The organism is Nocardia arseniciresistens (assembly GCF_046764875.1).
Classification (GTDB): domain Bacteria; phylum Actinomycetota; class Actinomycetes; order Mycobacteriales; family Mycobacteriaceae; genus Nocardia; species Nocardia arseniciresistens.
Map to the genome: position 1 here is coordinate 1 of NZ_JBKORD010000032.1, position 51,472 is coordinate 51,472.

Annotated in this window: 27 protein-coding genes; 13 read left to right on the plus strand and 14 right to left on the minus strand. The window is 66.6% G+C overall.

The annotated features are described in order from the left end of the window. The 5 genes from ACLMAJ_RS37225 to ACLMAJ_RS37245 all read left to right on the plus strand — a co-directional run. Positions 1–4,334 (plus strand): SDR family NAD(P)-dependent oxidoreductase (locus ACLMAJ_RS37225; RefSeq protein WP_412018616.1); only part of this gene is annotated, 4,334 nt, incomplete at its 5' end. After that, positions 4,331–16,426 carry an SDR family NAD(P)-dependent oxidoreductase gene (locus ACLMAJ_RS37230; RefSeq protein ID WP_479725048.1) on the plus strand — a complete coding sequence of 4,032 codons (12,096 nt, stop codon included), beginning with the start codon at positions 4,331–4,333 and terminating at the stop codon, positions 16,424–16,426. The genes ACLMAJ_RS37225 and ACLMAJ_RS37230, both read left to right, overlap by 4 nt. Before the next feature lie 129 nt (positions 16,427–16,555). Then, the gene (locus ACLMAJ_RS37235) at positions 16,556–18,043 is read left to right on the plus strand and encodes a DHA2 family efflux MFS transporter permease subunit (protein WP_412018617.1); all 1,488 of its coding nucleotides are present in this window, start codon (positions 16,556–16,558) and stop codon (positions 18,041–18,043) included. 96 nt (positions 18,044–18,139) lie between these two features. After that, a complete protein-coding gene (locus ACLMAJ_RS37240; RefSeq protein ID WP_412018618.1) occupies positions 18,140–18,907 on the plus strand; it encodes an SDR family NAD(P)-dependent oxidoreductase in 768 nt (255 codons plus the stop codon). 98 nt (positions 18,908–19,005) lie between these two features. Then, positions 19,006–20,418: an NHL repeat-containing protein gene (locus ACLMAJ_RS37245; RefSeq protein WP_412018619.1), complete on the plus strand. Its 1,413-nt coding sequence runs from the start codon at positions 19,006–19,008 to the stop codon at positions 20,416–20,418. Positions 20,419–20,964: 546 nt separating this feature from the next. Here the strand turns inward: ACLMAJ_RS37245 and ACLMAJ_RS37250 are convergent. Beyond that, on the minus strand, positions 20,965–21,609 hold the full coding sequence (locus ACLMAJ_RS37250) for a TetR/AcrR family transcriptional regulator (protein WP_412018620.1): 645 nt from the start codon (positions 21,607–21,609) through the stop codon (positions 20,965–20,967). Between the two features lie 89 nt (positions 21,610–21,698). Between ACLMAJ_RS37250 and ACLMAJ_RS37255 the strand changes: the two genes are divergently transcribed. Then, entirely contained in the window at positions 21,699–23,864 is a 2,166-nt protein-coding gene (locus ACLMAJ_RS37255) for an MMPL family transporter (RefSeq protein WP_412018621.1), read from the plus strand. A 787-nt stretch (positions 23,865–24,651) separates the two neighbouring features. On the opposite strand, the gene ACLMAJ_RS37260 is transcribed toward ACLMAJ_RS37255, so the two are convergent. After that, entirely contained in the window at positions 24,652–25,644 is a 993-nt protein-coding gene (locus ACLMAJ_RS37260) for a stage II sporulation protein M (RefSeq protein ID WP_412018622.1), read from the minus strand. Positions 25,645–25,686: 42 nt separating this feature from the next. Between ACLMAJ_RS37260 and ACLMAJ_RS37265 the strand changes: the two genes are divergently transcribed. Next, positions 25,687–26,481: an RDD family protein gene (locus ACLMAJ_RS37265; RefSeq protein ID WP_412018623.1), complete on the plus strand. Its 795-nt coding sequence runs from the start codon at positions 25,687–25,689 to the stop codon at positions 26,479–26,481. A 128-nt stretch (positions 26,482–26,609) separates the two neighbouring features. Here ACLMAJ_RS37265 and ACLMAJ_RS37270 read toward each other — a convergent pair whose 3' ends face one another. From ACLMAJ_RS37270 to ACLMAJ_RS37290, 5 genes are read right to left on the minus strand one after another with little or no spacing between them, the layout of a single operon-like run. Further along, on the minus strand, positions 26,610–27,923 hold the full coding sequence (locus tag ACLMAJ_RS37270) for a DUF58 domain-containing protein (RefSeq protein ID WP_412018624.1): 1,314 nt from the start codon (positions 27,921–27,923) through the stop codon (positions 26,610–26,612). Positions 27,924–27,926: 3 nt separating this feature from the next. After that, on the minus strand, positions 27,927–28,913 hold the full coding sequence (locus tag ACLMAJ_RS37275) for an AAA family ATPase (protein WP_412018625.1): 987 nt from the start codon (positions 28,911–28,913) through the stop codon (positions 27,927–27,929). 34 nt (positions 28,914–28,947) lie between these two features. After that, the gene (locus ACLMAJ_RS37280; protein ID WP_412018626.1) at positions 28,948–30,018 is read right to left on the minus strand and encodes a DUF4129 domain-containing protein; all 1,071 of its coding nucleotides are present in this window, start codon (positions 30,016–30,018) and stop codon (positions 28,948–28,950) included. Further along, positions 30,015–30,881, minus strand: a complete 867-nt coding sequence (locus ACLMAJ_RS37285; RefSeq protein WP_412018627.1) for a hypothetical protein — start codon at positions 30,879–30,881, stop codon at positions 30,015–30,017. Before ACLMAJ_RS37285 ends, ACLMAJ_RS37280 begins: the two co-directional genes overlap by 4 nt. A 50-nt stretch (positions 30,882–30,931) precedes the next feature. Further along, positions 30,932–31,477: a TetR/AcrR family transcriptional regulator gene (locus ACLMAJ_RS37290; RefSeq protein WP_412018628.1), complete on the minus strand. Its 546-nt coding sequence runs from the start codon at positions 31,475–31,477 to the stop codon at positions 30,932–30,934. 86 nt (positions 31,478–31,563) lie between these two features. Between ACLMAJ_RS37290 and ACLMAJ_RS37295 the strand changes: the two genes are divergently transcribed. Further along, positions 31,564–33,117 carry an MFS transporter gene (locus tag ACLMAJ_RS37295; protein WP_412018629.1) on the plus strand — a complete coding sequence of 518 codons (1,554 nt, stop codon included), beginning with the start codon at positions 31,564–31,566 and terminating at the stop codon, positions 33,115–33,117. 52 nt (positions 33,118–33,169) lie between these two features. Here the strand turns inward: ACLMAJ_RS37295 and ACLMAJ_RS37300 are convergent, their stop codons facing one another. Next, positions 33,170–34,732 carry an adenylate/guanylate cyclase domain-containing protein gene (locus ACLMAJ_RS37300; RefSeq protein ID WP_412018630.1) on the minus strand — a complete coding sequence of 521 codons (1,563 nt, stop codon included), beginning with the start codon at positions 34,730–34,732 and terminating at the stop codon, positions 33,170–33,172. 73 nt (positions 34,733–34,805) lie between these two features. Then, entirely contained in the window at positions 34,806–36,584 is a 1,779-nt protein-coding gene (locus ACLMAJ_RS37305) for a DUF4407 domain-containing protein (RefSeq protein WP_412018631.1), read from the minus strand. Positions 36,585–36,832: 248 nt separating this feature from the next. Here ACLMAJ_RS37305 and aroQ point away from each other — a divergent pair, with 248 nt between their 5' ends. The 4 genes from aroQ (at position 36,833) to ACLMAJ_RS37325 (ending at position 45,530) form a co-directional block, all read left to right on the plus strand. Further along, positions 36,833–37,420, plus strand: coding sequence for a gamma subclass chorismate mutase AroQ (gene aroQ, locus ACLMAJ_RS37310; protein ID WP_412018632.1), 588 nt, complete (start codon positions 36,833–36,835; stop codon positions 37,418–37,420). 713 nt (positions 37,421–38,133) lie between these two features. After that, on the plus strand, positions 38,134–42,786 hold the full coding sequence (gene gltB, locus ACLMAJ_RS37315) for a glutamate synthase large subunit (protein ID WP_412018633.1): 4,653 nt from the start codon (positions 38,134–38,136) through the stop codon (positions 42,784–42,786). After that, positions 42,779–44,248 (plus strand): glutamate synthase subunit beta, encoded by a 1,470-nt coding sequence (locus ACLMAJ_RS37320; RefSeq protein WP_412018634.1) that lies wholly within the window; start codon positions 42,779–42,781, stop codon positions 44,246–44,248. The genes gltB and ACLMAJ_RS37320 overlap by 8 nt, the downstream gene beginning before the upstream one ends. Positions 44,249–44,630: 382 nt before the next feature. Further along, complete coding sequence (locus ACLMAJ_RS37325; RefSeq protein WP_412018635.1) at positions 44,631–45,530, plus strand: cutinase family protein; 900 nt, start codon at positions 44,631–44,633, stop codon at positions 45,528–45,530. A gap of 66 nt (positions 45,531–45,596) precedes the next feature. Here ACLMAJ_RS37325 and ACLMAJ_RS37330 read toward each other — a convergent pair whose 3' ends face one another. The 4 genes from ACLMAJ_RS37330 to lysX all read right to left on the minus strand — a co-directional run bounded on the left by ACLMAJ_RS37330 (position 45,597) and on the right by lysX (position 50,399). Beyond that, a complete protein-coding gene (locus tag ACLMAJ_RS37330) occupies positions 45,597–45,896 on the minus strand; it encodes a hypothetical protein (protein WP_412018636.1) in 300 nt (99 codons plus the stop codon). 132 nt (positions 45,897–46,028) lie between these two features. Then, positions 46,029–46,646: a histidine phosphatase family protein gene (locus ACLMAJ_RS37335; RefSeq protein WP_412018637.1), complete on the minus strand. Its 618-nt coding sequence runs from the start codon at positions 46,644–46,646 to the stop codon at positions 46,029–46,031. Positions 46,647–46,762: 116 nt separating this feature from the next. Further along, positions 46,763–46,993, minus strand: coding sequence for a hypothetical protein (locus tag ACLMAJ_RS37340; protein WP_412018638.1), 231 nt, complete (start codon positions 46,991–46,993; stop codon positions 46,763–46,765). Between the two features lie 82 nt (positions 46,994–47,075). Continuing rightward, positions 47,076–50,399 carry a bifunctional lysylphosphatidylglycerol synthetase/lysine--tRNA ligase LysX gene (gene lysX, locus ACLMAJ_RS37345; RefSeq protein WP_412018639.1) on the minus strand — a complete coding sequence of 1,108 codons (3,324 nt, stop codon included), beginning with the start codon at positions 50,397–50,399 and terminating at the stop codon, positions 47,076–47,078. A 221-nt stretch (positions 50,400–50,620) separates the two neighbouring features. Here lysX and ACLMAJ_RS37350 point away from each other — a divergent pair, with 221 nt between their 5' ends. Beyond that, positions 50,621–50,842 carry an RNA-binding S4 domain-containing protein gene (locus tag ACLMAJ_RS37350; RefSeq protein ID WP_412018640.1) on the plus strand — a complete coding sequence of 74 codons (222 nt, stop codon included), beginning with the start codon at positions 50,621–50,623 and terminating at the stop codon, positions 50,840–50,842. Here ACLMAJ_RS37350 and rraA read toward each other — a convergent pair whose 3' ends face one another. After that, positions 50,843–51,331 (minus strand): ribonuclease E activity regulator RraA, encoded by a 489-nt coding sequence (rraA, locus tag ACLMAJ_RS37355; RefSeq protein WP_412018641.1) that lies wholly within the window; start codon positions 51,329–51,331, stop codon positions 50,843–50,845. Positions 51,332–51,472 lie beyond the last annotated feature (141 nt).

The following is a 51,472-nucleotide window of genomic DNA, read 5'->3' on the forward strand; positions in this document are numbered from 1 at the left end:
CGGACGAGTCGAGCCCGCATGTGGACTGGTCCGCGGGCGAGGTCGAGTTGTTGACCGAGGCCCAGCGGTGGCCGGTTGGTGGGCGGGTTCGTCGGGCGGGTGTTTCGTCGTTCGGTGTCAGCGGTACCAATGCTCACGCCATCCTCGAAGAAGCTCCCGCCCCACAGTCGGTCGTCTCGCCACCGGCTACCGACCGCCCACTCACGGCGGTGCCGTGGCTGGTGTCGGCGAATTCCGAGTCGGGCCTGCGGGGGCAGGCAGATCGTTTGCGGCAGTGGTTGATTCGCAATCCCGACGCGGATGTCTGGGACGTCGCGCATTCCTTGACGACGTCGCGGACTCAGCTCGAGTGGAACGGAGCCGCCGTCGGTCGTGATCGCGACGAGCTGCTGGCCGGTCTTGCCGAATTGGCGGTCGGTTCGCCCGGCACGGTCGAGGCGTGCGTCGGTTCGGGCAGGACGGCGTTTCTGTTCACTGGTCAGGGTGCGCAACGAACCGGGATGGGTGCGGGGTTGTACGCGGCTTTCGAGGTGTTCGCGGCGACGTTCGACGAGGTATGCGCCCAGGTCGATCCGCTGCTCGACTGGTCGCTGAAGGACCTGGTGTTCGATGAGAGTAACGCGGCGTTGTTGGACCTCACGGAGTTCACGCAGCCAGCGTTGTTCGCGTTCGAGGTAGCGCTGTACCGGCTGATGGAGTCCTTCGGTGTCGTACCGGACGTGCTGATCGGACATTCGATCGGGGAGCTGGCCGCCGCATACGTGGCGGGGGTGTGGTCGTTGCCGGAGGCATGCGCCTTGGTGGTCGCGCGTGGGCGGTTGATGGGGGCACTGCCGCTGGGCGGGGCGATGCTCGCGGTGGCGCTATCCGAGGACCGAGTGGCTCCGGTGCTTGCCGAGTTCGCTGGCCAGGTGTCGCTGGCCGCGGTGAACGCTCCGTCATCGGTGGTGCTGTCCGGGGATGTATTCGCGATAAGCAAGATCCAGGACAAGCTCGCCGTGGACGGAGCGAAGACCTCCCGTTTACAGGTCAGTCACGCGTTCCATTCGGCGTTGATGGAGCCGATGCTCGACGAGTTCCGTCGCGTGGCACAAGGATTGACCTATCACAAGCCGAGCCTCCCGATCGTGTCGAACGTCTCGGGGGTCGTGGTCGGCGACGAGGTGACCGATCCGGGTTACTGGGTCGAGCAAGTGCGCGGTTGCGTCCGATTCGCGGCGGGGATCGACACCCTGGCCGAGGCGGGAGTACGGCGATTTGTGGAGATCGGACCGGATGCTGTGCTGTCCGCGATGACTCGGCAATGTCTTGCCGAGACTCCGGACATCGAGGCCAAGTCGACAGTGGTCGCGGCCTCCCGGCGTTCGAGCGACGAGCCGACCCGATTCGTTTCCGCACTGGCGCAGGCCCACGTGGCGGGCGTCCGTGTGGATTGGAAGCCGCTCTACGAAGGTCGAGCTGTGTCGCGGGTTTCGCTGCCCGCCTACGCATTCCAGCACCAGCGGTACTGGCTGCAACCCGCCGTCGAAACGTCGCGGACGACATCCGGTCACTCCGTGCTGACAGATATCGTGCAGGTCGCCGGCAAAGACGAATGGATGCTCACGGGCCGCCTCTCACGCCGGACGCACCCATGGCTCGCCGATCACACGAGCTACGGCGTGCTGGTGGTACCGAGCACGGCGCTGCTGGAAATGCTGTTGGTGGCGGGTCCGCGCTTCGGCTGCGTCGGCGTGGAGGAGCTCACACTGGAGGGCCCGGTGTTGCCGCCCGAGGACGGCGAAATCGAACTGCAAGCGTTTGTCGACGCGGCAGGCGAAACGGGACGGCGTCACTTCACCTTCCACTACCGCGTCGCCGGTGACAATGCGTGGGTACGCAACGCCAGCGGCGTGCTTGCGGCAGACCGACCGGCAGCCGAGTCGCTGATGGAACAACTGCGGGCCGAGCCGTGGCCACCGCTGGATGCCGAACCGATCGACGTGGACTGGATTCCCGCGCATATCGAGGCCGCGGCGGGGCTCGAGTACGGCAGGTCGTTCCGCGGCACCGAACGCGCATGGCGGCGCGGCGACACCATTTTCTCCGAGGTCGCGTTGGATTCGGCCATAGACCCGGATGGATTCGATCTGCATCCGGGTCTGATGGATTCCCTCGGCCATGCCGGACTCGCCTGCCTGATGTGGCCCGAGCTCGATGGGGATCCGAACCTCGGAAAGCTGCTGTTCCGTTGGGGCGGTGCCCGATTCCACGGCGTCACCCGGCCGGGACCGCTGCGGGTGATCGCGGTGTCGAAGGGCGAGGACGCCATCGCCATCGCGGCGATGGACCACGACGGTAACCCGGTCGTCTCCATCGACGAGGCCGTCATGCGCTCCTACGATGTCGCTCAGCTGCGCGGCTCGCTGAACGGTAGCGATATCGGGACGTACGAACTGCACTGGACACAACTCCCCGCCGAAACGGGTACGGGCGCTGTAGGTTCCGAGACCATCGCCGCACTCGGCACGGTCTCGATCGCCGATGTCGCGCAGCGCTATCCGGACTCCGAGAGCCTGATCATGACCGGCGACACGGTGCCGGGGGTCGTGGTGTGGGCCGCCGACGACGCGATAGCCCGAAACGACAACGTTACGGCCGCAGTGCATTACCGCACGCGCGCGGCGTTACTCACGCTCCAGGCGTGGCTCGACAACGAAACCCTCGAGCATTCGAGGCTGGTTGTCGTCACCCATAACGCCATCGGGATGCCCGGCGAGACACCGGATCTCGCCGCGGCCGCGGTCACGGGATTGGTGCGCAGCGCGCAATCGGAATATCCCGGTCGGATCGTTCTGCTCGACTGGCAGTCCGCATCCGACACCGCGCCGTTGTCGGCAGAGGCCGTGCTGCGGGTCCTCGCGTCCGGCGAACCTCAGGTGGCCGTTCGCGGGGAGGCGCTGCTGGTGCCGAGGTTGCAGCGTCTGGCCGCCGCCGCCGAGACGAGACCGTCGTTCGGCTCCGGGACGGTGCTTATCACCGGCGGCACCGGCGGGCTCGGCGCATTGCTGGCTCGGCACCTGGTCGTCGAGCACGGTGTCGGGCAACTGCTCTTGGCGTCGCGCAGTGGTGAAAACGCCTCGGGTGCGACGGAATTAGTGGCCGAACTCACCGAGCTCGGCGCGCACGCGCGCATCGCGGCGTGCGATCTGGCGGACCCGGCGGCAACGCGAGCCCTGCTCGATTCGATCCCGTCCGAACAGCCGTTGACGGCCGTGATCCACGCGGCGGGCGCACTCGACGACGCGACGATCCGAACGCTCACCGCCGAACAACTGGACCGTGTGCTGGCGCCGAAGGTCGACGCGGCCTGGAATCTGTACGAGGCGACGCGCGATGCGGAGCTGTCCGCGTTCGTGTTGTTCTCCTCGGTCGCCGGGATTCTCGGCTCCGCGGGGCAGGCCAACTACGCCGCCGCCAACAGCTTCCTCGACGCGTTGGCTACCCGGCGTCTTGCCGAAGGTCTGCCCGCTATCGCCCTCGACTGGGGTCTGTGGGAGCAGACCGGCACGGGATCGGGCGGCATGGCCGACACCCTGGACGACGCGGGAATCGCACGACTGGCCCGCTCGGGGATGCGTCCACTGCCGAAGGCGGACGGTCTTCGGCTCTTCGATACCGTCGCCGGAACCGCGGCGGCTCCGGCGCTCGTGCCGTTCCGCTTCGATGCAAACGCCCTGCGGCGCGACGTCGACGTCGATTCGATCCCCTCGGCACTGCGCGGGTTGATCAGGCGGCCCGCGCGAGATGCCGGAAAGCCCGGGCAATCGCACGGTTTCGTATTGGATCGGATACCGGAGGCCAAACGGGAGCAGGCAGTACTCGACCTGGTGCTGGAGCAGGCCGCCGCCGTACTCGGCTATTCCTCGACCGCGGAGCTACGTCCCGACAAAGGATTCGACGAGCTCGGATTCGACTCGCTCGGCGGCATCGAGTTCCGCAACCGGCTCGGGAAAGCGACCGGTCTCCAGTTGCCTTCGACGCTGGTATTCGACTACCCGACCCTGATCGAGCTGGCCGGCTACCTGCATGACCAGCTGGCCCAGTCGGTCAGCGCGCCACCGCCCGCTGCCAGCTCGGCCAGCGACGACCTTGCCCGGCTCGAGGCGATGGTCGAGCGCGTGCTCGCCGCCGCGGGCGAGGACGACGCGACCGTCGCCACCCTGCTCGGCATCGGCGACCGTTTGCGATCCCATCTCGGCGAGAGATGGCAGACCGATGAATACGACGACCTGGCCTCGCATTCAAGCAGCGAGCTTTTTGACCTGATCGATGAGGAGTTCGGCGGACTATGAGCAACGAGGAAAAACTCACCAGGTACCTACGGAAGGTCACCGGCGACCTGCGCACCGCCAATAAGCACATAAACGAGCTGGAAGAGCGTGCGCGGGAACCGATCGCGATCGTCGGGATGAGCTGCCGGTATCCGGGCGGTGTCGCCTCGCCGGCACAGCTGTGGGATCTGGTCGCCTCCGGCACCGACGCCGTCGGCCCGCTGCCGACCGACCGCGGATGGAATCTGGAACGGCTCTACAACGCCGATCCGGATGTGCCCGGCACGATCTACACCCGTGAGGGCGGATTCCTCTACGACGCCGCCGATTTCGACGCGGGCTTCTTCGGTATCGGTCCTCGGGAAGCCGCGGTGCTCGATCCGCAGCAGCGCCTGATGCTGGAGGCGTCGTGGGAAGCGTTGGAGGACGCGGGAATCGACCCGGTCTCGTTGCGCGGCAGCGATACCGGCGTCTATTCCGGTGTCTTCCATCAGTATTACGGTCCGCGCGTCGGCTCGCCGGAGTTGACCGCCGAGGCCGAAGGGCATGCCTACCTCGGCGTGGCGAGCTGTGTGCTCTCCGGCCGGGTCTCCTACATCTTCGGTTTCAAGGGCCCGACACTATCGATCGATACCGCGTGTTCTTCCTCGCTGGTGGCGATGCATCTGGCGTGCCAGGCGCTGCGGCAGGGTGAGGCGTCGCTCGCGCTGGCGGGCGGTGTGACCGTGATGTCGGATCCGTCCCTGCTGATCGCTTTCGCGCGTCAGCACGCGCTGTCGCCCGACGCGCGCTGCAAGGCGTTCGCGGAAGGCGCGGACGGGACCGGCTTCTCCGAAGGTCTCGGGGTAGTGGTGTTGGAGCGCCTTTCCGACGCCCGGCGGCTCGGCCACAATGTCTTGGCGGTCGTGCGCGGTAGCGCGGTCAACCAGGATGGCGCGAGCAAGGGCATGACCGCGCCGAATGGCCCATCGCAGGAACGCGTCATCACCCAGGCGTTGGCCAATGCCGGTCTGCGGCCGGAGGATATCGACGCGGTCGAGGCGCACGGCACCGGCACGATGCTCGGGGATCCGATCGAGGCGCGGGCCTTGATCGGCGTCTACGGCAGCCGAGGCGAGGCAAAGCCGCTCGGCCTGGGTTCGCTCAAGTCGAATATCGGTCATACCTCGGCCGCGGCGGGGGTCGGCGGCGTGATCAAGATGGTCGAGGCCATGCGCCACGGCATGCTGCCGAAAACGTTGCACGTGGATGCGCCCACCCCCCATGTGGATTGGTCGGCGGGTACCGTGCAGCTGCTCACGGAGAGCCGGCCGTGGCCGGAGGGGGAGCGGGTCCGGCGCGCGGGCATCTCGTCGTTCGGAGCCAGCGGCACCAATGCTCACCTCATTCTCGAAGAAGCGCCCTCCGCTGCGGTTGCCGCGGAATCGGTTTCCGATGAAGCGGTGCCGGACGGCTCGAGCGAGCCGACATCGACGCGGGCGAGTGTTGCCTCGAATGTCGTCCCGTGGATCATTTCGGCGAAATCCGAGGCGGCCCTGCGGGCGCAAGCGGATCGTTTGCGGGAGTGGCTGATCCGCGACCCCGGTGCGGACGTGTGGGATGTCGCGCATGCCCTGACGACGTCGCGGGGACCGATGGACTCGCGCGGTGTGGTCGTTGGGCGCAACCGCGAAGAGTTGTTGGCCGGGCTGGCAGATCTGGCCGCCGGGTCGGGGGCGTCCAGTGCTGTGTCAGGGCGGGTGGTTTCGGGCAAGACAGCCTTCTTGTTCACGGGACAGGGTGCGCAGCGGGCCGGTATGGGCCGGGAGCTGTATGCCGCGTTCCCGGTGTTCGCTGAGGCATTGGATGAGGTGTGCGCCGCGTTCGACTCTTTGCTCGGACAGGTTCACCGGCCGCTCGACGGTAATTCGTCGGGAAGTTCTGTGTTTTCGCTACGCGAGTTGATGTTCGACGACCCTGATGGGTTGTTGGACCGGACGGAGTTCACGCAGCCTGCGTTGTTCGCGTTCGAGGTGGCGTTGTATCGGCTGCTGGAGTCGTTCGGTGTGACTGCGAATGTGTTGCTGGGTCATTCGATCGGCGAGTTGGTGGCCGCGTACGTGGCGGGGGTGTGGTCGCTGTCGGACGCGTGTGTGCTGGTGGCGGCGCGTGGTCGGTTGATGGGTGCGTTGCCGACGGGTGGGGCGATGCTGGCTGTCGCCGTCTCCGAAGACGAGGCGGTCGCGCTGGTGGCCGGATTCGAGGACCGGCTGGCGGTGGCGGCGGTAAATGGTCCGTCGTCGGTGGTGTTGTCCGGCGATGCGGATGCTGTCGAGGAGATCGAACGACTGCTGGGCGATCAGGGGCGTAAGACCAGCCGGTTGCGGGTCAGCCATGCCTTCCATTCGGCGCGGATGGAACCGATGCTCGATGAGTTCCGCTCGGTGGCATCGGGTTTGACCTACCGAACGCCGACGATCCCGATCGTGTCGAATGTGTCGGGTGCGGTGGTAGAGCGTGAGCTGACCGATCCGGCGTATTGGGTGGGTCAGGTGCGGGCGGCCGTTCGGTTCGCGCCGGGTGTTCAGGTGCTGGTCGACACCGGGGTTCGGCGGTTCGTCGAGGTCGGCCCGGACGCGGTTCTCGCGGCGATGACGCGTCAGTGCCTGGCCGAGCAACCCGACATCGAAGCGCGGTCGGTGGTGGCTGCCGCCGGTCGCCGGGACGCGGACGAGACGGTGCGGTTCACCACCTTCCTGGCGACCACACACGTCGCGGGCCTCGCAGTGGATTGGCGCCCCCTGTACGCGGATCGGACGCCGCGTCGAGTTCCGTTGCCGACGTATCCGTTCCAGCGCCAGCGCTATTGGTTGCCCTCCAGCAACGGCGTCGCCGACGTCGGCCGGGCCGGTCTGACGGCGATCGACCATCCCATGCTCGGCGCGGCGGTCGCCATGGCCGGTACCGACGAGTGGTTGTTCACCGGCAGGCTGTCGATGGCAGCGCAGGCGTGGATTGCCGATCACACGGTTTTCGGCGCGGTTCTGCTGCCGGGCACCGGTTTTGTGGAGCTGGCGTTGGCGGTCGGGGCCCGATTGGGGGTCGAGATCGTCGACGAGCTGGTTCTGGAGGCGCCGCTGCGGTGGGACGACGACCGGACCGAGATCGACGTCCAGGTCAGTGTCGAAGCGCCCGATGCCGACGGGCGCAGACGGTTTGTCATCGCCTCCCGGACAGTGGGTGAACAGTCCTCGAACGATGGCGTGGAGCGAACCGCCGACGCGATCACGCATGCGCGCGGCCTCCTCGCTCCCGGCGTGACGGTCGGTGCACCAAGGTCCGATAGCGATTTCGGCCGGGAACCGGCCGACGACGCGATTTCCGGCGACACGATGTATGACCGATTGGCTTCGCGCGGACTCGATTACGGACCCGCCTTCCAAGGTGTCAGTCGCCTGTGGCGCGACGACGACGGTGCCGTGCTCGCCGATGTGCGGTTGCCCGCCGAGGTCGGCGCGGATGCCGCTCGCTTCGGCATTCATCCCGCGCTGCTCGATGCCGCACTGCATGCCGCCGTGGAGGAGTTGTCCACAGACCTGCCGCAGGACCATGCGCCACTACCGTTCTCGTTCACCGGCGTGCGGTTGTATCGCCGAGGAGCGGCGGCCGTGCGGGTACGAATCCTGCGCGATGTCGAAGCGATCGAACCGGACGCGGGAACCCGACCCGGTGGAGCCGGAGCACAATTCGGCGTGCGGCTCGAGCTCAGCGATGACACGGGCGCTCTAGTCTTGACCGTCGAAGCTTTGCAGGCGCGACCGGTGAGCAGCCAGGCATTGAACGACGGCCGCGCTACCGGGCAGCACGGCCTCTACGACGTGGTGTGGGGTGCCGTGGATGCGCGTCCGCAAGCCGATGTCGACGGCCGGCGGATTGCCTTCGTCGGTTCCACTCCCGCACCGGGTTTCCCACGGAGCTACCCGGACATGGCCGCATTGGGCGCGGCCGCAATCGGCGATGGTCCGGATACCGACGACGGTGCGCGGCAGTCGAACTTCGAGGTCGCGGTGTGGTTTGCGGAGGACACCGTCGACGGGTCACTCTCGGCCGCCGGTGACGGACTGCTGTCGGCTGCCTCCAGCGACGCATCAATGTCGGCGGCGGCGGTGCGTCGGCGGGTGCACACAGTGCTCGCGGCGGTTCGCTCGTGGCTGCGGCTGCCCGCGGCGGCCGATGCGCGCCTGGTTGTGGTGACGCGCAATGGCGCGGGTCTGCCGGGTGAGGATCCGGATTTGGCGGATGCGGCCACCTGGGGTTTGCTGCGAAGTGCTCAGTCGGAGAATCCCGGCCGTGTCGTTGTGGTGGACGTCGATGACCACGGCGCGGTAACCCCCGAGTTGATATCGGCGATCGTGCACGCCGATGAGGCGCAACTGGCGCTACGCGGGGGTGCGTTGCTGACGCCACGGCTGGCCCGTCGGGAAGGCTCGGCGCCCGGGTCGAACATCGACCTCGGCTCGGGTGCGGTGCTGATCACCGGTGGTACGGGCGGACTGGGTGCGCTGGTCGCGCGGCATCTGGCCGCTGTGCGCGGCGTGCGTGATCTGGTGCTGGTGTCCCGGCGCGGTATGGCGGCCGACGGTGTCGCCGAACTCGTAGCCGAGCTGGCCGAATTCGGCGCGCGAGCACGGGTATTCGGGTGCGATGTCAGCGATCGCGCCGCTGTGCGGACGATGCTCGATGGCATCGGCGATGGTCCGGCGTTGACGGCGGTCGTGCACGCGGCGGGTGTTCTCGCCGATGGCACAGTCGACAAACTGACGCTCGAACAGGTCGATCAGGTGCTCGCGCCGAAGGTCGACGCGGCGCTGAACCTGCATGAACTCACCCTGGACCGCGAGTTGTCGGCGTTCGTCATGTTCTCCTCGGTCGCGGCGGTTCTCGGGTCGCCGGGGCAGGGCAACTACGCGGCGGCGAATTCGGTGCTCGACGCGTTGGCGCGGCGGCGCGCCAACGCCGGTCTGCCTGCGGTGTCGGTGGCGTGGGGCCCGTGGAGCCAGGACAGCGGCATGGCCGCGGAACTGGGCGCGGCCGGTGTGCAGCGGTTGTCGCGCATGGGATTTCGGCCGCTTGCTCATGCCGATGGGCTCGCGTTGTTCGATCTGGCGGGCGGCGCGGACGTGCCGTTCGTCGCCGCGGTCGACTTCGATATGGCGGCGCTGTCGGTCAATGCTCGCGCCGGGTTGTTGCCCGCTATCCTGCAGTCCTTGGTGCCCGCGCCGCGTCGCGCCGAAAGCGGTGGCGGCGACCTGGCGATGAGGTTGGCATCGGTGCCGCCCGAACGCCAGGACGCGGTGGTGCTCGACTTTGTGCGTGACCAGGTCGCGGCGGTGCTGGGGCTTGGCTCCGGAGGGCTGATCGAGGCCGAAACACCGTTCAGCGAACTGGGTTTCGACTCGCTAGGCGCGGTGGAGTTCCGCAACCGGCTCGGTAAGACTACGGGTTTGCGGCTGCCATCGACCCTTGCCTTCGACTATCCGACGGCGGCCGCGATGGCCAGATACATACGCTCGCGGATCGAGGGGCCCAAGGCTAGTGCCGCGCCTGCGCGCCGTCGGGTCCGCACCGATGAGCCGATCGCGATCGTCGGTATGGCCTGCCGGTATCCCGGCGGCGTCGAATCACCGGATGAACTGTGGGATCTGGTGTTGTCGGGCACCGACGCCATCAGTGACTTTCCGTCGGATCGCGGCTGGGCGCTGGATCGTCTGATCGATCCGGACCCCGACCATCCGGGCACGTCGTATGTCGGGCAGGGCGGGTTCCTCACGGACGCGGCCCAGTTCGACGCAGGCTTCTTCGGGATCGGCCCGCGTGAGGCGGTGGCGATGGATCCCCAGCAGCGGTTGTTGCTGGAGGTGTCGTGGGAAGCGTTGGAGGACGCGGGGATTGATCCGACGTCGTTGCGTGGCAGTGATACCGGTGTCTACACCGGCGTCATGTACCAGGACTATGACGCCGTCACGCGTAAGGCGGGACCCGAGATCGAGGGGTATATCGCGACCGGCGCGGCAGGGAGCGTCGTCTCCGGCCGGGTGGCTTATGCGCTCGGTCTGGAAGGCCCGGCGATGACACTGGATACGGCGTGCTCATCGTCGCTGGTTGCGCTGCATGTGGCATGCCAGGCCCTGCGTCAGGGCGAGAGTTCCATGGCGTTGGTCGGTGGCGCCACCGTGATGTCGACGCCGATGGTGTTCGTCGAGTTCTCCAGGCAGCGCGGGCTGGCTCCGGACGGACGCTGCAAGTCGTTTTCCGCGGACGCCGACGGGGTGGCCTGGGCCGAGGGTGCGGCCGTGCTGGTGGTCGAGCGCCTCTCGGACGCACAGCGTTTGGGCCACAACGTATTGGCGGTCGTGCGTGGTAGCGCGATCAATCAGGACGGTGCGAGCAATGGTTTGACCGCGCCGAACGGTCCTTCGCAGGAACGGGTGATCGCGACCGCGCTGGCCAATGCGGGCCTGCGATCCACGGATGTGGATGTGGTGGAGGCACACGGCACCGGGACGGCGTTGGGCGATCCCATCGAAGCGCAGGCGTTGCTTTCCGCCTATGGGCAGCAGCGGCCGGACCGGCCGTTGCGGATCGGTTCGCTCAAGTCGAATATCGGTCATTCGCAGGCGGCTTCGGGTGTCGGTGGTGTGATCAAGATGGTGCAGGCGATGCGGCATGAGTTGTTGCCGAAGACGTTGCACGTGGACGAGTTGTCGCCGCATGTGGATTGGTCCGCGGGTTCGGTGCGTGTGTTGACCGAGGCGGAGCCGTGGCCTGTCGGTGTGCGGGTGCGTCGTGCTGGTGTTTCCTCGTTCGGGATCAGCGGCACGAACGCGCACGTGATCCTCGAGGAAGCACCCGCGAGCATGAAGGGTGCCGCACAACCGGCAGGCCCTGCGCCCGTTCCTTTGGGAATGGTGCCGTGGGTACTGTCGGCGAAATCCGAGCCGGGACTGCGTGCGCAGGCGGCTCGGCTGCACGAATGGTTGTCGGCACATCCGGAAGCGGAGCTGGTGGATGTGGCCCATTCGCTGCTGACGACGCGAGCCCGATTCGATTGGCGCGGGACAGTCGTCGCAGACGACCGAGACGCCGTGCTGGCCGGCCTCGCGGATTTGGCGTCGGGATCAGTGTCGTCGGGTGTGGCTACGGGCAGACCGGTCAGAGGGAAGATCGCTTTCCTGTTCACAGGGCAGGGCGCGCAGCGTATCGGTATGGGAGCGGGGTTGTATGCGGCGTTCCCGGTATTCGCGTCGGCGTTCGACGAGCTGTGCGCCGAGCTCGACCGTTTGCTGGGTCCTTCGTTGCAGGGCTTCTCGTTGAAGGACATCGTCTTCGGCACCGCGGGCGAGGATCTGCTGCATCGAACGGAGTACACGCAGCCAGCGTTGTTCGCGTTCGAGGCTGCGTTGTTCCAGCTTGTCGAGTCGTTCGGAATCACCCCGGACGTGCTCATCGGGCATTCGATCGGAGAGCTGGCCGCCGCCTACGTGGGCGGGGTGTGGTCGATGGCCGACGCATGCGCGCTGGTCGTGGCGCGGGGCAGGCTGATGGGAGCGCTGCCGGACGGCGGCGCGATGCTGGCCGCCGCGATCTCGGAAGAGCGGGCGGTCGAGGCCATCGCCCGGTTCGGTGGGCGGCTGTCGATCGCGGCGGTGAACGGACCATCCTCGATCGTGATTTCCGGTGACGAGGACGCCGTCGCGCAGCTGGAGCCGATGCTCGTCGAAGACGGGGTCAAGACTTCACGGTTGCGGGTCAGCCACGCTTTCCATTCCGCATTGATGGATCCCATGCTGCCAGAATTCGAGGCCGTGGCGGCCGGGGTGACCTACCGTCCTGCGCTGTTGCCGGTGGTGTCGAACGTGTTCGGCGCCATAGGAGCCGAGGCCGCCGCTGAACCGAGCTATTGGGTCGGTCACGTGCGGGATACGGTCCGTTTCGCGCCCGGCGTCGACACCCTGGTGGACTTGGGTGTTCGGCATTTCCTGGAATTGGGTCCCGACGCGGTGTTGGCGGCGATGACCCGGCAGTGTTTGCCAGCGGATATCGAATCGAAGTCGTTGGTGACGGCTGCGGGCCGGCGCGGCGTCGACGAGGTGAGGCAATTCTCGAGGTTCCTCGCACAGGTTCACAACGCGGGGATCGACGTGGATTGGCGCTCGTTGTTCGCGGGTCGTGTGGTGCGTCGGGTTCCGTTGCCGACGTATGCGTTCCAGAGCCAGCGGTATTGGCCTGCTGTCACTGCCGATGCGGGTGATGTCCGGACGTCGGGCCTCGACGGTGTGCAGCATCCGTTGTTGGGTGCGGCGGTCTGGTTGCCCGACTCCGATGGGGTGGCGCTGACCGGGAGGTTGTCGTTGGCGAGCCATCCTTGGTTGGCCGATCACGTGATCGGCGGGGCAGTGCTGTTGCCGGGTACGGCGTTCGTGGAGTTGGCGTTGCATGTCGGGGCGATGGTCGGCAGCCCGCGACTGGCCGAGCTGGTGGTGTCCGCGCCGTTGGTTGTGCCATCGGTGGGAGCCGTCGAGTTGCGGGTGATAGCGGCCGGACCTGATGATGCGGGCTCCCGAGCCGTGTCGGTGTATTCGCGCCCGCAACGCGCTTCCGACACACTCGACGGCGAGTCGGAGCGGGCGGAGTGGGTCCGCCATGCGACGGGAACTGTTGTCGCGCAGGCACCGTCATCTCCGGTCGGGCCGACGGCGAGTTGGCCGCCGGTTGGGGCAATGCCCGTGGAGTTGGGTGATGTCTACGGAGATTTGGCCGAGCGCGGGTATGGGTATGGACCGTTATTCCAGGGTTTGACGGCGTTGTGGCGGCTCGGCGGTGAGGTTTTCGCGGAGGTGGCTTTGCCGGAGCAGCCACAGTCGGTGCAGGGGTTCGGGGTGCATCCGGCGTTGTTGGATGCGGTTCTGCATGCGATTGGTCTCGGCGGGTTGGCCGAGCCCGCCGCGGCGGGCTCGGTACTTGTGCCGTATTCGTGGGAGAACGTCGATGTGCACGCTGTCGGCGCTGTGTCGGTGCGGGTCCGGTTGCGGGCGGCCGAGTCCGAGGCGGGTAATCAGCGGTTCCTGCTGACACTCACCGATTCTCAGGGTGCGCCCGTCGTCGAGATCGGGGCGTTGACTCTGCGTCCGGTCTCGGTCGACGCTTTCGGCGCGTCCAACGCGACTGCGCATCCGAATAGCGGCCTGCACCAGCTGCGTTGGGTTTCGTTGCCGATGCCGGAGTCGGGTGACCTCGTCGCGGACGGGCATTGGGCGAATACCGACGACGGTGAGACGGTGACCGTCGACGGCAGGGCGGTGGCCGTGCTGCGAGTCGAGGACGCGGTGCGAGTCCAGGGGCCGGAGGAGGTAGCGCGGCATCAGCACGGAGGCCCGACTGCGCACCACCGAGGGGATACCGGGGATGTGCCGGGCGCGGTTCACGGTCGGCTTGTCGAGATGGCGGCGCGGCTGCGTGAGCTGCTGACGCGGCATGAGCAGGTGGTTGTGGTGGCCAGCGGTGCGGTGGCGGTGCAGGCCGGTGAATCGGTGGATCCGGTCGGTGCGGCGGTGTGGGGTTTGCTGCGTAGTGGTCAGAATGAGAATCCTGGCCGGATCGTGATTGTCGATGTGGACCGCTGGGGGGATTACCGCGACGGCGTGGCTGTTGCTTTGGCGATCGCGGATGAACCTCAGGTGGCGTTGCGGCAGGGCGTGCCGTATGCGGCGCGGTTGAGTCGTGGTGTCGGCGACATGGTGGGTGCGGGTGAGCTGCTGCATGCTCCGGCGTGGGCGTTGACCCACTTCGGCAAGGGCACTTTGACCGGTGACAACCTCGCGCTGGTCGAGACGCCCACCGCGCTGGCGGCGCTCGCTCCCGGTCAGGTTCGGATAGCTCTGCGCGCGGTAGGCGTCAACTTCCGTGACGTGCTGATCGTCTTGGGCATGTACCCGGACGCGGATGCCGCTATCGGTGGTGAGGGTGCGGGTGTGGTCTTGGAAGTGGCGCCCGATGTCACCGAATTCGTGCCTGGTGACCGGGTTTTCGGGTTCGTCGCTGGTATCGGCTCGGTGGGAGTGACCGACAGCAGGCTGTTGGTCCGGGTGCCGCGGGGTTGGTCGTTCGCGCAGGCGGCGGCGGTGCCGGTGGTGTTCGTCACCGCGTACTACGGCTTGGTTGATCTGGCCGGGGCGCGACCGGAGGAGACGTTGTTGCTGCATGCCGCGACCGGCGGTGTGGGTATGGCGGCTGTGCAATTGGCGCGGCACCTGGGTTTGCGGCTGCTGGTGACGGCGAGTCGGCCGAAATGGGATGTGTTGCGCGGTATGGGGTTCGATGATGCGCAGATCGGTGACTCACGAACCCTGGACTTCGAGCGGAAGTTCCTCGAGGTCACCGATGGTCGCGGTGTCGATATCGTTCTCGACTCGCTGGCAGGGGAATTCGTGGATGCCTCGTTGCGATTGTTGCCCCGCGGTGGCCGATTCCTCGAGATGGGGCTGATCGATCGCCGCGATCCCGGCGAGGTCGCCGAGCGTCACCCGGGTGTGCGTTACCGGGGTTTCCATCTCGACGAGGTCGGCCCCGACCGGCTGCACGAGATTCTGAGTGTCCTCGTCGACTTGTTCGACACCGGTGTACTGGTGCCCCCACCGGTTACCGGATGGGATATGCGGCAGGCGCCCGAAGCGTTCCGGTTCCTGGGTCAGGCCTTGCACATCGGCAAGAACGTGCTTGCCATTCCGTCGCAGCTGCGACCCGAAGGCACGGTTCTGGTCACCGGCGGTACCGGTGGGCTGGGTGCGGTTGCGGCTCGACATCTGGTCGTCGGGCATGGTGTGCGGCGGCTGGTGTTGGCCAGTCGGCGTGGTCTCGCCGCCGACGGCGCCGCGGATCTCGTGGCCGAGTTGACCGCGCTCGGCGCGTATGTGGATGTGGTCGCGTGCGATGTGGCCGACCGGGTCGCGCTGGACGGGCTGTTGTCCGCGATTGCGCCCGAGCACCCGTTGACCGGTGTCGTGCACACCGCGGGCGTATTGGCTGATGGTCTGCTTGCCGATATGACCCCGGAGCGGTTCGCGACGGTGCTGCGGCCGAAGGTCGACGCGGCGTGGAATTTGCATGAGGCCACCAAGGATCTGGATCTGTCGATGTTCGTGCTCTACTCATCGATCGCGGGCACGCTCGGCAGCCCGGGCCAGGCCAATTACGCGGCGGCGAACACGTTCTTGGATGCGTTGGCGCAGTCCCGGCATCGCGCCGGGTTGCCCGCGACGTCGGTGGCGTGGGGTCCGTGGCGTGCGACCAGTGGTATGACCAGCTCTCTGACCGAGGCTGATATCGCACGGCTGCGCCGCGAGGGTTTGGTCCCGCTCGACGAGGACTATGCGATGTCGCTGCTCGAGGACGCATTAGCTGTCGGTCTCCCGACGGTCGCCGGTGTGGGCCTGGATGTGGAGGCGCTGATCGCTCAGGCCGCCGCTGGGTCGCTGCCGAGAGCGCTCAGCTCCCTGGTCGCCGTCGGGGCTCGCCGCGTGGCGAGCGGCGTCGCAACCGGCAGTGGGTTGATGCAACGACTCGCAACCACACCCGACGACGAAAGGGATGCGCTGCTGCTCGAATTCGTCCGGGAACACGCCGCGGCAGTTCTGGGATACCCCTCGGCCGCTTCCATCGAGCCCGAGACCCCGTTCAACGAACTGGGATTCGATTCGCTCGGCGCCGTCGAGCTGCGGAATCGGCTCGCCAAGGCCACCGGATTCCCGCTGTCCTCCACCCTCGTCTTCGATCACCCCACCGCCACCGCCGTTGCGAAACTGTTGCGTTCTCGGTGGGATGCCACGGCGACCACTTCGGCGACTGCCGAGTCGACCACATCGGTGGTCGATGACCAGATCACGGCGCTGCGATCGCTGTTGGCGACGATGCCATCCGCCGGCGACAAGGAGCGCTTGGCCGCACGGATCCGCGCGACGCTGGCCGAAGCGCTGGAGGAACCCGGATCCACGGTCCACAGCGCCCGCGCCACCGTCGAGGCGGCAAGTGCTGACGAGCTTTTCGCGCTCATCGACCAGCAGATATCAACGCGGTAAGGGATGTGATGAGAAGCAACGACCGGACGACAATCGAAGTGCCGAACGGCGGTGAGTCCGAACTCGGGACAACTCCGCGGCAGTCACTTCGAGCCGCATGATCATCTCCGTATCCTAAGGACGAAAACCATGAATCCAGAACGCAATCCATGGCCCGCTCTGGGCGCGATGATCATCGGGTTCTTCTTGACGACCGCCGACATGATGGTCGTCATCGTGATCAATCCGGTGATTCTGCGGGCGATGGACGCCAGTGTGCCGCAGGTGATCTGGGTGACCAGCGCCTATCTGCTCGCCTTCGCGGTTCCACTGCTGACCTGCGGTCGTCTCGGTGATCGCTTCGGCCCCAAGTACGTCTACCTCGCCGGGTTGGCGGTGTTCACACTGGCGTCGCTGTGGTGCGGGCTATCGCAGTCCATCGGCATGCTGATCGCGGCCCGCGTGGTGCAGGGCCTGGGCGCGGCGCTGATGACGCCGCAGACCATGGCGGTGATCACCAGAACCTTCCCGGCCGCGAAGCGGGCCGCGGCGATGTCGTTGTGGGGTGCGACAGCGGGCCTGGCCCTGCTGCTCGGGCCGATCATCGGCGGTACGCTCTCGGACTCGTTCGGTTGGCGGTGGATCTTCTTCATCAACATTCCGATCGGCGTTGTCGGTCTGGTGCTCGGCCTCCGGTTGGTGCCGACGCTGCCGAAGAATCCGCACAGGTTCGACATCGTCGGCGTGCTGCTGAGTGCCGTCGGTATGTTCCTGCTGGTTTACGGCTTGCAGGAGGGTGATATTCGGGGTTGGGACACCCGCATCTGGACGATGATCGCGGGCGGCCTGCTGGTGCTGGCGATCTTCGTGATAACCCAAGCGCGCGGCGGCGGTGAGCCGCTGCTCCCGTTGGGCCTGTTCCGCGACCGTAACTTCGCGCTGGGCAATATCGCGATCGTCTCGACCGGAGCCACCGCGACGGCCGCCATGGTCCCGCTGTACTTCTTCCTCGAAGTCGTACGCGGGCTGTCGCCGACCCGGGCGGCCCTGGTGTTCGCCCCGATGGCCGCTGTCATGCTGGTGTGTGCGCCGCTGGTCGGCAAGCTCGGTGAACGGGCCCATCCTCGGCTGTTTCCCCTGGTGGGATTCACGCTCTACGCGGTGACGATTCTCGCGATGTCGGCGCTGATGGCCGCGGATGCGCCGATCGTGTGGTTCGCCGTGGTCGGGGGCGTCACCGGCTTCGCCAATGCCTGTACCTGGGCTCCGCTCGCGGCGACGGCGACCCGCAACCTGCCCGAACAGCAAGCCGGCGCGGGGTCCGGCGTATACAACGCGATGCGCCAGGTCGGATCGGTGATCGGCAGTGCCGCCATCGCCGCGACCATGACCGCGCGGATGTCCGCGCATGGACTGGCGGGGGGCCACATCTCCAGCGGCGGTGCCGGTTCGGGTACTTTGCCCGCCACCGTGAAGGAGTCACTCGGTTCGGCACTGAGCCAGACCATGTTTCTGCCGGTCGGATTCCTGGTCGCGGGCATAGTCGCGGCCCTGCTGTTCGAAGCGGCCGCACGCAACACCGATACCGAATCCGTGACCGTCGAATCAACGCTTCCCGCCGATGCCGCGGCGAGCTGACCGAACACTCCCGACGCGGTCTCGCAACCGTATCGAGGCCCGGCCTCGCGGAGTGAACGTATTGACTCTCAATGAGAACCTGTTCTAATTTTTGACATGCGTAGATATGACGGCCGCCGAGTATTCGTCACTGGAGCAGGATCGGGTATCGGTCAGGGCATTGCCTTGCGGCTACTCGACGAGGGGGCGCAGCTGGTCGCCGCCGACATCGACAAGTCCGGCCTCGAGGCCACCGCGACGAAAGCGGGCGACGCCGCCGACCGGCTGCGAACCGTCGTGGTGAACGTCGCCGATCTCGAATCGGTGCGCACCGCGACAGCCGAGGCGCTCGAATTCCTCGGTGGTCTGGATGTGCTGGTGAACGCGGCGGGCATCCTGCGCCCCGCGCGTACCGATGAAATGCCCCTTGACGTGTGGAATCAGGTGATCTCGGTGAACCTCACCGGAACCTTCCTGATGACCCAGAGCTCGCTGCCCGCGCTGGTGGAGTCCGGCCACGGCGTTGTCGTGAATCTGTCTTCGACGGCGGCCTTCAGCGCGGCCCCCTATCTGGCCGCGTATGCCGCGTCCAAGGGTGGCGTCAACGCGTTCACCCACGCCATCGCGCTCGAGTACGCCAAGCAGGGACTGCGTGCGGTAAATATCGTGCCCGCGGGCATCACCAGCGGGATCACCACGAAATCCATCCGGGATCAGCCGGAGGGTTTCGACCCGAGCCTGTTCGCCAGGATGACCGGCTGGCTCAACGGCGGCGCGCTCGGCAGCCCGGACGACATCGCCGGTGTGGTCGCGATGGTCGCCTCCGACGACGGCCGCTACATGACCGGGACCGAGATCCGTGTCGACGGCGGCGCTTTGATGTAGCCCCTACGCGGGGGTGGCCTTGCTGCCACGCCGGATCGGATTCGATCGAAGGCCCTGATTCGACCGAAGCCGTGCCGCCGACCAGAAGGATGACCGAGATGCGATCACCGTTGATTCTGCTCGCCGCCTGCGCGCTGGCGCTGGCTCCCGCAGGCGCCGCCGACGCGGTGGGGCAATGGGGTCCGCTGGCATCGCCCAACCCGTATCTCGGACCGCTCGGCACCGCGACCATGCACGGTGACGCCGGATCGTCGGACGCGACGCCGTTGGCGGGCCCCGGACCAGGCGATGTGTCGGTGGGCGCTTATCCGCTCGCGGCGGCCTGCCCGACGTTGCTACAGGGTTCGGACGGTTTGGTTGTCGCGCTGTGCACGGCGATCGCGGGCCAGGCCCCCACCGTCCAGCTGCTCGATCCGGCGGGCGGTGGGCCGCTCGGCGGCTCGCTGGCCGCGCTCACGTTGGTCAAAGGCAGTTTGCTCGGTGGCGTGTACGCCTATCTGGACAACGCCGACAGGTTGGTGGTTGTCGACGGCGACCGCACCTTGCTGCGGGTCGCCCACGCGCGCGACGCCGCAGGCGGGTGGCGGCTGGCGGTCGAGTCGTCGACCGACCTCGCCTCGGCAATTCCGGTCGGCGACAACGTCACCGGGCTGGTTCCGGACTGGTCCGGCAATGTCTGGTTCGCTACCGGCAATGGTCTGGTCGGACTGGTTCCGCCCGCGGGCCGGGCAGCCGTCGTCGCGCTGCCCGCGGGCGAGCAGGTTGCCAACAGTATTTCCGCGGCACCCAGCGGGCGCGTCGCCGTCGCGACAACGCACGCGCTCTACGAATTGCGCGCCGAATCCGGCCGGCCCGAGGTGCTCTGGCGTGCGGCCTACGAACGCGGCCGGGCGCGCAAGCCGGGCCAACTCAGCTGGGGTACCGGTTCCACGCCTACCTATTTCGGCCCGGATACCGGCGCCGACTACCTGACGATCGTCGACAACGCCGACGGCCGGGTCAACGCGCTGGTCTTCCGTTCGGGCAGCGGGCAGTTGGTGTGTTCGCAGCCGGTACTCACCAAGGGCGGTGCGGGCAGCGAGAATTCACCGATCGGTATCGGCCGCTCACTATTCGTCGCGAGTACCTACGGTTATCCGTATCCCGCCGTACCCGATGGCGCGGGCCAGGCGGTTCCGGCGACCGCGCCGTTCATCGGCGGCATGACCCGCGTCGATGTCGACGACACCGGCTGCCACACGGTCTGGGAGAACACGGTGCGCAGCGCCGCCGTTCCACATCTATCCACAGTCGACAACGCGATCTACACAGTGACGCGGCTCGGGTTCGACACCACAACGCCATTGGACGGTTACGCCTTCACGGTCATCGATCCCGACACCGGCGCTGTCACCTCGAGCAGGCCGCTGCCCGGCACCATCATCAATGACCCACTACAGACATCGCCGCTGGTCACCCATGGTCGTCAGATCATGCAGGGCACGGTAACCGGAGTCCTGCGCATCAACTGACCCACCGCCACAGCGAGAAGAACGCACTCGTCCACGAGCCACCCACTGTGGATCACACCGTGTGCACCGCGCCTGTGGATAGTCCAGCCCAACACCTTTGGGCTCGACCCCTAGTCGAGACTTTCCACAGCCCCTGTGCATATTCACGCGACACCTATGCGCAGCTGCCGTGCATGTGGATTACGCGGTGCAGTACTTGTGCATAACAGGCTGCACCTATGAACGACGTGTGGATAACCCGCCGCGCCTATGGGTGCGAGTCCGCGGCAGCGACATTCGGCCACAACCGAGCAGGCAAGTGTGCGTCCCCCGCAGCCACTTCATCGAGCGCAGTCGAATGGCGGTCCAAAACTCCTCGGCAACAACCATTTGACTACCGTCGATTCCCTTCGCGGAAGAGAAGGCCGGGTACCGCACCCAACGTGCCCAGCGCTACCCCCGGCAAAACCACTGCACAGCACACCATCCCGGGACAGCGACCTCCGAGGAGTCAGTGCCCAACCACTACCCGAACCGCAGCCCGACCAACCGGGCACCAGCCAGCACTCACGCGGGGACGTTCGGGCCGGTTGCCAGGCCACGCTGGACAACGGCGAGGGTATGCGTGATGGCCTGTTCCCGTGCCGCGTCGTCCAGCCCTGGAATGGGTCCGTCCACCATCAGCCCGGCAAGTCCGTGCACCGTTGCCCAGGCCGCGATTTCGGCATCCGGGCGATGTACCTGATCCATGTAGCCGATCTCGACGAGTTCGTCGAGCAGCGTCGACAACAGGTTGAATGCGGGTGAGTCCTCCGGCGAGCCGTCGACGGGGCCGGTTTCGCAGAACGCGGTGCGGAACAGTCCCGGCTCCTGCATCGCGAAGGCGATGTAGCCGCGGCCGACCGCGTTCAGCCGCAGGATCGCGTGTGCTTGTGGACCAAGGGATTCCACTCCGGCCGACATCGCCATGAACAGGCTCTGTTGCGCCGCGGTTTGTGCGGCGCCGAGTAGTTGATCGTGGTTGGTGAAGTGCCGGTAGGCCGCGGTCGGTGTGACCCCGGCCAATCGGGCGGCCGCGCGCACGGTCACCGCCTCCGGTCCGCCGGTTTCCGCGAGCTCGGCGGCGGCGCGCACGAGCGCGTTGCGCAGGTCGCCGTGGTGGTACGGCCCTTCGCGGTCGGCGCGCTTCGTCGCTGATTCCGAATTCGTCATCGGATCGATGTTGACACCCGCACACATCTCATGGCAAGTTAACGCCCGTAAAGTTTGCGACTGTAAACATTCTCGATCGGGGACCCGATATGTTCGAAAGACTCGGCGGATTCACCGTCCGCCACGCCCGCTGGATACTCGTCGTCGGTGTATTCGCGCTGCTCGCGGGCGGGGTGGTCGGCGCGACAGCGTTCAGCAAGATGCAGCCAGGAGGGCAGGAGGACCCCAACGCGCAATCCAGCGCCGCGACCAGCCGATTGGCGGACAAGTTCGGCGCCGACACCGACTACGTCTTCCTGATCGGCGCGAAGACAGGCACCGTCGACGACGCCGGCGTCGCCGATCTCGGCCGTGACCTGGCGCGACGGCTCGCGGCCGACGACAGGCTCACCAATGTCGTCTCGTACTGGGACACCGGATCGCCCGCGATGCGAGCGCAGGACGGTACCGCTGCCGTTGTACTCGCGGGCAGCTCGGCCGCCGACGCCGCCGACAAGGAAAAGGCCGCCGCCTCGATCGTCGACGAGTATCGCGCCGATAGCCCGGTGGCGCAGATCCGGATAGGTGGCAGCTCCGCGATCTTCCACTCGATCACCGAGCAGATCGGCAAGGACCTCGGCCTCGCGGAAGCCGTTGCGGTGCCGTTGATTCTCGCGCTGCTGGTGCTCGCCTTCGGCAATGTGATCGCCGCACTGCTGACTCTGGTCGTCGGCGGTATCGCCATTCTCGGTACCTTCACCGAACTCGCGATCCTCGGTTCGGTCACCGATGTGTCGATCTACGCGGTGAACCTGACCACCGGGCTCGGGCTCGGACTCGCGGTCGACTACGGGCTGCTGATGGTCAGTCGCTTCCGCGAACGCCGCGCGGCGGGCGCACAGCCATCCGATGCGGTGGTCGCCGCGGTATCGACGGCGGGCAGGACCATCGTGTTCAGTGCGGCGACGGTCGTGGCGGCGCTGTCCGCGCTGGTGATCTTCCCGCAGTACTTCCTGCGCTCCTTCGCCTACGGCGGGATCGGCGTCGTCGGCATCTCAGCGGTGGCCGCGGTCGTGGTGCTGCCCGCGTTGCTCGCGGTGCTCGGCGAGCGGACCGATGCGTGGCGAGTGCCGGGCGTCCGCGGAATTCGCGGTGCGGCGACACCGTTCTGGGCGGGCGTTGCCAGGTTTGCCATGCGCAGGCCCGCGCTGGCCGGGGTTCCGGTGGTCGCGGTCCTACTGCTTGCGGCGGCGCCCCTGTTGAGCGTGCGGTTCGGCGCCCCCGACGACCGGGTGCTGCCGGCAAGCACCGAGGTACGCCAGGTCGGCGACGCGATGCGTGCGGACTTCGGCGGCGGTAACGCCAACGCGCTGTCGGTGGTGACAACCGCGGGGGTAGCAGCGGACCCGCTCACGGATTACGCGCGCAACCTTTCCCGCGTCGAGCACGTCACCCAGGTCGATTCCAGCGCAGGCACTTTCGTGCGCGGTGAGCAGGGCGCGACCTCGCCCGCCGATGCCAGGTTCGCCCGTCCAGACGCACAGCGGCTTGCCGTGCTCACCGATCTCGACCTGGACTCGAGCGCGGCCCGCGACCTGGTCGACAGGGTGCGGGCGGTGCCGAGCCCGGCCGGGTCGAGCGCTCTGATCGGCGGGCAGGCCGCCGAACTGCGCGACAGCCTTGCCTCGATCGGGTCGAAGCTGCCCGTGGCGATCGGCTGGATCGTGCTGACGACCTTCGTGCTGCTGTTCCTGTTCACCGGCAGCATCGTTCAGCCGTTGCGCGCTCTGCTGTCGAACGTGCTGAGCCTTGCCGCGACGCTCGGCGTGATGGTCTTCATCTTCCAAGAGGGCCACCTGTCCGGCCTGATCGGTTTCACCCCAGCGCCACTGGACGTGTCGATGTTGTTGCTGCTGTTCTGCATCACCTTCGGTCTGTCGATGGACTACGAGGTGTTCGTGATCAGCAGGATCAAGGAAATGCGTGACAACGGCGCGTCCGCGGCCGACTCGGTCGTCGAGGGCCTGGCGCGGACCGGTCGGCTGGTCACCACGGCGGCGGCGCTGATTTCGATCAGCTTCCTGGCCTTCACCACCAGTGATGTCCGGTTCATTCAATTCTTCGGGCTCGGTGCGGGTCTGGCGATTCTGATCGACGCGACACTGGTGCGTGGCGTGCTGGTCCCGGTAGCGATGCGACTACTCGGCAGAGCCGCCTGGTACGCGCCGCGACCGATGCGGTTGATGCACGCGAGGGTCGGTCTCGCGGAGGGCTGAACGCTCCGCTATCCCGGACGGCTTTGCGCGCTGCGCGGGGCCGTCCGCGGCGTCTATAGGTGTTGTCCCCCAGCACGATGAATCCGCAGCCGCTGTTGTCGATTTCGCGCGGGTAGACCACCCCTCGAGCATCAGTGAGGCGAAGATCACATAAGGCTGCATAGTTGCGGCCGCGGTGCTGATCGCGCTGGGACCGGCGGCACGTGCACCCACCTTTGCGCAACTGGTTATTTCTGATCTTGACCGGGCATCGGTATACCTACGCGCGGTCTCACATGGTGCATATCTTGTTTATTACGATCTAAACAAACTTGGAGTTGCTTTCCGTTCATTTGCTGTCCAGCTATCTCTATTAGTGGCAGTAGAACGCGCAGGTGGTGACGGGTGCGGTGCGACCATGGAGAGGTCTATTGAAGCGCTCCAGCTAATGGTTCGAAGATTGTTTGATCCGCCGCGCGGTGGTTAAGGAGTGCCGTGCGGTTTCCCGTGGCAGCGGTCCTTTGCGAGTCGGAAAGTGCGGCCTGAAGAGCGGCCACGGGTTAGCTGGAACAGTGAAAAACCGGGCCTTCTCCAGGGTTTGCTGGGGTGCTGCTTTATACGCCCCACCTCGGCCAAGAGGGTTGCGCGAGGATAACGATTGTGTAGAGTTGACGGTAACGCTGGCCGCAGCTGAGCTGGACTCGCTGCGGCCAGCGGAACTCAAATGGGGGAGTTCGCAACTCAGTCGTTACGTAGCGTTGCTATCAGTTGCCCAGACCCATTTCACACATCGTGTGCTCGGCGTTGGCTACCAACGATCCTCGCCCGGGTTTCCCACCACCACCGCGTCGTCCCGCCGCTCGAGCACCGCGCGTCGCCCCACGCCGAACACGTAGACCAGGAACAAGACTTCGGCGACGAACCCGATCGCGATGCGCGCCGAAGCGGGCAGCGGGCTCGGCGTCACGAAACCCTCCAGGAATCCGGACACCAACAGCACCCCGACCAAGCCGAGCGCGATCACCGCCGTGGCTCTGCCCTGCCTGGCCACCGCTTCGAGGCGGCTGGATCGACCGGGATCGATCAGCGTCCAACCCAGCTTCAATCCGGCACCGCCCGCGACGAAAACCGCTGTGAGTTCGAGCATCCCGTGCGGCAGGATGAACCCGAAGAACGAGTCGAGCCTGCCCGCCTCGGCCATCAGCCCCGCACTGACACCGACATTGAGCGCGTTCATGAAAAGCAGATACACCGCGGGCAGGATCAACACGCCGGTGAACAGCGCGATCGCCGACACCCATGCGTTGTTCGTCCACACCTGGGCGGCGAACGCCCCCTGCGGATGCTCCGAGTAGTAGGTCTCGAATTTGCCGCCCGGTTGGGTGAGCGTGTCGGTGTTGTCGGGCAGGCCGAGCAATTCGCGCGCCGAATCGGATCCATCGATCCACACCGCGAGCCCGGCCGACACCAGGAGGAACACCGCCGCGACACTCACCCACCACGGCCATGACCGGTAGAGCGCGGCCGGGAAGCGGTTGGTAACGAATCCGCCGATCTCCGCCCAGGTATCGGCCCTTGTCCCGAGTACCTTGCCGCGCGCACGCGCGAGCAGTGCGCTCAGCCCGGCGATGAGCTCGGGATCGGGACTGTGTGACTGCAATCGCGCCAGCTGCTGCGAGGTGCGCCGATACAGCGCGACAAGCTCATCCGCTTCGGCCCCGCTCAGCGAGCCGCGTCGAGCCAGATAATCCAGCCGGTCCCATGACCGCCGGTGGGTGTAGCTGTACGCGTCGACGTCCATTGGTTGCCTCCCTCACCGCCGGTCGGAAGAATGCTATTCGACATGGCTGAATTCACTACCGGCGAAGCGGTCGCGCTCGAGTTGCCGATCGCGCGGATACCCACCAGGGCCACCGCGTTCATCATCGATGTCGTGGTGCAGTTCGTGCTGGCCTGTGTGCTGTTCTTCGCGATCGCCGCGGCGCTGGCGGCGACGGGGGCGGATTCGGCCTGGATGGACGCCGCGGTGCTCGTGGCGATCGTCGGGGTGTTCATCGGCTATCCGGTGGTTTGCGAAACCCTGATGCGTGGCCGCACGATCGGCAAGTTGATGCTCGGCCTGCGAGTGGTGCGCGCCGACGGCGGACCGATCGATTTCCGGCATGCGCTCACCAGGGGGCTAGCGGGCGGCATCGTCGATTTCTGGATGCTCGGCGGCTTCGGCGCCATCGCGGTACTCACCTCGATGTGTTCGCCGAACGCGCGCCGGATCGGTGACGTGCTCGCGGGCACCGTCGTCGTGCATGCCCAGGCGAGCATGCCGCGGCCCGCGCTCGCCACCGCCCCGCCCTGGCTCGCGGGCTGGGCCGGGCAACTGGAGCTCTCCAGCATCCCCGAGGACCTCGCACTCTCGGTGCGGCAGTACCTGACACGGGTGCGCACTCTTACTCCTGCCGTGCAGGCGAATCTCGGTGAGGCACTTGTCTTTGCGCTGTGTCAGCGGCTACAGGTGCGGCCGCCGGTGGGATATCCGCCGGTTCAGGTACTCGGTGCCGTGATCGCCGAACGCCAACGCCGCACGCTGACAGCCGCCCCCGCGACCATCGCGCCATTCGGGATGGTGGCAGTTCGGAGCTAGAGGTCACCGACTGTCGCGATCGTCCAGCGGGTCGGTCGGCCCGGCGATGCGGCTCGGGCCTGGCGGTGAGACTCGGGTGACCTTGCGCCTGAGGGGCCCATGGGCCAGTAGCTCCGACAACGACGAACTCACATGGTGCCGGACTGTTTGAGCTCGAGATACTCGTCGGCAAGTGCCTCCGGCAGGCGGTCCGGGGGAGCGGAGACGACCGCGATTCCGCTGCGGCGCAACGACTCTTGCACCAAGGCTCGCTCGGCGAGGATGGTCTCCGCGGTGGCCGCGGGGTACAGGTCGGTCAGGGTTTCGCGGCGTGCGGCGGCCGCGGCGACCTCGGGGTCGGTCACCGAGACGATCAGCACTCGGTGGCGCTGGGCGAGCACAGGAAGCACCGGAAGCAGGTTCTCCTGCACCGCGGCGCCGTCGAGACTGGTGAACCAGACCACCAGGCTGCGGCGGCGGGTGCGCTGGATGGCCGCGCGGACCAGGCTCGCGCTGTCGGTGTCGACGAGAGCGGGGGTGATGCCTGCCATGGCATGCATCAGCTTCAGCTGCAACCCTTTTCCGCCGACACCGCGGACCTCGGCGCGGACCTTCCTGTCGAAGGCGAGCAGATCCACCGAATCACCTGCGGCGGCGGCGAGCCCGCCGAGCAGCAGCGCGGCTTCGATACTCGCGTCGAGGCGGGTGCCGTCGTCGATGTGATCGGGGCTGCCGACGCGGCCAGCACTGATTCGACCGGTGTCGAGCAGCATCAGCATGTGCCGGTTACGTTCCGGGCGCCAGGTGCGCACCAGCACGTCGTTGGCTCGTGCGGTGGCACGCCAATCGATGGACCGCACGTCGTCACCAGCGACGTACTCGCGGAAGGAGTCGAATTCGGTGCCCTGGCCGCGCAGGTTCGCGACATTACGGCCCTCGAGGTGTTGTAGCCGTTTCACTTTCGACCGCATCAGGCGCTCGCTGCGGAACGGCGGAAGTGCGCGCACCCGCGCGGGGACGGTGCGGCGGGTCTGTCTGCCCGCCACGCCGAGCGGGCCGATCAGGCGCAAGGTGACCGGGCCCGCGACGCGATCGCCTCGGTAGGTAGGTGTGAGCGTGGTGTGCAAACGCGTCCGAGTGTTGTGCGCCAGATCCAGTCGGTGTGCACGGTTTTCGGTGCGCGCGCTGTTGGGCCAGTCATCCCACAGGGTCCCGCGGGCGGTGCGGGTTCCGCTGTTGAGCACGGTGAGCTCCACCTCGGTGCTGCGACCGAGCCGAACGACGGTAAGTGGTTGCCTGGTCAGCGTGAGATCGCGCGGGCGGGCGACCGAACCCATATCGAAGAGCACGACCGCGGCAAGTGCGCTCGTCATCAAGACCACACCGAGCCATGACGGCATGACGAACACGACGAGCAGTGCGACTACCGCGCTCGCGGCGGTCAGCCGACCGGTGACGACCACGAGCTACACCGGGACCGGGACCGACAGCAGCAGCGACGACATCACGCCTTCGGTCGTCACCCCGTCCAGTTCCGCCTCTGGCCGCAGGTGCAGGCGGTGCCGCAGGGCCGCGACCGCAACCGATTTCACGTCATCAGGAGTCACGAACCCGCGACCGTGCAGCCAGGCGAACGCGCGCGAAGCCGCCATCAACGCGGTGGCACCGCGAGTGGACGCGCCGTGCTGTACGGCGGGCGAGGAACGGGTGGCCCGGCAGATATCCACGGTGTACGCGAGGACTTCCGGGCTGATGGTGACGTGCGATACGGCGGTTCTCCCCGCGGCGATGTGGGCTGGACCTGCGACGGGACGCAGGCCCGCACCCGCGAGATCGCGTGGGTCGAATCCGGCGGCGTGCCGCTGCAAGATTCGGAACTCGTCGTCGCGACCCGGCAATTGGATATCGACCTTGAACAGGAACCTGTCCAGCTGCGCCTCCGGCAGCGGGTAGGTGCCCTCCTGCTCGATCGGGTTCTGGGTGGCGACCACTACGAAAGGATCTGGCAGCGGCCGTGGTTTGCCGTCGACCGAGACCTGCCGCTCCTCCATCGATTCCAGCAGCGCGGACTGCGTTTTCGGTGGCGTGCGGTTGATTTCATCGGCGAGCAGCAGATTGGTGAATACCGGCCCGTGCCGGAAGGTGAACTCCGCCGAGTGCGGGTCGTAGATCTGCGAGCCCGTGACGTCGGCGGGCATCAGGTCCGGGGTGAACTGGACCCGCGCGTGCTCCAGATCCAATGCCGTCGCCAACGCGCGCACCAGCAGCGTTTTCGCAACGCCCGGAACACCTTCCAGCAGCACGTGGCCACGGCAGAGCAGCGCGAGGACCAGGTACATGATCGCGGTGTCATTCCCGATCACCGCCTTGCCGATCTCGGCGCGTAGCGAGGCGAACGCGGCCACGGCCTCTGCCGCGGTTGGCGTTTGTTTGGTATCGGTCGTGCTGGTCATCCGGTCTCCTGTGTCATAGGGGTTTCCGCATCCCTCATCCCACCCCGGCCTCGATCCAATCGAGCTGTGCGGCAACAAGCTGCAAGGTGTCGGTGTCCGGTACCGGGCCGTATAGAGCCGAGCCGACCAGGTGCGGGTCGCCGCCGACGCGGGCCGTGACGACGGCGATCAGGCGGTCCTGCGGGGTCTCGGCGGTGACGCCGAGCTTCGAGCGGATGCGCCGCAATGTCGCCTCCCGCAGCTTCGATGCCACATGTTCGTAGTCCTTCGATCGGCGATACAGCGCGGCCTGCCCGGCCAGTAGTTCGTTCGCGGCGACCTCGACCGGCCTGGGCTCGCCGACAAGCGCGCCTCGGCGACGCGCCCGCCACCACACCAATAGCGCTGCGGCGATCAGGAACTGGAGCCCGCCGAAGGCGACCGGTCCTGGCAGTCGGCTGAAAATGGAATCCTGGCCCGCCCCTGCGCGGGGTGTGTCGATGTCACCGTCCGGGTAGTCCGGCGGCGGCAGCTGCGGTTTCGGCGGTGGCGGCGCGCTCGGTGCGCTACAGGCGTGCAGCGCCGCGTAGAGCAGCAGTAGTAGTGCGATCGCGCCTGCGAGACCTGCCCAGAACTTCGGATTGCGCAGCAGCTCGGGCAGCGGGGGCAGTTGCCTGCGCTGCCGTGGCGCCTGCTCGGTGATCGCCACCTCGACAGGTTCCTCGGCAGGCGGCGGCGCGGTGCGGGAGTACCGGTCGGCGTATTCGAGGTTGCGGTATTCGTCTTCGGTCGCGTGCCTGCCGCCGTAGACGACCTCGTCGAAACTGTAAGCGGCGGGATGGAGTTCGGTAGCGGCCTCCAGCGGTAGCGCGGTGGTCGCGTCGTCCGCGGTCTCGCGTGCGGTGCGCGATCGCCGCACCTCCAGCATGCCGCCCTGTTCGAGCCCGCGCAGCACCGCGCGGAAGCGTTCGCGCAGCGCGGTGTCGAAGTCACGCCGGGTGGCGGCGGCCTCCGATGCGTCGCGATGGTTCGCGGCCGCGCCGAGACGAGGCGGTGGCGGGGCCGCGGGCTCGGTCGTCCCGTGCCAGGCATCGGGTGCGACGCGCTCGGTCGGGTCGTCTGTCATCGCGCCTCCGGTACTCGAATGTCGAGTCCCTCACGGCGGCAACGCCGATCCACATACGAAACCACCCGGGTCGCCGCCTCGACGACCTCGCCGAACGCGACGAGCAGCAGCACCGCCGATGTGGTGAGCACGATGACCTGCCAGCGGTGCGTGCCGGAGAAATCCGAGAGGTACCAAGGTATGCCGAGCAGCGGCACGGCAAGCAGGACCATCAGGCCACGCTGGCACAACCACAGTCCTGCGGTCGGCCATTCCGCCCCTGCGACAAGCAGTTTCGAGCGGGCCACCGCAGGGCCGTGCGGGACCCGATCGACGAACATCACCGGGACCGCGACGAACCGCTTGGCGCGCAGGTAGCCGAGCCACAGCAGGGCGAACGGGAAGGTAATGATCAGCACGCTGCCCAACACCAGCACGCTCACTCCGACCAGTGTGAACAGCAGGTGGAACACCAGCAGTGGAGTGCCGACGGCGGCCGTCCTGCGCAGCGCGGTGCGCCACCCGATCGGGGATCCGGCGACACTGGCGAGTCCGATGGCGACGGTGAGCCCACGCAGCCCGAACCGCAATAGCCAGGCGCACACTGCCGTGGACAAGATGGCAGCCCATCGGGTGCCCTGGTCGGAGCCGTGCGTCAGCTGCGACAAGCCCGCGGTGACCGCGACGACGATCAGTTCAGCGACGATCAACCCGACAGCCGTCGAGCAGGCGAGGACGACGATGTTCGCCTGGATCAGGGCGAACGGCTCGTCGAGCAGTTCGCGAAAGCTCAGTGGACGGATCGGTACCGTCGGCCCAGGTGACCCTGATGTTGGATGATCTCCCGCCCCGGCGGCACCGGCCCGCTCGGAGGCTGGTTGCACGGGGCCGAGTCTAGAGCGTGCCCCGCTGCTTTGCCGGTAGCGCGGGACGGTCAGCGTTCGAGTAGGCGATCGACAACGGCCCGGTAGCGCTGCGGTTCGACGGGCGGCAGGCCGAGCAGGGCGCGCAGGTAGACGCCGTCGCCGACCAGTCGGACGATATCGGCACGCACCGGGTCGTCGATCTCCTCGTCCAGGCCGGTCGACCAGGTGTCCAGCATTTCGGAGAGTGCCTGCTGCACTTCGTCGGTGTCGGGGCTCGACCCGGCGTCGATCGTGCGCATGGTGGCGAGCATGGACCGGTAGACCTCGAGTTCGACCGCTTCCGCGGCGTCGGCGGGGTTCGGGGTCTGTAGGTACCACTCGGCGACCGAAGTTCCCTGCGCGACCGCGTCACCCAAATGCTGTTCCGCGCGTTCGCTCAGGCGTCTGACCAGCCCCGCGAGCAGGGCGTCCTTGCTTTTGAAGTGATAGAGCAGGCCGCCTTTGGAGACGCCGGCGGTCGCGGCGACGCTCTCCAGCGTCACATGGGACATGCCCTTTTCCAGCAGCAGTGTTTCGAGCGCGTCCAGGAGTCGGTCGCGGGTGTTTGCCGTCACGCTGGAAACTATACCGGCTGGACGGTAATGTTGAATTACTGTACCGTCTGGACGGTAAGAAACTACGGCGAGAGTCGAGAAAGTCGATGAGCACACAGACCACGAAGGACGCCAGGAACGATTTCGGGATGGCGAAGGGGACCACCTCCCCGCCACGGGCGACCACCCGCGATTGGGCGGGCCTCGCCGTGCTCGCGCTCGCGCTACTGCTGCTCGCCGTCGACGCCACGGTGCTGGATCTCGCGGTGCCCGCGATCAGCGCCGACCTGACACCGACCACACCGCAGCTGCTGTGGATCATCGACGTGTACTCGTTCGTGCTCGCCGGTCTGCTCGTGGTGATGGGCAACCTCGGCGATCGGATCGGACGGCGCAGGCTGCTGCTGCTCGGCGGCGTCGGATTTGCCGTCGCGTCGGTGATCGCGGCGTTATCGGTCTCGCCCGAGATGCTCATCGCCGCCCGCGTGCTGCAAGGTGTCGCCGGTGCGACCCTGATGCCTGCCACGCTCGGCCTGATCCGCTCGATGTTCCTCGATCCGCGCCAGCGCACGGTGGCCATCGCGGTCTGGAGTGCGATGGCCGGTGGTGGCGCGGCGGCGGGTCCGCTGCTCGGCGGGTGGCTGCTCGAGCATTACTGGTGGGGCTCGGTGTTCCTGGTGAACCTGCCGGTCATGCTGGCGCTGCTGGTGCTCGGCCCGGTTCTCATTCCGGAGTCGCGTGACCCGAACCCCGGTCGGTTCGATCTACCGAGCGCGGCGTTGTCGATGCTGGCGCTGGTGCCGGTGGTGTACACGGTCAAAGAGACCGCGGCGCACGGCCTCAGCCCGACGATGGCGGGGATCGGTGCTATCGGCGTGCTCGCGGGTGTGCTGTTCGTCCGCAGGCAGCGCCGGTTGGAGCACCCGATGATCGACCTGAAGCTGTTCGCGCTACCGAGGTTCCGCATCGCGGTGCTCACCAGCCTGCTTTCGGTGTTCGCGCTGGCGGGCGAGTTGTTCTTCGCCTCGCAGTACCTACAGTTGGTGCTCGGCCATTCGCCTTTGGAAGCGGGGCTGTTGCTGTTGCCCGGTCTCGCGGCCAACGTAGTCGCGGCACTCGCTTCGGCGTGGTTGGTGCGGTATTTGCGTCCCGGCCTTGTGCTCAGCGGTGCGCTGCTGGTCGCGGCGGTCGGTTCGGCGCTGTTCCTGTTACTGGGTTCGGATGCGACAAGCAACGTGACATTCATCGTCGCCTTCCTGTTCACCGGTGCCGGTGTCGGTGTCTCGCTGACGATTTCGTCTGACCTGGTCGTGAGCTCCGCGCCCGCGGAGCGGGCGGGTGCGGCGGCGGCGGTATCGGAAACGGCCTACGAAACCGGCATCGCACTGGGTGTCGCGGTACTCGGCAGCGTGGTCATGGCGGTGTTCCGCAATGGCCTAGACCTGTCCGGGATCCCCGCCGATCAGGCCGGGGTCGCCTCGGAATCCCTCGGCGGCGCTACCGAATTCGCACGCGGGCTACCAGAAGCGGTCGGGACCGAGTTCCTGACCTCGGTGCATGAGGCGTTCGTGTCCGGTATCCACTTCGCGGCCATCGGCACCTCGACGGTGATGCTCATCGCCGCGGTGGTCGCGTTCCGGCTGCGGACGGCGCGCCAGTAGGCGGCGCGGTGCCCGGTCGGCGGAATGAGTAGCGGGCGCCCAGCGGCCGTGCCTAGCGCGGTCGGCTGAGCTGGGTGGGTGTGACGCGACCACGGAGGGTGACCGATTCGCCGAGTTTCCAGTGCCCGGCCTCGGTCGGGTCGGCGGCGGCGATGGTGCTGCCGGAGGTGAGCAGGCGGTCGGGATCCTGTTTGGCCAGTTCGCACAGGCGGGCGGCCTCGTTGACAGCGTCTCCGATGACGGTGAATTCATAACGATGGTGCGCACCGACATTGCCTGCCACCACCCGGCCCGCGGCGACACCGATCCCCGCGGTGAAATCGGATTCCATTGCGGCGAGCCGGTTTCGGATCGAACGGGCACAGGCCAGCGCGGCGCCCGGTGCGTCGATCAAAGGGGTGGGGGTGCCGAAGATGGCAAGGGCGGCATCACCTTCGAACTTATTGAGCAGTCCGCCACACAGCTCGACCTCGTCGACGACGATGGCGAAGAAGCTGTTCAGTATCGTGACGATTTCGGGTGCGGGCCGGGTGGCCGTCATCGTCGTCGATCCGATGATGTCGATGAACAGCGCCGCCGCATCGCATTCCACGCCACCGAGGGTCGGATCGCCCTCCAGCGCCGCGGCAGCGACGTCGTGGCCGACGTGCCTGCCGAACAGGTCCCGAATCTGTTCGCGCTCGCGCAGCACCTCCATCATGCGGTTGAATCCGCTTTGCAGCTCACCCAATTCGGTGCCGTCGTATATCGCGACGGCGACCTCGAGATCGCCGTTCTCGACCTGGCGCAGCGCACGCCGCACGCCACGGATGGGTGCGACGGTCGCGGCAAGGGTCTGTGTCATAAGCAGCAGCCCGAACACCAGAGCGGCACCGCCGAGGGACAACACACAGACCGCGAGCCGGGCCTTACTCACGTCGTCCATGGTGAGTGCGAGCACCGCCAGCACCATCAACCCGGCCACCGGCACCGCGGAGCCGAGTACCCACGCCACGATCGAGCGCCCGAATACGCCGATGCCGCGCCGCCGTCGTGAAGCCGCCGCTTCGAGTACCCGCGCGGTCACCGGTCGCAGCGCGAACTCGATGATCAAGTAACTGTTGGCGCACACCACGATCGCGCTGAATCCGATGCCGAAGACCAGCTTGGGAATCAGCTTCGGCTCGGACAGGCCGTAGAGCGTGGTCAGCACGGCGACGCCGCCGAGCCACAGCATTCCTTGCACCAGCACCAACAGCAGGGGTACCCGCGTTGTCGCTATCTGCTCGGCCTCGGTCGGCACCTGGTCGGGGTCGGTAGCCCAGCGCAATGTCCCCAGCCCGCGAGTGGTGCCCCACCAGACACCGATCACGAGCGCCAACGCCCCATACAACGGAGTCGCGATGAAATCGAGCAACACCAACCGCCGGGTGAACACCGTCGGCCCCGGCAGCACGAACCCGATCAGGGCGATCGATACGAAAATCCCGGTGATGTTCGCGACAATCAGCGGAATCGTCAACAGCAACTGGATCCGAACCCGCCGCCGCCCCGACGACTCTTCGGCGGGCCCGAGCAGCCGCGAACCCCACGGGGCGGCGGCAAGCTCAACCGGCTTTACCTCACTGTCGGGCATCTGTGCAGCGTATGCGGCTCGACTATGCACAGCTGTGACCTCGACAAGTGCGGCTGTTGCGCCACTGGTGGGGCTAGTTGCCGGGTGGGAGTTCGCCTTGCGAGCGGCCGGGGATTTCGTGGCTCTGTCGTGCGGACAACTCGTCGTTCGGCTGTGCGGAGGTGAGGCCGTATCCGTGCGCTCCCACATGCGGCAACGCGGTGTAGCGCGGATCGTTCTGGGCCGCGTATTGCTGCTGATAGTCCGCGTCGACGACGGCGGAGGCGATGTGCTGGCCTTGCCAGGTTCGAGGTGAACCGGGAGGCAGCTGGTAGCCGACGGGGGCCGTGTTCATCGCGTGCGAGTCCTGGGAGTCGACGGTGACCTTACGGGTGCGGCGCAGGGTGAAGGTGATCTCCTCGACCTCCTCGAAGGCTTGCCGGGCCGTGCGCAGCGGGTGGGTAGCGGAGTCGATGGCGTTGGCGACGAACGAGGGCACCAGGGGGCGGATGAAGCGGGCCGCGGTGTCGGTGAAGGGCACTGTGCCGATCAGGGGGAGTTCGAGGCCGCCGCTCTTCGGTGTCGGCGGTGCGACGGCGGGGATCAATGCGCCCGCGTTGCTTGCCGGGGTGAGTGCACCCGGCGTGACGGTGGCGGGCAGGTTCGGTGTCGCGTGAGACACGGAGGCGTCCTCTCGGTCTTCAGCCGTTGCGGCTGGTAGTTCGTGGCGGCGCGGCGGCTCTGTGATGCCGAACTCCAGCCCGCCGACGGCCGCGATGATGCGGGTGCGCTGGCGTTCCCTGTCGATGGCGGTGTCGGCATCGATAGCAAGTCGAGCCGAGGTGAGTTGTTGTTCGGCGCGCAAGGTTTCGGCCTCGGCGCGCACTTCGGCGCGCTTCACCGCGATGATGGCGTCGGCATCGCGCTCGGCGCGGTCCTGGACGGTACGTGCGGTGAGCCATCGGTCGAAGGAGGTTTCGCCGCGCCACCAGCGCAGGATCAGCGGCAACATGGCGAGCAGGACGAAGGTCGCGATGGTGAGCAGGCGAAGCAGCAGCGCGCCCGCGGTGCCGGTGGTGTAGTCGTTCATGGCCTGCCAGCGCGCGCCGATGCCGCGATCGGCGTCGGCGAAAGCCGCTGATCCGGCTGCGGCAACGGCCTTCTGGTCGTCGACGATGCGCTGATCGAGCCCATCCACCTTGCCCTGTGCGGTGGCCGACTGCTTGCGGGCGTCGTCGAGCATCTCGTTCGCGGTCTTTGTTTCGGGACCGCGGCCGGGCACGCCGGTGATCCTGGTCTGCGGGCACTCGGGCGTCGGATTGAATTCGCAGCGCGCGATCACCAGGGCATGGTCGATATCGGCCTGTGCCTTGGCAATCGACTGATCCAGCGCTGCCCGGTCGGCCTTCGCGCGATCGAGCTCGGTGCTCGCGGCGAGTACGGCGGGTGCGGAATCGACCGCGCGCTGGGCTTTTTCGTCGAGGAGCCGGTCGATGGTTCCCCCGAACAGCAGCGTCGAGGCCAGTTCGGCGACGAGCGCGCCTGCCAGTACCGCAACCGCGATGCGTGCGATGAAGCCGGAACGGTCGGATCCCCCGCCCGGACGTGCTGTCGCGAGTGCCCTGGCGACAGCGCCGATCAGCAGTGCGACAACGACCGCGATGAGCACGACCGCGATGAGCGGCCAGCCGCCCGTCGCGGCGAGGGCGGGGGCGGTGACCACGCCTGCCACCGTCGCGAACAACACCACGGCGGCACCGGTAACGGAGTAATTCGCGTGCTCGTGCCGATCACTGAGTTCGGTGCCGGGTGCTGAGCCCGGCGTCCGCTCGAGACCTCCGCCGAGCCAGGCGAACATGCCGGTGACTGTCATGGGATCTCACATCCTCTACGTCCCAGTCATTTGCCGAGCTTGGCGAAACTGTCACAGATTCGTTGTCATAGCGTGACAGGCGACGGCCCGACACACCGAGTACGCCCCGGCTGATGTGTCCAGCTTCACAAATTCTCGATTGCCGGACGGCTCCCCACTAGCGGAAATGCGTAGTGCGCTCGGTGAGCGCTGGCACGGCCGCCACCTAGCATTGGCGGTGACTCATTGCCGAGCGTGGAGGTCGGAACGTGCGAAGTACGGTACTGGTCATGCTGTCGGTGGCCATGGCGGTGTCGGTTCCCGCCGGCGCTCTCGCGTCGCCCGGCACGGTGCAGGCCGATCCGCTGGATCGGCTGGTCGAGCTGGTGGCCGATCGGCTCGACACCGCTGATGCCGTCGCGGCGGCGAAGTGGGCGACAGCGCAACAGCTCCGAGCGCAGCCGTCGATCGACGATCCGGGGCGTGAGGCCCAGGTGTACGACGAGATGGCGCGTCTCGGCGCCGGAAGTGACCTGTCCGAAAACTGGATCAGGCAGGTGTTTTTCGGTCAGATCGAGGCCAGCAAGATCGTGCAGCGTGGACTGGTCGCTGGTTGGCGATTCGATCCGGCGGCCGCGCCCGCGGCCCCACCGGATCTGTCGAAGGTCCGGCCGGAGATCGATCGGCTGAACGTCGGCATCGTCGAGCAGTTGGCCACGCGCCGCGTCGATCTGGCCGCGCCGGACTGCATGCAAAGGCTCGCTCCGAGTGTTTTGGGGGCGCTGACCTCCGGCCGCGTCGACGCGCTGCATCAGGCTGCCCTTGTTCGCGCCTCCGCCGCCCTCTGCGCGCCGTAGTCGGTTGGTGAGGAGCATCTCAGAACATTTGCTGGATATGTGCTGAAAACCACATCGAGCAAAAGAGTCCGGACGGTCGGATCGGGTATTGCGCTTGTCATGGACCCTGTTGGAAAGATCTCATCCGACCATGGCCGAGTTAGCCGCCGACGAAGTGGTTTGCCCGGCTCTGGGTAGGGGAAATCATCTTCGATGCAGGTGAGCGCCGGTTCTGGAAGCGTGCTTCGCACTGTGGAGGAGGTTGGGCTCGCCTTTTGCGGTTGGTTGGCACCCGGTGCCAGGGGATCGATCCAGCCAGGTTCGCTGCTTTACACTGGACGACGCGCACACGTGTAGGACCGTAATGAAGAAGCCCAGCTAGACCAGGTTATTAGTGCAACCTAAGTTGGTTGGGTCCCGGACCTGACTTATCGTTTGCTCTTACGCCGAACACAGAATGTTCGGTCACGATTGCCCGCTCGGGCACCTCACTCCGGTGCTCAGAGTAGCGGGCGAGCACCCGCACGGAGGTAAGGAACTCGTAAGCGTTCCGTTACCACCGAGCACCCACTACGTAACACCAGCGGGTGGACAACTGGAGAGGTGACTGCACCCCGGACCATCAGCGCGGCTGGATCCGGAACGTACGGGCGCATCTTGACGAGGCATTCGACGAAAGGCCGTTTTTCACGCAGGCCAACCTCATCGAGGCCGACTTTCTTGAAGGCAGAGGCATGACGCAACTTCCTGGCCACAGGTCCCCCGGACCAATCGGGCTCTATGACCCGGCGAACGAACACGACGCCTGCGGTGTCGCGTTCGTCGTCGACATGTACGGCCGCCGCAGCCGCGACATCGTCGACAAGGCTATTACGGCTCTGTTGAACCTGGAGCACCGCGGTGCCGCGGGTGCCGAACCCAATAGCGGTGACGGCGCAGGCATCCTGATCCAGATTCCGGATCGGTTCTTCCGCGCCGTGGTCGATTTCGAATTGCCGCCGGAGGGCTCCTACGCCACCGGTATCGCCTTCCTGCCCCAGGCCCGCCGTGAGGCGACCAAGGCCGCATACGGGCTGGAACGCATCGTCGAATCCGAGGGCCTCACCGTGCTCGGCTGGCGCGACGTACCCACCGACGAATCCACCCTCGGTGCCCTCGCGCGCGACGCCATGCCGACCTTCCGACAGATCTTCATCGGCTCTCCGAGGGGTGCGGCCGAACAGCTGTCGGGCATGGAACTCGAACGCCGTGCTTACGTCGTGCGCAAGCGGGTCGAGCATGAGCTCGGCAAGGCGGGCGCCGGCGAGGGTTCGGTCGGTAAGGAGTCGGTGTATTTCCCGAGCCTGTCCGGGCAGACCTTCGTCTACAAGGGCATGTTCACTACGCCGCAGCTGCGCGCGTTCTACCTGGACCTGCAGGACGACCGGGTGGAGTCCGCCCTTGGCATCGTGCACTCCAGGTTCTCCACCAACACCTTCCCGTCGTGGCCGCTGGCGCACCCGTTCCGCCGGGTCGCGCACAACGGTGAGATCAATACCGTCACCGGCAACGAGAACTGGATGCGGGCGCGCGAGGCGCTGCTGCGCTCCAAGGTCTTCGGCACCAACGAGGCGGGCAACAACCGGCTCGCGAAGATCTTCCCGGTCTGTACGCCGGGGGCGAGCGATACCGCGCGCTTCGACGAGGTGCTCGAGCTGCTGCACCTCGGCGGCCGCAGCCTGCCGCACGCGGTCCTGATGATGATTCCCGAGGCCTGGGAACGCAACGAGACGATGGATCAGCAGCGTCGAGCCTTCTACCGCTACCACTCGATGCTGATGGAGCCGTGGGACGGCCCGGCATCGGTGTGCTTCTCCGACGGCACCGTCGTCGGCGCCGTGCTCGACCGCAACGGTCTGCGCCCGAGCCGCATCTGGGTCACCGACGACGGCCTTGTCGTCATGGCCTCTGAGGTCGGTGTCCTCGATATCGATCCGGCGAAGGTGATCAAGAAGGTTCGGTTGCAGCCGGGCCGCATGTTCCTCGTCGACACCTCGCAGGGACGCATCGTCGGCGATGACGAGCTCAAGACCCAGCTGGCCGCCGAGCTCCCGTACCAGGATTGGCTCGACGCGGGCGTCACCAAGCTCGCCGATCTGCCCGACCGCCCGCACGTGCACATGTCGCACGATCGCGTGCTGATCCGTCAGCAGATCTTCGGGTACACCAACGAAGAGCTGAACCTGCTGATCTCGCCGATGGCAAGGACCGGTGGCGAGGCGCTCGGTTCGATGGGCACCGATACCCCGATCGCGGTGCTTTCGTCGCGGCCGCGACTACTGTTCGACTACTTCTCGCAGCTGTTCGCACAGGTCACCAATCCGCCGCTGGACGCGATCCGCGAGGAAGTCGTCACCAGCCTGCGCAGGGCCATCGGCCCCGAGGCCGATCTGCTGACCCCGGGACCCGAGTCCTGTCACCAGATCACCGTCGCGTCGCCGATCCTGGACAACGACGAGTTGGCCAAGCTCGTACACATCAACGACGACGGCTCACAGCCCGATCTGCGTTCGGTGATCGTGCGCGGCCTGTACCCGGTGAAGCAGGGTGGCAAGGGCCTGCGCAGGGCGCTGGAGGCGATCAACACCCAGGTTTCGGCCGCCATCGACGGCGGCGCGCGGATCATCGTGCTCTCCGACCGCGAGTCCAACGAGAAGCTGGCGCCGATCCCATCGCTGCTGCTGACCTCGTCGGTGCACCACCACCTGGTCCGCGAGCGCACCCGCACCATGGTCGGTCTGGTCGTCGAGGCCGGTGATGCCCGTGAGGTGCACCACATGGCCATGCTCGTCGGCTTCGGCGCCGGCGCGATCAACCCGTACATGGCCTTCGAGACCATCGAGGACATGCTCGAGCGCGGCGCACTCGACATGCCGGGCAGCACCGGCGACATCGCCGCCGACTACCGCGCCGCGGTCGTGAACTACAACAAGGGCGCGAGCAAGGGCGTGCTGAAGGTGATGTCCAAGATGGGCATCTCCACGCTGGCCTCCTACACCGGAGCGCAGCTGTTCCAGGTGATCGGCCTCTCGCAGGAACTGGTGAACGAGTACTTCACCGGCCTGCGTTCGCATCTCGACGGCATCGGCCTCGAGGAGATCGCCGCCGACATCGCCACCCGCCACACCGTCGCGTTCCTGGAGAACCGCAACGAGCGCGCACACCGCGAGCTCGAGGTCGGCGGCGAATACCAGTGGCGGCGCGAAGGTGAATACCACCTGTTCAACCCGGACACCGTATTCAAGCTGCAGCACGCGACCCGCACCGGTCAGTACTCGATCTTCAAGGAGTACACCAAGCTGGTCGATGACCAGTCCGAGCGGCTTGCCTCGCTGCGCGGCCTGTTCAAGTTCAACACCACCAGCCGGGCCGCGATCTCGATCGACGAGGTCGAGCCCGCCAGCGAGATCGTCAAGCGATTCTCGACCGGCGCGATGAGCTACGGCTCCATCTCTTCGGAGGCGCACGAGACCCTGGCGATCGCGATGAACCGCATCGGTGGTCGCTCGAACTCGGGTGAGGGCGGCGAAAGCCCGGCCCGCTTCGAGCCGGACGAGAACGGCGACTGGCGGCGCAGTGCGATCAAGCAGGTGGCGTCGGGCCGCTTCGGTGTGACCGCGCACTACCTCACCAACTGCACCGACATTCAGATCAAGATGGCCCAGGGTGCGAAGCCCGGTGAGGGCGGCCAACTTCCGGCGCACAAGGTGTACCCGTGGGTCGCCGAGGTGCGGCACTCGACGCCGGGCGTCGGCCTGATTTCACCGCCGCCACACCACGACATCTACTCGATCGAGGATCTCGCGCAGTTGATCCACGACCTGAAGAACGCGAACCCGCAGGCGCGGATTCACGTGAAACTTGTTGCGGAGCCCGGCGTCGGCACCGTCGCGGCCGGTGTGTCGAAGGCGCACGCGGACGTGGTGCTGATCTCGGGTCACGATGGTGGCACCGGTGCCTCGCCGCTGACCTCGCTCAAGCACGCGGGTGGTCCGTGGGAGCTCGGCCTCGCCGAGACCCAGCAGACGTTGCTGCTCAACGGACTTCGCGATCGCATCGTCGTGCAGGTCGACGGTCAGATGAAGACCGGGCGCGACGTGATGATCGCCGCGCTGCTCGGCGCCGAGGAATTCGGTTTCGCCACGGCGCCTTTGGTGGTCTCGGGCTGCATCATGATGCGGGTCTGCCACCTCGACACCTGCCCCGTCGGTGTCGCGACCCAGAACCCGGTGCTGCGCGAGCGCTTCACCGGCAAGCCGGAATTCGTCGTGAACTTCATGATGTACGTCGCCGAAGAGGTCAGGGAACTGCTGGCGCAGTTGGGTTTCCGCACGCTCGACGAGGCCATCGGCCGGGTCGACATGCTCAACACCACCAAGGCCAAGCAGCACTTCAAGGCCAGCAAGCTGGACCTGTCGCCGATCCTCGACGACGTCGAGACGGCGTTCATGCGCCAGGACCGTCGCTGCACCAAGACGCAGGACCACGGCCTGGACAAGGCGCTCGATCAGCAGTTGATCACGCAGAGCCGCGATGCGCTCGAGCGTGGCCAGGCGGTGAAGTTCGAAACCAAGATCTCGAACGTGAACCGCACCGTCGGCACCATGCTCGGCCACGAGGTGACCAAGCTCTACGGTGGCGCGGGCCTGCCCGACGAAACCATCGACATCACCTTCACCGGCTCCGCGGGCAACAGCTTCGGCGCCTTCGTCCCCGCAGGCATCACGCTGCGGGTACTGGGTGACGCGAACGACTATGTCGGCAAGGGACTTTCTGGCGGCCACCTGGTGGTTCGCCCGTCCCTCAACGCACCGGCCGACTTCGTCGCGGAAGAGAACATCATCGCGGGCAACGTGATTCTGTTCGGCGCGACCAGCGGCAAGGTGTTCATTCGCGGTGTCGTCGGAGAGCGGTTCGCCGTACGTAACTCGGGCGCCTGCACGGTGGTCGAGGGTGTCGGCGACCACGGCTGTGAGTACATGACCGGTGGCCGGGTCATCATCCTCGGTGAGACCGGCCGCAACTTCGGCGCCGGTATGTCCGGCGGTGTCGCGTTCGTATACAACCCGAACGGCACCTTCGAGGCCAGGCTCAACCCTGAGCAGGCCGAAGCCGTCGAGGAACTGTCAGGTGACGATTTCACCTGGCTGCGCGACATCATCACGCAGCACCGTGACCAGACGGATTCCGCTGTCGCCGAGCGCATTCTGAGCGATTGGTCGCAGCAGGTGAACTACTTCGTGAAGGTCATGCCGCGCGAGTACAAGAAGGTTCTGCTCGCGATTTCCGAGGCCGAAAAAAACGGCACGGATGTCGACGACGCGATTATGGAGGCAGCACGTGGCTGATCCGCAAGGTTTTATGAAGCACACCAAGCGGGAGCTGCCGATTCGTCGTCCGGTTCCGCTGCGTCTGATGGACTGGAAAGAGGTCTACGAGGCGGGTTTCGAGCACGAGACCCTGCAGCGTCAGGCCAGCCGGTGTATGGACTGCGGTATTCCGTTCTGTCATAACGGCTGTCCGCTCGGCAATCTGATCCCCGAATGGAACGACCTGGTCTACCGGGGTCAGTGGCGTGAGGGCATCGACCGGCTGCACGCGACCAACAACTTCCCGGAGTTCACCGGGCGGCTGTGCCCCGCACCGTGCGAGTCGTCCTGTGTCCTCGGTATCAACCAGGACCCGGTGACGATCAAGCAGGTCGAGGTCGAGCTCATCGAGAACGCCTTCGACGAAGGCTGGGTGACCCCGCTCTACCCGACTCGCCTCACCGGTAAGAAGATCGCGGTCGTCGGTTCCGGTCCGGCCGGTATGGCCGCCGCGCAGCAGCTGACCCGCGCGGGCCACACCGTGACCGTGTTCGAGCGCGCCGACCGCATCGGTGGCCTGCTGCGCTACGGCATCCCGGAATTCAAGATGGAGAAGCGCTTCATCGATCGAAGGGTCGCGCAGATGGAGGCCGAGGGCACCATCTTCAAGACCGGCGTGAACGTCGGCGTCGACATCACCGCCGAGCAGCTGCGCGAGCGGTTCGACTCGGTGGTGCTCTCCGGTGGCGCGACGCTCGCGCGCGACCTGCCGATCCCCGGTCGCGACCTGGACGGCATCCACCAGGCGATGGAATTCCTGCCGTGGTCCAACCGGGTGCAGCTCGGTGACGATGTCACCGACGCCGACGGTCTGCCGCCCATCCACGCCAAGGGCAAGAAGGTCATCATCATCGGTGGCGGTGACACCGGCGCGGACTGCCTCGGAACTTCGCACCGGCAGGGTGCCGAGAGCGTCCATCAGTTCGAGATCATGCCGCGCCCGCCGGAGGAGCGTGCCTCCTCTACTCCGTGGCCGACCTACCCGCTGATGTACCGGGTTTCCTCGGCACACGAAGAGGGCGGCGAGCGCGTGTTCTCCGTGAACACCGAGCGTTTCGTCGGCGTGGACGGCAAGGTGACCGGCCTGGAGGCCCATGAGGTCAAGATGGTCAACGGCCGCTTCGAAAAGGTCGAAGGCACCGACTTCACCCTCGAAGCCGACCTCGTCCTGCTTGCCATGGGCTTCACCGGTCCCGAAAAGCCCGGCCTGCTCGAAGGTCTCGGCGTCGGCTACGACCAGCGCGGCAACGTTCAGCGCGACAAGAACTGGGCCACCAACATTCCCGGCGTTTTCGTCGCCGGTGATATGGGCCGCGGCCAGTCCTTGATCGTCTGGGCCATCGCCGAGGGCCGCGCCGCCGCGGCCGCCGTCGACAAGTTCCTGGAGGGCGAAACCGCGCTCCCCGCGCCCATCACCCCCACGATGCTCGCGCAGCGCTGAGTAGATAGACCCGTCTCCTACCGGAGCGGAAGGCGCCTGTGGATGTGAATCCGCAGGCGCCTTCGTCATTACGCGCTGAATGTTTGCTAGAGTCTCGACGCTGACTGTGTATGTGGCGCAGGCAAACCGAACGGTGCGGAAATTGCTGAGGCGGGAATCGGACAATCCTTCTGGTTCGAATGGCGTTGACGAGGCCGTGGCCTTATTGTGATCTTCGGTGTGCTTCGAATCTAGGGATGTGGATTGCGTAGCACGCGTCATTTTGACGGCTAGCTTTCGTTGACGCGGCGTGCACTGGAACGACATCCTTCGAGGTCAGCATAGGTAGTGACAACTTGTCGGGGATTTGCTCTCACGAGAGCAAGGGTTGAACTGGAGCAATATGCACGTGAAGAAAGTTGCCGCGGCTCTCGGTGCGTGCGCGGTGGTTGCGTCAGGTTTGGTCTTCGGTAGCGGTTCTGTAACGGCCGATCCCGGGTGCCCGAGTCTGTATGTGGTCGCCATTCCTGGCACCTGGGAGACCGGTCATGATAAGAAACCACAGCCCGGCATGCTCGCCGGTGTCACCAACGGGTTGCCCCGTTCGGTCGACGTCGACTATGTGAGTTACGCCGCGACCGCCTTCCCGTGGGAAGGCGATGTCTACGGCGCCTCGAAGAAGGAAGCGACCGACACGGCTCGCGGTCTTGTCGGCGCGATGGGACAGCGCTGCGGTGGCACGAAGATCGCCATCGTCGGTTACAGCCAGGGCGCGGACGCCGCGGGTGACCTCGCGGCCGAGATCGGCACCGGCCTCGGTGTTGTGCCCGCGGACAGGATCTCGGGCGTCGGCCTGATCTCCGACCCCCGTCGTTCGCCCACCGATGTTCAGGTCGGTCCTGTCGCGGCGGGCGCGGGCGCGGGTGGCCCGCGTGTCGGCGGCTTCGGCTGGCTCAGCGACCGCACCAGGACCATCTGCGCGACCGATGATCTCTACTGCGCCACCGCCTCCGACGACTTCGTGACGCGGTTCGCCGGCTTCCTCGCCCAGACCTCCGACGCCAATCCCGCCAACATCTGGCGCTACCAGCTCGAGGCGGGCGCGATCATGAACGACCTGATGGCGCGTGGCGGTGTGCCGCTGTTGCAATCGCAGCTCACCGATTCCGCGAACCAGCAGCGAGCCAAGGACCTGGAAGGGTTCTACAAGTCGCAGGCCCACACGCTCTACGGCAACTACAAGGTGGGTGGCGGCCAGACCGCGACCTCCTGGATGCACAACTGGATCGCGAGCATGGCCTGATCCACGACATATGAACACTGAAGGCCACCTCCGCGCGCTGGGAGGTGGCCTTCAGTATGTCGATTGTCAGCTGCTGCCGGTCGGCGGCAGGATCCCGAAGAACTGATGAGGACCGTCGGGGCCGGGATGATCGCCGCGCTCGTGGAACCGTATCCGCGGCCCGTCATGGCCCGGACCGTCGCGACCCGGCCCATCCGGCCAGTCGTGATCACCGTGCGGACGGCTGATGTCGGTAGCTTCCTGGGGGTTCGGTGTTTCGGCGGATGCGGTGACCGCCAATGTGGCGAGTGGAACTGTGACCAGTGCCCCGGCCACCGCCACCCGGGCCAGGCGACGCCTGAGCGAGGTCGGTGTCTTCGAATTCAACGCGGAATTCCTTTCTCTCGAACCGTGAGTCGCGGTGCGGCTCACCGGTTCCATAGAAGGTTCCGACGCTGAGACGGTGGTGCGATCGCGCTGGCAATCGGCTGTGAGTGACCGTGACCCGAAGGCAAATGCTCAGGCCCGCGCGGAAATATTGCGCGGCAACAGATCCCAGACATGGCCGTTCTCGTTGACGGTCGCGGCGGTGCGGCTGCCGGTGCGCGAATACAGGATTCGGGTGATCGAGCAGTAGTCGATCGGGAAGGTGAGTGGCCGCGCCAGACCGAGCACCTCTTGCAGGACCACATTGATCACGCCGCCGTGTGCGAAGACCGCGACCGTGTCGGTGGGATCGGTGGTCGCCGCGATCTCTAGGACGGCGTCGCGCACCCGGGTGCGGAAGGCGTCGGCGTCGATCTGCTCGGGCAGTTGGCCTGCCTTGATGCGTTCGTAGGCAGCCCGGAACTCGATCTTGGCGTCCTCGATCGGGATGTAGGCGGGCAGGTCGCGATCGTATTCCGCGAGACCATCGAGGACGGCGACGTCGAGGCCGAGTTTCGCGGCCGTCGGCGCGGCCGTGGCGCGGGCCCGCCGCTGCGGGCTGCTCACCACCCGGCTGATCCGATGGTGACTCAGCGCCGCGGGCACTCGTTCGGCCTGCTCGATTCCGATGGCGGCCAGTTCGGGATCGGCGGGGCCATCCGCGTTCAGAACTCGAAGCGGCTGGGCGTGACGGACGAGGATCAACTGCACCCAACCCACTCTGCCGTATCGGCGGTGTCACCTCGCAATCACCGACCGGACACGAAGGGCCCGGGTCGCGGCAAGCGACCCGGGCCCCTTCGCGCCGGTACTACCGGCCAGCGCGGCTAGTTCTGCTTTTTGCGGTTTACCAGCAGGTAGATGCCGCCGATGATCAGCGCGACGACGAGCAGGCAGCAGATGCCGCCCAAGATCAGTCCGCCACTGCTGCGCTTCTTTTTCTTCTTGGCGGCGTATTCCATTGCCTGGGTCCAGGTGTCGCCGGAAGCCCAGGTGTCCGGACTTGCCCACACCGAATGGTCCAGCAGACTCGCGTTGGTCAGCAGGTCAAGGTACATGTGTATCCCCATCTCTCAGGTATCGGCCTCCTCCCGGAGCCGAATATCCAAGGGTAGTGGGCAAATCGGGCACGCGTGCCGCTCATCGTGGTTTCACCAGCGGGAAGGGCAAGGTTTCGCGGATGCTGCGACCGGTGATGAGCATCACGACTCGGTCCACACCCATCCCGAGCCCGCCGGTGGGCGGCATCGCGTGCTCGAGTGCCTGTAGGAAGTCCTCGTCGAGCTCCATCGCCTCCGGATCGCCGTTGGCCGCGAGCATCGACTGCTCGGTGAGCCTGCGACGTTGCTCGACCGGATCGGTGAGTTCGCTGTAGGCGGTACCGAGTTCGACGCCCCACGCGACCAGGTCCCAGCGTTCGGTCACACCGGGGATGCTGCGGTGCGCCCTGGTCAGCGGCGAAACCGAGGTGGGGAAGTTGACGTAGAAGGTCGGCTCCTGAGTGCTGGACTCCACCAGGTGCTCATACATCTCGAGCACGACCTGCCCGGAGTCCCAGCCGTGCTGATAGGGCACCTGCGCGTTGTCGCACAGCTCACGCAGCTGCTCCAGATTCGTCTCCGGGGTGATCTCGGTGCCGAGCGCCTCGGACACCGCACCATGCACGGTCTTCACCGGCCACTCACCGGAGATGTCCACCCGTTCGAACGAGCCGTCCGGATCGGCCCGCAACGCCACCATCGCGCCATTGGCGGCCATGGCGGCGTTCTGGATGAGCTGACGGCAGACGTGCATCATCCGCTCGTAGTCGCTGTGCGCCTCATAGGCCTCGAGAATGGTGAACTCGGGATTGTGGCTGAAGTCCACACCCTCGTTGCGGAAGGTGCGGCCGAGCTCGAACACCTTCTCCATACCGCCGACGCACAGTCGCTTGAGGTAGAGCTCAGGTGCGATCCTCAGATAGAGGTCCAGGTCGTAGGCATTGATGTGGGTGCGGAACGGTGTGGCGTTCGCGCCGCCGTGCACCTGTTGCAGGATCGGGGTCTCTACCTCGAGATATCCCCAGCCGTTCAACGAGTCTCGCAGCGAACGGACCACCGCGCTGCGCTTGGCGAGCACCTCGCGGGCCTCCGGGTTGATCGCCATGTCGACATAGCGCTGGCGCACCTTCGCCTCGGGATCGGCGAGCCCTTTCCACTTGTCCGGCAATGGATGCAGGCACTTGCCGATCATGCGCCAATCCGCGGCGAGCAGCGATAGCTCGCCATTGCGGCTGCGCCCGATCTGCCCGCTGACCTCGATCAGGTCGCCGAGGTCGAAGAACTCGGTGAATTCGGCGCTGTGCTCGGCGCCGACCCGGTCGCGGTCGATGACAAGCTGGATGTCGTCGGTCCAGTCCCGCACCACCGCGAAGATCACGCCGCCGTAGTCGCGGATGCGCAGCAGCCTGCCGCAGACCCGGACGGTGGTACCGCGCGGCGAATGCCGGGCCGCGGCGACGGTGTGGGTGGGCGGATAAGCCACCGGATAGGCGTCGACGCCGGCGTCGGTGAGCCTGGCCAGCTTGTCCATCCGCACCCGCACCTGCTCCGGGCGGCGGTGTCGCTGTTCGGTGGTCGCGATATCGGTCAGGTCCGGCGGGCTACCGTCGGCGTGCAGTCCGGTCATGGTCGACGGCACCGCGCTGAAGATGCCCGTGTGGGTCACAGTGTCGGGATCCTCGCCGAACCGCGGTAGGAAGCCCTCGGCAAGCGCGCTGGCGACCGCGACCCGTGGCAGCTGCCTGCGCTCCTCGAACAGGAAGAACCGCGGCACCCAGCGCGGCTGGTATTTCACATTCGATCGATAGAGTGCCTCCAGCTGCCACCATCGCGAAAAGAACAGCAGCACACCGCGCCACAGCCGCAGGACCGGTCCCGCGCCGATGCGCGCGCCCTCTTCGAACACCGACCGGAAAACCGCGAAGTTGAGCGAGACCTTCGTGATCGCGTGCTGCTCGGAATTCAGCGCCAGCTGAGAGATCATCAGCTCCATCACGCCGTTGGGGCCGTTGGGGTCGCGGCGCATCAGCTCGAGGGAGACACCGGTGCGGCCCCACGGGACCAGCGACAGCATGCCGAGTACGCGATCCTGGCCATTGACCGCCTCGACCAGGAGGCAGTCGCCGTCGAGCGAATCGCCGAGCCTGCCGAGTGCCATGGAGAAACCGCGTTCGTCCTCGGTGTCGCGCCAAGCGTCGGCGCGCGCGATCACATGCTTCATTTCGGCCGGTGGAATTTCGCGCTGCCTGCGGATACGCACGTGTATTCCGTGCTTGCGCAACCGGTTCGCGGCCTGGCGTACCTGCTTCATCTCGGGCCCGGCCAGCGAGAAGGTCCTGGTGTCGAGGATCGCCTCATCGCCGAGACGCAAGGCGGAAAGCCCGGCCCTCCGGTACGCCGTCGCACCGATTTCGCTGGCGCCCATGACCGCGGGTGCCCAGCCGAATTGATCGGCCAACCGCAGCCACTCGTCGATCGCCTGCGGCCATGCCTCCCTGACACCGACCGGGTCGCCGCTGGCAAGGCAGACACCGAGCTCGACCCGATAGGTGACCGCCGCCTTACCGCTCGCCGCGAACACCGCCGCCTTGTCGCGTCGCGTCGCGAAGTAGCCGAGGGAGTCCTCGACGTCGGAGCGTGCCAGCAGTCCACGAATCGCGGATTCGTCGGTGCCCGTCATCGCGTTGGCCGCGCGCTGCGAGCGCAGCAGGATGATCACCGCCGCGAGCAGTGCGATCGCGCCGAAAAGGCCGAGCAGGAAGTTGACGAACGGGCGCGGGTGGCCGTCGAAATGTTCGTTGTCGACGAGGACCGCGGCGGTGACGCGATAGACCGCCCACGCGGGCCGCTGCGCGCCCTGCGGTAGCGAGCCGGGGAACAGTTCCACCAGACCCCAGCCGAGCACACAGCCGATCGTCAGTCCGCCGAGCAGCACGCCGAGCGCCTTCAGACCGGCGCCGCGGCGCACCTTGGTGTAGAACTCGCGCCACGCGGCGATCAGCAGGCCGATCGCGAGCACATGCAACACCATCGCTACCAGCGCGTCGATATCGCCGTCATTGACGAAATCGACCACGTTCGACAGCGTGTACAGCGCGAGGTAGCCGACGAGCAGCCACCAGGCAATGCGCTTGCGACTGGCCAGCGCGCCCGCGAGCAGGCCGATGACCAGCGCCCACATGAGGTTCGTGTCGGGCGCGTCGAAGTAATAGGCGTCGATGTAGCGGCGCGGGGCCTGGGTCAGATAGCGCAGGCCCGGCGAAAGACTCCACAGGAACAACACCACAGCGAAGACACCGAGGATCGTCCCCGCGATGTGCGGGATCTCCCTGAGGCGTCCGTGTCCGCGGTGCGGCACGGGTGGTGTCGGTCTTTCCGAGGGTGGTTCGATATCGATGTGGTGTTCGGCGTGCGTGGAGGTCACCGAACCAGTGTGTACGGTGGCGCGGTCTCGATGCTCCAAGATCGCCCGGGCATGTCGGTTATGAGCGCGTCACAGCCGCGTGTCAGTCGACACAGTGCCCGATCGGCGGTGTTCGCGGGGACCTCCGTCGGCACGCCGCGCGACGGCCTCCGGTCCCGTCGCCCCTACCGCGAGGAGGTTGGCGTTTCGTCATTCGGGGGTCGAAGGGTAAGGATGTACCCATGTCCGATCCAGTCGATGTGCCGATCGATGACGACGTCATTCGACTCGGCCAGTTCCTGAAGCTGGCCAACCTGATCGAGTCCGGTTCGGAGGCCAAGACGGTCATCGCCTCCGGTCTGGTCCGGGTGAACGACGAGGTCGAGCTACGTCGTGGCCGTCAACTGCACTCCGGCGACGTTGTCACCATCGCCGGTCACAGAGCGCGGGTAGCGGGCGTCTGATCAGTTCTCCGCGCGCACCACGACACCGTCGTGGTCGCTGTAGAGCATGTCGCCAGGAGTGAAGGTGACGCCGCCGAACTCGACGGTGACGTCCCGCTCGCCGCTGCCGGTCTGCGTGCTCTTGCGCGGGTTGGTGCCGAGAGCCTTGATGCCGATTTCCAGCGTGCGCAGGATCGCCGAGTCGCGCACGGCGCCATTGACGATCACACCCGCCCAGCCGTTGGTGACGCCGCGTCCGGCGATGATGTCACCGACCAATGCGGTGTGCACGCTCGCGCCGCCGTCGACGACCAGCACGCCGCCGTTGCCCGGTTCGCCGAGGGTTTGCTTGACCAGCAGGTTGTCCTGGAAGCAACGGATTGTGGTGATCCGGCCGGAGAATGCCGCATGGCCGCCGAACTGAATGAACTGCGTGTCGCAGCTGCGAATCTCGGGGCCGATTTCGTCTGCGAGATCAGCGGTGGCAACAACGCTCTGCGATTCGGTCACTGTCTTATTTTGCAGCGCCCGCGGCGCTGCGTGTTCGCGGGGCTGTGTTTTTTTGGCGACGCCTGCGGCGTCGCGTGTTCGCGGCCCCCTTGGTCTCGCGTCCGAGCGTCCGAGACTCGCGCCTGCGGCGCATGCGCTTCG

Bases quoted from the DNA above. Each gene is read 5' to 3' on its own strand.
- ACLMAJ_RS37260 (WP_412018622.1), bottom strand. From the start codon at position 25,644: ATGGACGTCGACGCGTACAGCTACACCCACCGGCGGTCATGGGACCGG.
- ACLMAJ_RS37235 (WP_412018617.1), top strand. From the start codon at position 16,556: ATGAATCCAGAACGCAATCCATGGCCCGCTCTGGGCGCGATGATCATC.
- ACLMAJ_RS37245 (WP_412018619.1), top strand. From the start codon at position 19,006: ATGCGATCACCGTTGATTCTGCTCGCCGCCTGCGCGCTGGCGCTGGCT.
- ACLMAJ_RS37230 (WP_479725048.1), top strand. From the start codon at position 4,331: ATGAGCAACGAGGAAAAACTCACCAGGTACCTACGGAAGGTCACCGGC.
- ACLMAJ_RS37255 (WP_412018621.1), top strand. From the start codon at position 21,699: ATGTTCGAAAGACTCGGCGGATTCACCGTCCGCCACGCCCGCTGGATA.
- ACLMAJ_RS37325 (WP_412018635.1), top strand. From the start codon at position 44,631: ATGCACGTGAAGAAAGTTGCCGCGGCTCTCGGTGCGTGCGCGGTGGTT.
- gltB (WP_412018633.1), top strand. From the start codon at position 38,134: ATGACGCAACTTCCTGGCCACAGGTCCCCCGGACCAATCGGGCTCTAT.
- ACLMAJ_RS37340 (WP_412018638.1), bottom strand. From the start codon at position 46,993: ATGTACCTTGACCTGCTGACCAACGCGAGTCTGCTGGACCATTCGGTG.
- ACLMAJ_RS37275 (WP_412018625.1), bottom strand. From the start codon at position 28,913: ATGACCAGCACGACCGATACCAAACAAACGCCAACCGCGGCAGAGGCC.
- ACLMAJ_RS37350 (WP_412018640.1), top strand. From the start codon at position 50,621: ATGTCCGATCCAGTCGATGTGCCGATCGATGACGACGTCATTCGACTC.
- ACLMAJ_RS37265 (WP_412018623.1), top strand. From the start codon at position 25,687: ATGGCTGAATTCACTACCGGCGAAGCGGTCGCGCTCGAGTTGCCGATC.
- ACLMAJ_RS37250 (WP_412018620.1), bottom strand. From the start codon at position 21,609: ATGACGAATTCGGAATCAGCGACGAAGCGCGCCGACCGCGAAGGGCCG.
- ACLMAJ_RS37300 (WP_412018630.1), bottom strand. From the start codon at position 34,732: ATGCCCGACAGTGAGGTAAAGCCGGTTGAGCTTGCCGCCGCCCCGTGG.
- ACLMAJ_RS37295 (WP_412018629.1), top strand. From the start codon at position 31,564: ATGAGCACACAGACCACGAAGGACGCCAGGAACGATTTCGGGATGGCG.
- ACLMAJ_RS37280 (WP_412018626.1), bottom strand. From the start codon at position 30,018: ATGACAGACGACCCGACCGAGCGCGTCGCACCCGATGCCTGGCACGGG.
- ACLMAJ_RS37240 (WP_412018618.1), top strand. From the start codon at position 18,140: ATGCGTAGATATGACGGCCGCCGAGTATTCGTCACTGGAGCAGGATCG.
- ACLMAJ_RS37305 (WP_412018631.1), bottom strand. From the start codon at position 36,584: ATGACAGTCACCGGCATGTTCGCCTGGCTCGGCGGAGGTCTCGAGCGG.